Annotated in this window: 51 protein-coding genes and 1 pseudogene (1 of these 52 only partly in view); 21 read left to right on the top strand and 31 right to left on the bottom strand. The window is 59.0% G+C overall.

Going from position 1 to position 57,225, the window contains the following annotated elements:
* Positions 1–94: 94 nt before the first annotated feature.
* The 5 genes from fkpB to murJ all read right to left on the bottom strand — a co-directional run bounded on the left by fkpB (position 95) and on the right by murJ (position 6,495).
* The gene (gene fkpB / locus ACYZT6_RS00735) at positions 95–532 is read right to left on the bottom strand and encodes an FKBP-type peptidyl-prolyl cis-trans isomerase (RefSeq protein ID WP_462029893.1); all 438 of its coding nucleotides are present in this window, start codon (positions 530–532) and stop codon (positions 95–97) included.
* A gap of 7 nt (positions 533–539) precedes the next feature.
* A complete protein-coding gene (lspA, locus tag ACYZT6_RS00730) occupies positions 540–1,052 on the bottom strand; it encodes a signal peptidase II (RefSeq protein ID WP_462025329.1) in 513 nt (170 codons plus the stop codon).
* Positions 1,045–3,876: an isoleucine--tRNA ligase gene (ileS, locus tag ACYZT6_RS00725; RefSeq protein ID WP_462025328.1), complete on the bottom strand. Its 2,832-nt coding sequence runs from the start codon at positions 3,874–3,876 to the stop codon at positions 1,045–1,047. Before ileS ends, lspA begins: the two co-directional genes overlap by 8 nt.
* Positions 3,877–4,827, bottom strand: a complete 951-nt coding sequence (gene ribF, locus ACYZT6_RS00720; protein ID WP_131061737.1) for a bifunctional riboflavin kinase/FAD synthetase — start codon at positions 4,825–4,827, stop codon at positions 3,877–3,879.
* A 129-nt stretch (positions 4,828–4,956) separates the two neighbouring features.
* The gene (gene murJ, locus ACYZT6_RS00715; protein WP_462025327.1) at positions 4,957–6,495 is read right to left on the bottom strand and encodes a murein biosynthesis integral membrane protein MurJ; all 1,539 of its coding nucleotides are present in this window, start codon (positions 6,493–6,495) and stop codon (positions 4,957–4,959) included.
* Between the two features lie 252 nt (positions 6,496–6,747).
* Here murJ and rpsT point away from each other — a divergent pair, with 252 nt between their 5' ends.
* Complete coding sequence (gene rpsT, locus ACYZT6_RS00710) at positions 6,748–7,026, top strand: 30S ribosomal protein S20 (protein ID WP_008154937.1); 279 nt, start codon at positions 6,748–6,750, stop codon at positions 7,024–7,026.
* 184 nt (positions 7,027–7,210) lie between these two features.
* Here rpsT and ACYZT6_RS00705 read toward each other — a convergent pair whose 3' ends face one another.
* The 5 genes from ACYZT6_RS00705 to rplU all read right to left on the bottom strand — a co-directional run bounded on the left by ACYZT6_RS00705 (position 7,211) and on the right by rplU (position 10,985).
* Positions 7,211–7,675, bottom strand: a complete 465-nt coding sequence (locus tag ACYZT6_RS00705) for a CreA family protein (RefSeq protein WP_462025326.1) — start codon at positions 7,673–7,675, stop codon at positions 7,211–7,213.
* Between the two features lie 12 nt (positions 7,676–7,687).
* Positions 7,688–8,806: a glutamate 5-kinase gene (proB, locus tag ACYZT6_RS00700; RefSeq protein WP_462029892.1), complete on the bottom strand. Its 1,119-nt coding sequence runs from the start codon at positions 8,804–8,806 to the stop codon at positions 7,688–7,690.
* Between the two features lie 137 nt (positions 8,807–8,943).
* A complete protein-coding gene (gene cgtA / locus ACYZT6_RS00695; RefSeq protein WP_462025325.1) occupies positions 8,944–10,167 on the bottom strand; it encodes an Obg family GTPase CgtA in 1,224 nt (407 codons plus the stop codon).
* A gap of 193 nt (positions 10,168–10,360) precedes the next feature.
* A complete protein-coding gene (gene rpmA / locus ACYZT6_RS00690; RefSeq protein WP_003215862.1) occupies positions 10,361–10,636 on the bottom strand; it encodes a 50S ribosomal protein L27 in 276 nt (91 codons plus the stop codon).
* Positions 10,637–10,670: 34 nt separating this feature from the next.
* Positions 10,671–10,985, bottom strand: a complete 315-nt coding sequence (rplU, locus tag ACYZT6_RS00685; protein WP_003176051.1) for a 50S ribosomal protein L21 — start codon at positions 10,983–10,985, stop codon at positions 10,671–10,673.
* Between the two features lie 240 nt (positions 10,986–11,225).
* Here rplU and ACYZT6_RS00680 point away from each other — a divergent pair, with 240 nt between their 5' ends.
* The 3 genes from ACYZT6_RS00680 (at position 11,226) to ACYZT6_RS00670 (ending at position 13,180) form a co-directional block, all read left to right on the top strand.
* On the top strand, positions 11,226–12,194 hold the full coding sequence (locus tag ACYZT6_RS00680; RefSeq protein ID WP_462025324.1) for a polyprenyl synthetase family protein: 969 nt from the start codon (positions 11,226–11,228) through the stop codon (positions 12,192–12,194).
* A gap of 180 nt (positions 12,195–12,374) precedes the next feature.
* The gene (locus tag ACYZT6_RS00675; protein WP_462025323.1) at positions 12,375–12,716 is read left to right on the top strand and encodes a zinc ribbon domain-containing protein YjdM; all 342 of its coding nucleotides are present in this window, start codon (positions 12,375–12,377) and stop codon (positions 12,714–12,716) included.
* A gap of 206 nt (positions 12,717–12,922) precedes the next feature.
* Positions 12,923–13,180 carry a PA4570 family protein gene (locus tag ACYZT6_RS00670; RefSeq protein WP_128874481.1) on the top strand — a complete coding sequence of 86 codons (258 nt, stop codon included), beginning with the start codon at positions 12,923–12,925 and terminating at the stop codon, positions 13,178–13,180.
* A 134-nt stretch (positions 13,181–13,314) separates the two neighbouring features.
* Here ACYZT6_RS00670 and ACYZT6_RS00665 read toward each other — a convergent pair whose 3' ends face one another.
* The 3 genes from ACYZT6_RS00665 to ACYZT6_RS00655 form a co-directional block, all read right to left on the bottom strand.
* On the bottom strand, positions 13,315–13,932 hold the full coding sequence (locus ACYZT6_RS00665; protein WP_109634978.1) for an FKBP-type peptidyl-prolyl cis-trans isomerase: 618 nt from the start codon (positions 13,930–13,932) through the stop codon (positions 13,315–13,317).
* Positions 13,933–14,053: 121 nt separating this feature from the next.
* Positions 14,054–14,365, bottom strand: a complete 312-nt coding sequence (locus ACYZT6_RS00660; protein WP_131061732.1) for a DUF6482 family protein — start codon at positions 14,363–14,365, stop codon at positions 14,054–14,056.
* A gap of 245 nt (positions 14,366–14,610) precedes the next feature.
* The gene (locus tag ACYZT6_RS00655; RefSeq protein ID WP_131061871.1) at positions 14,611–15,099 is read right to left on the bottom strand and encodes a TIGR00645 family protein; all 489 of its coding nucleotides are present in this window, start codon (positions 15,097–15,099) and stop codon (positions 14,611–14,613) included.
* Positions 15,100–15,270: 171 nt separating this feature from the next.
* Here ACYZT6_RS00655 and ACYZT6_RS00650 point away from each other — a divergent pair, with 171 nt between their 5' ends.
* Complete coding sequence (locus ACYZT6_RS00650) at positions 15,271–17,100, top strand: hypothetical protein (protein WP_462025322.1); 1,830 nt, start codon at positions 15,271–15,273, stop codon at positions 17,098–17,100.
* Between the two features lie 5 nt (positions 17,101–17,105).
* Here ACYZT6_RS00650 and ACYZT6_RS00645 read toward each other — a convergent pair.
* Positions 17,106–17,445, bottom strand: a pseudogene (locus ACYZT6_RS00645) (PA4575 family protein).
* Positions 17,446–17,765: 320 nt separating this feature from the next.
* Positions 17,766–20,204, bottom strand: a complete 2,439-nt coding sequence (locus tag ACYZT6_RS00640) for a Lon protease family protein (protein WP_462025321.1) — start codon at positions 20,202–20,204, stop codon at positions 17,766–17,768.
* A 276-nt stretch (positions 20,205–20,480) separates the two neighbouring features.
* Here ACYZT6_RS00640 and ACYZT6_RS00635 point away from each other — a divergent pair, with 276 nt between their 5' ends.
* From ACYZT6_RS00635 to ACYZT6_RS00620, 4 genes are all read left to right on the top strand, one after another.
* Positions 20,481–20,969 carry a DUF3015 domain-containing protein gene (locus ACYZT6_RS00635; protein ID WP_461955788.1) on the top strand — a complete coding sequence of 163 codons (489 nt, stop codon included), beginning with the start codon at positions 20,481–20,483 and terminating at the stop codon, positions 20,967–20,969.
* 216 nt (positions 20,970–21,185) lie between these two features.
* A complete protein-coding gene (locus tag ACYZT6_RS00630) occupies positions 21,186–23,039 on the top strand; it encodes an Lnb N-terminal periplasmic domain-containing protein (protein ID WP_462025320.1) in 1,854 nt (617 codons plus the stop codon).
* A gap of 217 nt (positions 23,040–23,256) precedes the next feature.
* Entirely contained in the window at positions 23,257–23,613 is a 357-nt protein-coding gene (locus ACYZT6_RS00625) for a hypothetical protein (protein ID WP_462025319.1), read from the top strand.
* A 70-nt stretch (positions 23,614–23,683) separates the two neighbouring features.
* Entirely contained in the window at positions 23,684–24,178 is a 495-nt protein-coding gene (locus ACYZT6_RS00620) for a GreA/GreB family elongation factor (RefSeq protein WP_462025318.1), read from the top strand.
* 181 nt (positions 24,179–24,359) lie between these two features.
* Here the strand turns inward: ACYZT6_RS00620 and ettA are convergent, their stop codons facing one another.
* Positions 24,360–26,024, bottom strand: coding sequence for an energy-dependent translational throttle protein EttA (gene ettA, locus ACYZT6_RS00615; RefSeq protein WP_462025317.1), 1,665 nt, complete (start codon positions 26,022–26,024; stop codon positions 24,360–24,362).
* Between the two features lie 425 nt (positions 26,025–26,449).
* Here ettA and ACYZT6_RS00610 point away from each other — a divergent pair, with 425 nt between their 5' ends.
* From ACYZT6_RS00610 to ACYZT6_RS00590, 5 genes are all read left to right on the top strand, one after another.
* A complete protein-coding gene (locus tag ACYZT6_RS00610; protein WP_462025316.1) occupies positions 26,450–30,298 on the top strand; it encodes a bifunctional diguanylate cyclase/phosphodiesterase in 3,849 nt (1,282 codons plus the stop codon).
* A 250-nt stretch (positions 30,299–30,548) separates the two neighbouring features.
* Positions 30,549–31,802: a serine hydroxymethyltransferase gene (gene glyA, locus ACYZT6_RS00605; protein ID WP_054051411.1), complete on the top strand. Its 1,254-nt coding sequence runs from the start codon at positions 30,549–30,551 to the stop codon at positions 31,800–31,802.
* 332 nt (positions 31,803–32,134) lie between these two features.
* The gene (locus ACYZT6_RS00600) at positions 32,135–33,448 is read left to right on the top strand and encodes a C4-dicarboxylate transporter DctA (protein WP_462025315.1); all 1,314 of its coding nucleotides are present in this window, start codon (positions 32,135–32,137) and stop codon (positions 33,446–33,448) included.
* Positions 33,449–33,515: 67 nt separating this feature from the next.
* Positions 33,516–34,220, top strand: a complete 705-nt coding sequence (locus ACYZT6_RS00595; RefSeq protein ID WP_462025314.1) for a FadR/GntR family transcriptional regulator — start codon at positions 33,516–33,518, stop codon at positions 34,218–34,220.
* Between the two features lie 25 nt (positions 34,221–34,245).
* Positions 34,246–34,935 (top strand): GntR family transcriptional regulator, encoded by a 690-nt coding sequence (locus ACYZT6_RS00590; protein ID WP_462025313.1) that lies wholly within the window; start codon positions 34,246–34,248, stop codon positions 34,933–34,935.
* A gap of 99 nt (positions 34,936–35,034) precedes the next feature.
* Here the strand turns inward: ACYZT6_RS00590 and yjiA are convergent, their stop codons facing one another.
* The 3 genes from yjiA to ACYZT6_RS00575 form a co-directional block, all read right to left on the bottom strand.
* Positions 35,035–36,003 carry a GTPase gene (yjiA, locus tag ACYZT6_RS00585; protein ID WP_462025312.1) on the bottom strand — a complete coding sequence of 323 codons (969 nt, stop codon included), beginning with the start codon at positions 36,001–36,003 and terminating at the stop codon, positions 35,035–35,037.
* A 163-nt stretch (positions 36,004–36,166) separates the two neighbouring features.
* A complete protein-coding gene (locus ACYZT6_RS00580; protein ID WP_462025311.1) occupies positions 36,167–36,364 on the bottom strand; it encodes a YbdD/YjiX family protein in 198 nt (65 codons plus the stop codon).
* A gap of 14 nt (positions 36,365–36,378) precedes the next feature.
* On the bottom strand, positions 36,379–38,445 hold the full coding sequence (locus tag ACYZT6_RS00575) for a carbon starvation CstA family protein (protein ID WP_462025310.1): 2,067 nt from the start codon (positions 38,443–38,445) through the stop codon (positions 36,379–36,381).
* Positions 38,446–38,604: 159 nt separating this feature from the next.
* Between ACYZT6_RS00575 and ACYZT6_RS00570 the strand changes: the two genes are divergently transcribed.
* Positions 38,605–38,973, top strand: coding sequence for a PilZ domain-containing protein (locus ACYZT6_RS00570; protein ID WP_462025309.1), 369 nt, complete (start codon positions 38,605–38,607; stop codon positions 38,971–38,973).
* A 134-nt stretch (positions 38,974–39,107) separates the two neighbouring features.
* On the opposite strand, the gene radA is transcribed toward ACYZT6_RS00570, so the two are convergent.
* Genes radA through katB form a run of 3 tightly spaced genes read right to left on the bottom strand, consistent with a single transcriptional unit; the run spans position 39,108 to position 42,664 of the window.
* On the bottom strand, positions 39,108–40,475 hold the full coding sequence (radA, locus tag ACYZT6_RS00565) for a DNA repair protein RadA (protein ID WP_109635008.1): 1,368 nt from the start codon (positions 40,473–40,475) through the stop codon (positions 39,108–39,110).
* Positions 40,476–40,520: 45 nt separating this feature from the next.
* A complete protein-coding gene (locus ACYZT6_RS00560; protein ID WP_462025308.1) occupies positions 40,521–41,063 on the bottom strand; it encodes an ankyrin repeat domain-containing protein in 543 nt (180 codons plus the stop codon).
* A gap of 59 nt (positions 41,064–41,122) precedes the next feature.
* Positions 41,123–42,664, bottom strand: coding sequence for a catalase KatB (gene katB, locus ACYZT6_RS00555; protein WP_462029891.1), 1,542 nt, complete (start codon positions 42,662–42,664; stop codon positions 41,123–41,125).
* Between the two features lie 286 nt (positions 42,665–42,950).
* On the opposite strand from katB, the gene mscL reads away from it, so the two are divergent.
* Positions 42,951–43,364, top strand: a complete 414-nt coding sequence (gene mscL / locus ACYZT6_RS00550) for a large-conductance mechanosensitive channel protein MscL (RefSeq protein WP_462025307.1) — start codon at positions 42,951–42,953, stop codon at positions 43,362–43,364.
* Between the two features lie 44 nt (positions 43,365–43,408).
* On the opposite strand, the gene ACYZT6_RS00545 is transcribed toward mscL, so the two are convergent.
* Positions 43,409–44,185, bottom strand: a complete 777-nt coding sequence (locus ACYZT6_RS00545) for a ferredoxin--NADP reductase (protein ID WP_462025306.1) — start codon at positions 44,183–44,185, stop codon at positions 43,409–43,411.
* Between the two features lie 341 nt (positions 44,186–44,526).
* Between ACYZT6_RS00545 and ACYZT6_RS00540 the strand changes: the two genes are divergently transcribed.
* Both ACYZT6_RS00540 and ACYZT6_RS00535 read left to right on the top strand, forming a co-directional pair.
* Complete coding sequence (locus tag ACYZT6_RS00540) at positions 44,527–45,237, top strand: autoinducer binding domain-containing protein (RefSeq protein ID WP_462025305.1); 711 nt, start codon at positions 44,527–44,529, stop codon at positions 45,235–45,237.
* 189 nt (positions 45,238–45,426) lie between these two features.
* Positions 45,427–46,551, top strand: a complete 1,125-nt coding sequence (locus ACYZT6_RS00535) for a methyltransferase (RefSeq protein WP_462025304.1) — start codon at positions 45,427–45,429, stop codon at positions 46,549–46,551.
* 79 nt (positions 46,552–46,630) lie between these two features.
* Here the strand turns inward: ACYZT6_RS00535 and ACYZT6_RS00530 are convergent, their stop codons facing one another.
* Genes ACYZT6_RS00530 through ACYZT6_RS00520 form a run of 3 tightly spaced genes read right to left on the bottom strand, consistent with a single transcriptional unit; the run spans position 46,631 to position 49,306 of the window.
* A complete protein-coding gene (locus ACYZT6_RS00530; RefSeq protein ID WP_462029890.1) occupies positions 46,631–46,798 on the bottom strand; it encodes a DUF2474 domain-containing protein in 168 nt (55 codons plus the stop codon).
* Between the two features lie 57 nt (positions 46,799–46,855).
* Positions 46,856–47,863, bottom strand: coding sequence for a cytochrome d ubiquinol oxidase subunit II (gene cydB / locus ACYZT6_RS00525; protein WP_462025303.1), 1,008 nt, complete (start codon positions 47,861–47,863; stop codon positions 46,856–46,858).
* Between the two features lie 3 nt (positions 47,864–47,866).
* Entirely contained in the window at positions 47,867–49,306 is a 1,440-nt protein-coding gene (locus ACYZT6_RS00520; protein ID WP_462025302.1) for a cytochrome ubiquinol oxidase subunit I, read from the bottom strand.
* A 484-nt stretch (positions 49,307–49,790) separates the two neighbouring features.
* Here ACYZT6_RS00520 and ACYZT6_RS00515 point away from each other — a divergent pair, with 484 nt between their 5' ends.
* The gene (locus ACYZT6_RS00515; RefSeq protein WP_462029889.1) at positions 49,791–51,029 is read left to right on the top strand and encodes an MFS transporter; all 1,239 of its coding nucleotides are present in this window, start codon (positions 49,791–49,793) and stop codon (positions 51,027–51,029) included.
* Here the strand turns inward: ACYZT6_RS00515 and ACYZT6_RS00510 are convergent.
* The 3 genes from ACYZT6_RS00510 to ACYZT6_RS00500 are packed head-to-tail and all read right to left on the bottom strand — an operon-like array spanning position 51,026 to position 54,743.
* Positions 51,026–53,227 (bottom strand): xanthine dehydrogenase family protein molybdopterin-binding subunit, encoded by a 2,202-nt coding sequence (locus tag ACYZT6_RS00510; protein WP_462025301.1) that lies wholly within the window; start codon positions 53,225–53,227, stop codon positions 51,026–51,028. The genes ACYZT6_RS00515 and ACYZT6_RS00510 overlap by 4 nt on opposite strands.
* A complete protein-coding gene (locus ACYZT6_RS00505) occupies positions 53,227–54,213 on the bottom strand; it encodes an FAD binding domain-containing protein (protein ID WP_462025300.1) in 987 nt (328 codons plus the stop codon). Before ACYZT6_RS00505 ends, ACYZT6_RS00510 begins: the two co-directional genes overlap by 1 nt.
* Positions 54,210–54,743, bottom strand: a complete 534-nt coding sequence (locus tag ACYZT6_RS00500; protein ID WP_462025299.1) for a (2Fe-2S)-binding protein — start codon at positions 54,741–54,743, stop codon at positions 54,210–54,212. Before ACYZT6_RS00500 ends, ACYZT6_RS00505 begins: the two co-directional genes overlap by 4 nt.
* Positions 54,744–54,972: 229 nt before the next feature.
* On the opposite strand from ACYZT6_RS00500, the gene ACYZT6_RS00495 reads away from it, so the two are divergent.
* On the top strand, positions 54,973–55,260 hold the full coding sequence (locus ACYZT6_RS00495; RefSeq protein ID WP_462025298.1) for a HigA family addiction module antitoxin: 288 nt from the start codon (positions 54,973–54,975) through the stop codon (positions 55,258–55,260).
* Between the two features lie 6 nt (positions 55,261–55,266).
* Here ACYZT6_RS00495 and ACYZT6_RS00490 read toward each other — a convergent pair whose 3' ends face one another.
* Together ACYZT6_RS00490 and ACYZT6_RS00485 are read right to left on the bottom strand one after the other, a co-directional pair.
* Entirely contained in the window at positions 55,267–55,818 is a 552-nt protein-coding gene (locus ACYZT6_RS00490; RefSeq protein ID WP_462025297.1) for a DJ-1 family glyoxalase III, read from the bottom strand.
* A 67-nt stretch (positions 55,819–55,885) separates the two neighbouring features.
* Positions 55,886–56,341 (bottom strand): DUF4879 domain-containing protein, encoded by a 456-nt coding sequence (locus ACYZT6_RS00485; protein WP_462025296.1) that lies wholly within the window; start codon positions 56,339–56,341, stop codon positions 55,886–55,888.
* Between the two features lie 214 nt (positions 56,342–56,555).
* On the opposite strand from ACYZT6_RS00485, the gene ACYZT6_RS00480 reads away from it, so the two are divergent.
* On the top strand, positions 56,556–57,225 hold the 5' portion of the coding sequence (locus ACYZT6_RS00480) for an NCS2 family permease (protein WP_403102479.1). Its footprint extends 626 nt past the window's final position; the window shows 670 of its 1,296 coding nt (coding positions 1–670); its start codon is at positions 56,556–56,558; its stop codon lies off the right edge, out of view.

The following is a 57,225-nucleotide window of genomic DNA, read 5'->3' as shown; positions in this document are numbered from 1 at the left end:
TGTAGGAGCGAAGCTTGCTCGCGAAGGCGGTATCTCATTCGACATCAACGTTGAATGTGATGACGCCTTCGCGAGCAAGCTTCGCTCCTACAAGTTAAAGACCCACGACGCTGATGATCTCGACGTCAAAGGTCAATGTCTTGCCGGCCAGCGGGTGGTTGAAGTCGATGGTCACTTGCTCGTCATCGAATTCCTTCACAACGCCTGGCAGCTCAGTATTGGCCGCATCGTTGAAGATCACCAGCAATCCCGGCGACAGTTCCATGTCCTTGAACTGCGAGCGCGGAATGATCTGTACGTTCTGCGGGTTCGGCTGGCCGAACGCGTTTTCCGGTTGAATCGTCAGCGTGCGCTTGTCGCCCGCCTTGAAGCCGAACAGCGCCGCTTCGAAACCTGGTAACAGGTTGCCATCGCCAACCTTGAAGGTCGCCGGGGCTTTGTCGAAGGTGCTGTCGACGGTGTCGCCGTTCTCCAGGCGCAATGCAAAGTGCAAGGTGACTTCCGTGTTCTGGCGGATGCGTTGCTCAGCCAATACCTGTTCAGTCATGAACGGCTTCTCCGGTTTTCTTACTTTTGAACATGTCCAGTGCAAGCATCACCGCACCGACAGTAATCGCACTGTCGGCAAAGTTGAACGCCGGGAAGTACCAGCGGTTCTGCCAATGCACCAGGATGAAATCGATCACATGGCCATAGGCAATGCGGTCATACAGATTGCCCAGCGCGCCGCCGAGCACCAGCGCCAAAGCGACGGCCAGCCAGGTTTCATTGCGCCCCAGACGCTTGAGCCACACCACCAGCACCGCACTGACCACCATCGCGATCAGGGCAAACAGCCAGCGCTGCCAGCCGGAGCTGTCGGCCAGGAAACTGAACGCGGCGCCAGTGTTGTAGGCCAATGTCCAGCTGAAGTAATCGGGGATCACCACGATTTGCTGGTACATCTTCAGTGAGCCTTCGAAGTAAAACTTGCTGGCCTGGTCGATGACCAGAACCAGCAAGCTCAACCAGAGCCAGCTCAGCCGTCCGAAACGGCTAATGGCATTAGGCATAGTGACGAACCTCGCCAGTGCCGCTGATGTTATCGACGCAACGACCGCAGATTTCCGGATGCTCCGGGTTCACGCCGACGTCTTCACGGCAGTGCCAGCAACGGGCGCACTTGGCGAAGGCCGACTTGACGATTTTCAGCTTCAGGCCGCTGACTTCGGTCACCACGGCATCGGCTGGCGCCTGCACAAACGGAGCAACGCTGGCGGTCGAAGTGATCAGCACGAAGCGCAGTTCGTTGCTCAGCTTGGCCAGGTCGGCGCTCAGCGCGTCTTCGGCGAACAGCGTCACTTCGGCTTGCAGGTTGCCACCGACGGCCTTGGCCGCGCGCTGGATTTCCATTTCCTTGTTCACAGCGACCTTCACCGCCATGATCCGCTCCCAGTAGGCGCGGCCCAGTTCGACGTTTTCCGGCAGCTCGGTCAGCCCTTCGTACCAGGTGTTGAGCATCACCGATTCGTTACGCTCACCCGGCAGGTATTCCCACAGTTCGTCGGCGGTGAAGGCGAGGATCGGCGCGATCCAGCGCACCAGCGCTTCGGAGATGTGGTACAGCGCGGTTTGCGCCGAACGGCGGGCCTTGCTGTTGGCGCCAGTGGTGTACTGACGGTCCTTGATGATGTCGAGGTAGAAACCGCCCAACTCCTGCACGCAGAAGTTGTGGATCTTGGAGTAGACGTTCCAGAAGCGGTATTCGCCGTAGTGCTCTTGCAACTCGCGTTGCAGCAGCAAGGTGCGGTCCACGGCCCAACGGTCCAGCGCGAGCATTTCTTCAGCCGGCAGGATGTCGGTGGCCGGGTTGAAACCGGTCAGGTTGGAGAGCAGGAAGCGCGCGGTGTTACGGATACGCCGGTAGGCGTCCGCACTGCGTTGCAGGATCTGCTCGGAAACCGCCATTTCACCCGAGTAATCGGTGGAAGCCACCCACAGACGCATGATGTCGGCGCCCAGGGTGTCGTTGACTTTTTGCGGCGCGATCACGTTGCCCAGGGACTTGGACATCTTGCGGCCGGACTCGTCGACGGTGAAGCCGTGAGTCAGCAGCTCGCGGTACGGCGCGTGATTGTCGATGGCGCAACCGGTCAGCAGCGACGAGTGGAACCAGCCACGGTGTTGGTCCGAGCCTTCCAAATACAGGTCGGCGCGTGGACCGCTCTCGTGGCCCATCGGGTGCGAACCGCGCAGGACGTGCCAGTGCGTGGTGCCCGAATCGAACCAGACATCGAGGGTGTCGCTGATCTTGTCGTACAGCGGCGCTTCGTCACCCAGCAGCTCGGCAGCGTCCATCTTGAACCAGGCTTCGATGCCTTCGACTTCGACGCGCTTGGCGACTTCTTCCATCAGCTCGGCGGTACGTGGGTGCAGCTCGCCGCTTTCCTTGTTCAGGAAAAACGGGATCGGCACGCCCCAGTTGCGCTGACGGGAGATGCACCAGTCCGGACGGTTGGCGATCATCGAGTGCAGGCGCGCCTGGCCCCAGGCCGGGACGAACTGAGTCTCTTCGATGGCTTTAAGAGCACGCTTGCGCAGGGTGTCGCCGCTGACAGGCTCCTTGTCCATGCCGATGAACCACTGCGCGGTAGCGCGGTAGATCAGCGGAGTCTTGTGGCGCCAGCAGTGCATGTAGCTGTGTTCGATGATGGTGGTGTGCAGCAGCGCACCGACCTCGGTCAGCTTGTCGACGATGGCCGGGTTGGCCTTCCAGATGAACTGGCCGCCGAAGAACTCCAGCGACGTCGCGTAGACGCCGTTGCTCTGTACCGGGTTGAGAATGTCGTCGTTGACCATGCCGTATTTCTTGCAGGTCACGAAGTCGTCCACGCCGTAGGCCGGAGCGGAGTGAACCACGCCGGTGCCAGCGCCCAGTTCAACGTAATCGGCCAGGTAAACCGGCGACAGGCGATCGTAGAACGGGTGACGGAAGTTGATCAGCTCCAGCTCTTTACCGGTGGTGGTCGCGATGACCGAACCTTCCAGGCTGTAACGGGCCAGGCACGACTCGACCAGCTCTTCAGCCAGCACCAGCAGTTTGTCGCCGACGTCGACCAGGGCATAGTTGAATTCCGGGTGAACGTTCAGCGCCTGGTTGGCCGGGATGGTCCACGGGGTGGTGGTCCAGATCACGATCGAAGCAGGTTTGCCCAGCGACGGCAGACCGAAAGCGGCAGCCAGTTTGGCTTCGTCGGCAATCGGGAAGGCCACGTCGATGGTCGAGGACTTTTTGTTCTCGTACTCGACTTCCGCTTCAGCCAGGGCCGAACCGCAGTCAAAGCACCAGTTCACAGGCTTCAGGCCCTTGAACACGAAACCGCCTTTGACGATTTCGGCCAAAGCGCGGATTTCACCGGCTTCGTTCTTGAAATCCATGGTCTTGTACGGGTTGGCGAAGTCGCCCAACACGCCCAGACGAATGAATTCGGACTTCTGGCCTTCGATCTGCTCGGTGGCGTAGGCACGGCACAGTTCGCGGGTTTTGTCCGCGCCCAGGTTTTTGCCGTGGGTCACTTCGACTTTGTGCTCGATCGGCAGACCGTGGCAGTCCCAGCCCGGAACATAAGGCGCATCGAAACCCGACAGGGTTTTCGAGCGGATGATCATGTCCTTGAGAATCTTGTTCAGCGCATGACCGATGTGAATCGTGCCGTTGGCGTACGGAGGACCGTCGTGAAGTACGAACTTCGGACGATCCTTGCCAATCTCGCGCAACTTACCGTACAGGCCAATGCTGTCCCAGCGCTGCAGAATCTGCGGTTCGCGCTGAGGCAGGCCGGCCTTCATTGGGAAGGCGGTGTCCGGAAGGTTTAGCGTGGCTTTATAGTCGGTCATTTAAGGCTCTTCATTAGCGATTGGCGCTAGGTGCGACAGGGCACGGGCGGAGGCAACATCCGCATTGATCGCCGTCTTAAGCGCCTCCAGAGAGGCGAAACGCTGCTCTTCACGCAGCTTGTGGTGGAAAACCACCGTCAAACGCCGGTCATACAGATCGCCGGCAAAATCTAAAAGGTGTACTTCGAGGTGGGCTTTGCCATCACCTTGTACCGTGGGCCGCACGCCAATGTTGGCGACGCCTGGCCAGGTCTTGCCGTCGATGTCGACGTCAACCAGGTAAACCCCGGTCAGCGGCACGCGGCGACGCTTGAGTTGAATGTTGGCGGTTGGCGTACCCAATTGGCGCGCCAGCTTCTGGCCATGCAGGACCCGTCCGGTGATCTGGAACGGACGACCGAGCAGCCGCTCGGCCAAGGCAAAATCGGCAGCGGCCAAGGCGTTGCGGACCTGGGTGCTGCTGACACGAATGCCGTCCAGCTCAACGGTTTGCGCCGCTTCGACGGTAAAGCCCTGAACGATGCCGGCCTGTTGCAGGAAATCGAAATCCCCTACCCGGTCACAGCCGAACCGGAAGTCGTCACCGACCTCCAGGTGCTGGACGCCGAGGCCGTCGACCAGGATGGTATCGACGAACTCACTGGCGCTGAGCTTGCTCAGACGCTGGTTGAAGGCCAGGCACAGGACCCGGTCGACACCCTCGTCGGCCAGCAGCTGCAGTTTGTCCCGCAGCCGGGCCAGACGGGCCGGGGCCGTGTCCGGGGCGAAGAATTCTCGCGGCTGCGGCTCGAAAATCACCACGCAGCTGGGCACGCCCAACTCGATAGCGCGCTCACGCAGCCTCGCCAGGATAGCCTGGTGGCCACGGTGAACACCGTCAAAGTTGCCAATAGTGGCGACACAGCCCCGATGCTGGGGGCGCAGGTTGTGGAGGCCTCGAACCAGCTGCATAACGCGCTTCTTGCTCATAAAGTGGTCGATTATAACCACACCCGGCGGCCGACGACAGGCAACACCGTATCCCAAAGTAATCGAGCCGACAAAACCGCCGGTTCGCCCATGTTTATCGAGGCCAAAGCCTCAGCTCAACGCCTTGCGATTGAAGTCGCGCAAACGAAAGCCCATCAACAGCAGCATGCCGAAATAACTGACCACGCCGGCACCGACCAACGCGCCCAGACGCAGGAATCGCTCCAGCATATGCCCTTGATCCCAGGCCGGCATGAAGTGCATGCCGACCAGCAGCACAGCAGACATCACCAGCACCGCAATCACAAGCTTCAGGCCGAACTTCGCCCAACCCGGTTGCGGCTGATACATCTGCTGCTTGCGCAGCTGATAGAACAATAGCCCGGCGTTGATGCAGGCACCGACGCTGATGGCCAGGGCCAGACCGGCGTGAGCCAGCGGACCGATCAGCACCAGGTTGAACAACTGGGTAACGATCAGGGTGAAAATCGCGATTTTTACCGGGGTGCGGATGTTTTGTTGCGCATAAAAGCCCGGCGCCAGCACTTTGATCACGATAATCCCGAGCAACCCGACCGAATAGGCGATCAATGCCCGCTGGGTCATGGAGGCATCAAATGCGCTGAATTGGCCGTACTGGAACAGCGAAACCGTCAGCGGCTCGGCCAGGATCCCCAGCGCCAGCGAACACGGCAACACCAGCACGAAGCACAGGCGCAGCCCCCAATCGAGGATGCGTGAGTACTCCTGGCGATCCTTGCTGGCGTAGGTCTTGGCCAGCGTCGGCAGCAGAATTGTGCCCAACGCCACGCCCAGCACCCCGGATGGCAACTCCATCAAACGGTCGGCGTAATACATCCACGACACGGAGCCGGCGACCAGGAACGAGGCGAAAATGGTGTTGATGATCAGGGAAATCTGGCTCACGGAAACGCCGAGAATCGCTGGCAACATCTGCTTCAGGACCCGCCAGACGCCGCTGTCACGCAGATTCAGGCGTGGCAGCACCAGCATGCCGATCTTTTTCAGGTGCGGTAGCTGATAGAGCAACTGCGCCAGGCCACCCACCAGCACCGCCCAGCCCAAGGCCATGACGGGAGGATCGAAGTACGGCGTCAGGAACACCGAAAAGACGATCATGCTGACGTTGAGCAAGGTCGGCACGAAGGCCGGCACCGAGAAACGGTTATACGTATTGAGGATCGCACCGGCCAATGAAGACAGGGAGATCAGCAATATATAAGGAAAAGTCACCCGCAACAGATTGGAGGTCAGCTCGAACTTTTCCGGGGTATCGGTGAATCCCGGCGCTGTCGCCCAGATGACCCACGGCGCGGCGAGCATGCCCAGCGCGGTGACCAAGGCTAGCACCAGCGTCAGCAGGCTGGAAACGTAAGCAATGAAGGTTCGCGTCGCCTCATCGCCCTTCTGGCTTTTATATTCGGCAAGAATCGGCACGAATGCCTGGGAAAAAGCCCCTTCGGCGAAGATGCGTCGCAACAGATTGGGCAGTTTGAAGGCGATGAAGAAGGCATCCGTCGCCATCCCGGCGCCAAATGTGCGCGCGATGAGGGTGTCACGGACGAACCCCAGAATCCGGGAAAGCATCGTGATAGAGCTGACGGCGGCCAACGATTTGAGCAGATTCATTGAAAGAGTTTGTGCCTGTCGATAAACAGCAGGCGAACAAAGCGCCTACTTATGCGATACTCCGCGCCGCAGCAGCACAGAGCCAAAGCTCGCGAGTTTACAGGTCAAGCGCCGGAAATAAATATCCCGCCTCTTTATACCTACCACTTAGCGGAACGTCTCAACCGCCCTTGACAAGACATCAACTCATCGGCATGATTCGCGGCCTATTTTGTTTGCTATTTCCTAAAAAGTCTTTCGAGGAGCTCGACGGTGGCCAACACACCTTCCGCCAAAAAACGTGCAAAACAGGCTGAGAAGCGTCGCAGCCACAACGCCAGCCTGCGTTCCATGGTTCGTACCTACATCAAGAATGTAGTTAAGGCCATCGACGCAAAAGACGCTGAAAAAGCTCAAGCAGCTTACGTTCTGGCTGTGCCAGTTATCGACCGTATGGCCGATAAAGGCATCATCCACAAGAACAAGGCAGCTCGTCATAAGAGCCGCCTGAACGGTCACGTCAAGGCTCTGAACCTTGCTGTTGCCGCATAAGCGATAAGCTTGTTAAAAAACCGACCCTAGGGTCGGTTTTTTATTGCCTGCGATTTAGCAGACACACACAAAAAAATGTGGGAGTGAGCCTGCTCGCGATAGCTGTTTAACATTCAACACTAATGTCGACTGTTATACCGCTATCGCGAGCAGGCTCACTCCCACAGTTTTGATCTTTGTGAACTTATTGAGCGCGTGCCCACGGCAAAATCGGAATTGCCGTCACCGCATTCTGCGGACTACCTTCGATCACTCGATCACTGTAGACCAGGTACACCAGCGTATTGCGCTTCTTATCGAGGAAGCGCACCACTTGCATGGTCTTGAACACCAGCGACGTGCGCTCCTTGAACACCTCGTCGCCATCCTTCAACTCACCCTTGAAGCTGATCGGACCGACCTGACGGCACGCGATAGACGCTTCAGCGCGATCTTCAGCCAAGCCCAAGCCACCCTTCACGCCGCCAGTCTTGGCTCGTGACAGGTAGCAAGTCACGCCCTCGACCTTCGGATCATCAAACGCTTCTACGACGATACGGTCGTTCGGCCCGACGAATTTGAACACCGTCGACACCTGACCGATCTCCTCAGCCGAGGCCAGCAGCGGCATTGCCAACAGCAGACCCAACAATCCTTTTGCCACACGCATTCAAATATTCCTTCAGACCAGAATCAGGTTATCGCGGTGAACCAGTTCCGGTTCCGCCATGTAACCCAACAGACCGACAATCGCCTCAGACGACTGACCGATGATTTTTTGTGCTTCCAGCGCACTGTAGTTGGCCAGGCCACGGGCTATTTCACGACCGTCCGGCGCCACGCACACCACCATTTCGCCGCGACGGAAACTGCCCTGGACCAGCTTGACGCCGACCGGCAACAAACTTTTGTTGCCTTGGGACAGCGCCGTCACTGCACCCGCGTCCAGCACCAGCGTGCCACGGGTTTGCAGGTGACCGGCCAGCCATTGCTTACGCGCCGCCAGCATGCCGCGCTCAGGCGACAACAGGGTGCCGATGCGCTCGCCCGCCTTCAGACGATCCAGCACGCGCTCAATGCGCCCGCCAACAATGATGGTGTGCGCACCGGAGCGCGCCGCCAGGCGTGCAGCACGCAATTTGGTCTGCATACCGCCACGACCCAATGCGCCACCGGTACCGCCAGCCACCGCGTCCAGCGCCGGATCATCGGCGCGCGCTTCGTAAATCAGCTGTGCGTCGGGGTTGTTGCGCGGATCGGCATCGAACATGCCGTCGCGATCGGTGAGGATCACCAGCAAATCCGCCTCGACCAGGTTGGCCACCAGCGCCGCCAGGGTGTCGTTGTCGCCGAAACGGATCTCGTCAGTGACCACGGTGTCGTTTTCGTTGATCACCGGGATCACTTTCAGTTCGACCAGCGCACGCAAGGTGCTGCGGGCGTTCAGGTAGCGCTTGCGGTCGGACAAGTCGTCGTGAGTCAGCAGAATCTGGGCAGTATGCCGGCCATGCTCGGCAAAGCTCGATTCCCAGGCCTGCACCAGGCCCATTTGACCAATGGCGGCAGCGGCCTGCAGCTCGTGCATCGCACTGGGTCGTACGCTCCAGCCCAAGCGGCTCATCCCCGCCGCTACCGCCCCGGAGGACACCAGCACCAGTTCGACGCCAGCTTCATGCAAAGCCACCATCTGCTCGACCCAGACACCCATTGCCGCGCGATCCAGGCCCTTGCCGTCCGCCGTCAGCAAAGCGCTGCCGATCTTCACGACCCAACGCTGCGCACCTGTCACCTTGCTCCGCATCATCTTCAACCTTAGCTTGAGGACAGCGCGACCTGGCACTGCCCGTGACGTTAATCGTGGCTATTACTGACCAACGATCGATTTCCAGATACTAAAACGCCGCTCGATTGAGCGGCGCTTAAGTTTACTGCAACGAATCAGTCACGCACGTAAATGATTTCCGGACCGTCTTCGTCATCCACATCTTCTTCGTCCCAATCATCGTCGCCGATGTCATGGACCGACTTCACGCCGCTGCGACGCAGGGCACGCTGATCATCCAGCGCTTGCAGCTGAGCACGGGCTTCGTCTTCGATGCGCTGATCGAGCTCGGTCAATTCTTCTTTGTAGACCGGGTCGTTCGCCAAGCGGTCAGCACGATCTTCCATGTAACGCATGATGTCGTGGCACAGACGCTCGGTCCCGAGCTTGGAAATGGCGGAGATCACGTAGACCGGACCGGTCCATTCCAGGCGATCAACGATTTCCTTGACGCGCTCGTCGTGCTCTTCCTCAAGGATCTGGTCGCACTTGTTCAGCACCAACCAACGATCACGCTCAGCCAGGGACGGGCTGAACTTGGTCAGTTCGCTGACGATGACTTCAGCAGCATCCGGGGCGCTGGCGTCATCCAGCGGCGCCATGTCGACGAGGTGCAGCAGCAAACGGGTACGCGACAAGTGCTTGAGGAAGCGAATCCCCAGGCCCGCGCCATCGGAAGCGCCTTCGATCAGGCCCGGAATGTCCGCGACCACGAAGCTTTTCCAGCGATCGACGCTGACCACACCCAGGTTCGGCACCAGCGTGGTGAACGGGTAGTCGGCAACTTTCGGCTTGGCGGCCGATACCGAGCGAATGAAGGTACTTTTACCTGCGTTCGGCAAACCCAGCAGGCCGACATCAGCCAACACCTTCATTTCCAGCTTGAGATCACGCGCCTCACCCGGTTTACCCGGTGTGGTCTGGCGCGGAGCACGGTTGGTACTGGATTTGAAACGGGTGTTACCCAGACCGTGCCAGCCGCCATGAGCCACCAGCAGCTTCTGGCCAGCCTTGGTCAGGTCGCCGATTACTTCCTGAGTCGCGGAATCGATGACGGTGGTGCCGACCGGAACACGCAGCACCAGCTCTTCACCTTTTTTACCGGTGCAGTCGGTGCTGCCGCCGTTGGAACCGCGCTCGGCATCGAAGTGCCGGGTGTAACGGTAGTCCACCAGGGTGTTGAGGTTTTCGTCGGCGATCATATAGACCGAGCCGCCATCACCACCGTCGCCGCCGTTCGGGCCGCCGTTTTCAATGAATTTTTCGCGACGGAAGCTCATGCAACCGTTGCCGCCGTCACCGGCCTTTACTCGAATCGATACTTCATCAACAAACTTCATAACAAAACGCCTCTCGTCATACGGACGAGCCGAAAAAATCCAGACATAAGACTCTTGCAAAAATGAGCGCAGCGACCTCAATCAACGACCGAAAATCCAGCGCTGGAGCCCATCACAAACAGCTTTGCAAGAGACTCACCCCACAAACGAAAAAGCCCCGTCGCGAGACAGGGCTTTTCCAGCAACTACGTAATTATGCCGCGACGACTTCAGTCTTCGGGACAATGCTCACGTAACGGCGGTTGAAAGCGCCTTTTACTTCGAACTTGATCACGCCGTCGATTTTAGCGAACAGAGTGTGATCTTTACCCATGCCAACACCGTAACCGGCGTGGAATTGGGTGCCGCGCTGACGCACGATGATGTTGCCCGGAATGATAACCTGGCCGCCATACATCTTCACGCCAAGGCGTTTGGCTTCTGAGTCGCGACCGTTACGGGTACTACCACCAGCTTTTTTGTGTGCCATGAGTCAATTCTCCTAGTGAGGAATTAGGCTGAAATTAAGCCTGAATACCGGTGATTTTGATCTCGGTGTACCACTGGCGGTGGCCCATACGCTTCATGTGGTGCTTACGACGACGGAACTTGATGATGCGGACTTTATCGTGACGACCTTGGGAGATCACTTCAGCCACAACGGTAGCGCCGGCAACAACTGGAGCGCCGATGTTCACGTCATCGCCATTGGCGACCAACAGAACGCGATCAAAAGTAACGGATTCGCCGGTAGCGATTTCCAGTTTTTCGATCTTCAGGTATTCACCTGGGGCGACCTTGTATTGCTTGCCACCAGTAACAATTACTGCGTACGACATGGTATTTCTCCGATAATCCTGCTCACCCAGCTCTTTATAAGAAGAGGTATTGGCTGGCATGGCTGCATAAGGCTGGAAGGCCTGTTTGCAATTGCGTAAGGCAGGTGCTGCCCAGGAAGTTCAGGGTGCGCGATTGTACGCAAGCTGCCGGGGCGATGCAAGAGGCCGTCCATCGTGCCTTGACACCCGCCGACGTGGGTCCTAGCATGCCGCGCAACCCTTCTGGAGCAACTGTCGCTGATGCAACCCCAAGCTTTCTACCGCGCGGTGGCGGACGATTTTAGCGCCGTCGACGGCATCATCAAGAAGCAGCTGACTTCCCGAGTGCCGCTGGTATCGAAAATCGGCGATTACATTACCTCGGCTGGCGGTAAACGCCTGCGTCCTCTATTAGTGTTGCTGTGTGGCAAGGCCCTGGGTCGCGAAGGCGATGACCTGCGCCTGCTGGCCGCGACCATTGAGTTCCTGCACACCGCCACCCTGCTGCACGACGACGTGGTCGACATGTCCGGCATGCGCCGTGGCCGCTCGACCGCCAACGCCATGTGGGGCAATGCTCCGAGCGTGCTGGTCGGCGACTTCCTGTACTCGCGCTCCTTCGAAATGATGGTCGAACTGGGCTCCATGCCGGTGATGAAAATCCTTTCGCAAGCCACGCGCATCATCGCCGAAGGCGAAGTGTTGCAGCTGTCCAAGGTTCGTGACGCCAGCACCACCGAAGAAACCTACATGGAAGTCATCCGCGGTAAAACCGCGATGCTCTTCGAAGCCTCGACCCACAGCGCGGCAGCCCTGGCCGGTGCCACACCGGAACAGAGCGAAGCGCTGCGTACCTTCGGTGATCACCTGGGCGTGGCGTTCCAACTGGTCGACGACCTGCTGGACTACCGTGGCGATGCGGAAACCCTGGGCAAGAACGTCGGTGACGATCTGGCCGAAGGCAAGCCGACCCTGCCGCTGATCTACACCATGCGCGAAGGCACTCCGGAGCAGGCCGCACTGGTTCGCAAGGCGATCCAGAAAGGCGGCATCGAAGACCTGGAAAGCATTCGCGAAGCCGTGGAAGCGTCCGGTTCGCTGGATTACACCGCAAAACTGGCCCGCGACTACGTGGCCCGTGCGATCAAATGCCTCGATGCGCTGCCAGCCAGCGAATACCGCGATGCATTGGTTGAGTTGAGTGAGTTCGCGGTCGCCCGCACGCATTAACCCGCGGCCCTGTAGGAGCGAAGCTTGCTCGCGAAAGCGGCGTGTCAGGCGATATCGATGTGGACTGACACACCGCATTCGCGGGCAAGCCTCGCTCCTACAAAATCATGTGCCGCCCCTGCCCCGTATAAACCCTATACAATGTGCGACTTTTAGCGATCCTCAAACCAAGGAGCTTTAGTGAGCACGTTGCCACCCTGCCCAAAATGCAATTCCGAATACACCTATGAAGACGGCGCGCAGTTGATCTGCCCTGAGTGCGCCCACGAGTGGTCCGCCAGTGGCGAAGCCGAAACAGCTTCCGATGACACCGCTAAAAAGGATTCGGTCGGCAACGTCCTGCAGGACGGCGACACCATCACCGTGATCAAGGACCTGAAGGTCAAAGGCACGTCGCTGGTGGTCAAGGTCGGCACCAAGGTCAAGAACATCCGCCTGTGCGATGGCGATCACGACATCGACTGCAAGATCGACGGCATCGGCCCGATGAAGCTCAAATCCGAGTTCGTCAGAAAAGTCTGAATCCGCTGTCTTCCATCCCGCGCCCCGCGTGGGATGGTGCTTCACCCTCCCCCGCTTCGCCCAACCATCCCTCGCAGTAGCCAAACGCCAGCCGTTTTGACCTTACGCAATCTTTACCCGGAAAAAATCACTAACTGCCAATAGGTCCTTGCTATTTGATGAATAAGAATTATTCTCATTGAAAACCATCAATGGAGATGAGACCCATGACTTATTTGATCGATGCCTGGCTGGACCGCCCACACCCGTACCTCAGGATCCTGCATCGGGAAACCGGGGAAGTCTGTGCAGTGCTAGAAGAAGAAGCCTTGAACGAGCTGCAGGATCAGGGTGATCTGGACGTCAACGGCTTGAGTTCCAGCGAGCCGGTGGTGCTCAAGGAACTGGTGCGTAATCTGTTTCTGTTCTGCTATGCCCGGGCGTTGCGCCCGACGAGCGATCTGAATCATAAGATCGAGATATGAAGATGGCGCAAAACCCTGTAGGAGCGAGGCTTGCCCGCGAAGAGGCCAAAACATTCAACATCATCGTTGACTGACACACCGCCTTCGCGAGCAAGTCGGATCGCCGCACCGTTCGCTCCTACAAGATCAAGGTGTTACAGAACGTCGAGCAGCTCGACGTCGAACACCAGAACGCTGTGCGGCGGAATGCTGCCAACGCCTTGAGCGCCGTAAGCCAGTTCGCTCGGCACGTACAGACGCCATTTGCTACCGGCATTCATCAGTTGCAGGGCTTCGGTCCAGCCAGCGATCACGCCGCCGACCGGGAATTCTGCAGGCTGACCACGATCGTAGGAGCTGTCGAACACAGTGCCGTCGATCAGAGTGCCGTGGTAGTGAGTGCGCACTTGATCTTCACGGGTTGGCTTGGCGCCTTCGCCTTGAGTCAGCACTTCGAATTGCAGGCCCGAAGCCAGGGTGGTGATGCCGTCACGCTTGGCGTTTTCAGCCAGGAAAGCCAGGCCTTCGCCAGCGGCCGCTTCAGCTTTTGCAGCTGCTTCGGCTTGCATGATTTCGCGGATCACCTTGAAGCTTGCGGACATTTCTTCCTGACCCACACGGCTAGGCTTACCGGCGAACGCGTCGGTCAGGCCAGCCAGGATCGCGTCCAGGCTAACGCCCGGTGGCGGGTTGTCGCGCAGTTGGTCGCCCAACTGACGGCCAATACCGTAGCTGACGCGGGTTTCGTCGGTGGACAGATTTACTTCGGACATGACACTGCTCCGCTGTGCGGACGGCCCTGGAACTTGCCGTGCGTGCACAGCGCGTCCCGGAGCGCCCGGAACCAAAAGGGCCAGCAGACTAGCACAGATGTCGTTGCGCTGATGAGAGGTGTCAGTGGTGCCAGGCAGAACGGAAGGCAATCGGCACCTTCAGGCTTTCTTCTACACCGGAAACCAGACCGCACATCTCATCATGAACAGAAGTGTGTACAAGATTGAAAGACAAGGAGGGGAAATCGTGAAGCACTTCACGCGCATGCTCGACCGAGCGTAGGTGAAACATTTCCCCGCGGGCATCACTCAACGGATACGCCGCACCATGCATGCGCGCCTCCAGCAGGTAGATCCCGCCTTCCATGGAGATCAGGTTCAGCTCATCGATTTTCCCGGCGATGGCATAAGCACGCAACTCAACGAAGTTCATGAAAGGCACCTCATACGGTGTCGAGCCAAGATACTTACAGGCATATGCCTTGATGCATCAAAGCACAAGCCACAAGCAACACCGCCTGTCTGGTTTGACGAAGAACCTGTGGCGAGCGAGCTTGCTCGCGCTCGGCTGCGCAGCAGTCGTCAATGCTGCGAGGGAAACGACTGAAGATAAAGCGGGGCCGCTTCGCCGCCCAACGGGAGCAAGCTCCCTCGCCACAGGGAGCGTTCCTGGCGGGATCAGTGCTTGGTGAGTTTGTCCAGGTAGCCCATGGCAAACGCCGACACCACAAAGGTCATGTGAATAATCACGTACCACTTCAAATGCTCGGGATCGACGTTCTTGGCGTCCATGAAAACCCGCAACAGGTGGATGGACGAAATCGCCACGATGGAGGCCGCCACTTTCATCTTCAGCGAAGACGAATCCATAGTGCCCAGCCAGTTGAGCTTTTCCTTGCCGTCGTCGATGTCCAGTTGGGAAACGAAGTTCTCGTAACCGGAAATCATCACCATCACCAGCAAACCACCCACCAGCGCCATGTCGATCAGCGACAACAGCACCAGGATCAGGTCCGACTCGGCCATCGAGAACACGTTAGGGATGACGTGGAAAACTTCCTGGAAGAATTTCAGCGCCAGCGCCAATAGCCCGAGGGACAGACCGAAGTAGATCGGCGCCAGCAGCCAGCGGGAGGCGTACATCGCATTTTCGATAAAGCGTTCCATTGAATCTCACACGTGGGATTGAAAATGGCCGCGAGTATACCAGTCACCTGTCTAAACCCAGAAGCAGGCAGAAACCGTTGGGAAATCCGCCACCTGCGCGTGTGTCACAAAGTTTTTCTGCTAGTGTCCAGACTATTGACCGCTCAGCGACATCGGACAGGAAGACTGGAAATGGATGTGCGATTGCCATTAACGAGTGCCGGCATTTGCCTGGCTCTGCTGCTGAGCGGCTGCTCACCCAGCGATGAGAAGCGCCAGACCAGCCTCGAAGAAAAGACCGCGCAGTTCGAGAAGTCTCTGGATGCGATTCAAGACCCGAAACTCAAGGATGCCGTAGCCGAACTCGGCGGTTCGCTGTTGTTGCTCGAGCGTGCGCAACTCAAGCTCGACAGTAAACCCGTGGAAACCGAATACGGTGAAGACGTTCTCGCCGTACTCAAGCACTACCCCACGCCACAGGCCCTGGTCGATACCTATATCAACGGTTTGTTCGTGCTGCACAAAGACTCCAGCTCCGACTACCTGACGGATCTGCAACCGGTATTCCCCTTCAACTTCAACATTCCGGCCGCGTTTCTCTTTCCCCATGGCCTGGAATGGCAATCGGTGACCCTGAGCAACAAGCGCGTCATCACGTTCCAGCCGGAATGGTCGGAAACCGATCCCGGCATTCAACTGAGCCCCTCAAGTTCCAACCTGACCAACCCGGATGATCTGACGGTGACCTATCCGTTCATCGACGGCCTGGACGTGGACAACAAGAGCCAGCCACAACCGGTAAGCCTGCAAGGCAAGGTCGAGGTCATTGCCCCGCGCAAGCTCTACACCTTCGACCTGACGAAAAAAGACGTTGGCCAGACCCGCACCAACGACAACCTCAGCGTCACCCTGCTGAAGCTGGGCAACAACTACGCCGAAATCGAATTCAACAACAGCGCGCCGCTGGCCCCGGAAGTCAGCGAAACACCGTTGAATCCACTGATCGTCCAGGCCAGGGATAACACAGGGCAATTTCTCTCGCGCTCGGGTTCGATCAATGAAACCGCCGCGCAAATTGCCTTTTATCAAAAACAACTGGCGAAAATTCAGCAGCAGAAGGCCTGGAGTGAGACGTTCGGAAAACAGATCGATGAAGAACAGCGCACCTTCGAGGCGCAACAGAAAAATCAGTACAGCAAAGTGTATTTCAACGGACCGATCGAAACCGTTGAGGTCAGCGTGCTGGACTTCTCGGCCGCCACGGTAACCCGCAAGGACCTGAACCTGCCGGTGCACCGCTTCGACTCGCACACCACGGAAAAAACCATCCAGCCACTGAGCTTGCCGGTGGTGGTGTATGACGACCAGGCCCCGATCTGGCTCAAGGGCGCGACATTGAGTGAGGAACAGCTGAAGAAGGGCATTCTCGTCAGTCAGTCGGTGGATGACCCCAGCGCCGCGCGCATTGAGTTTGATCACCCCAAAAGCTTCAATGATGAGCTGCTCGGTACATCGTTCAACCCGGGCAATAGCCCGGTCACGTTCTTTACAGAGGATGGCAGCGGCAAACGCGATGAGCCGATCGAACTGCCACCAGAGGCTTATGAGGTCGACCCGCTGCGTGGCGCCATCACCTATGACTTGAACCTGTTTCCGGAAACGCCGGCCTACGCAGTGGGCTCCATGCCGCTGTTCCTGGCGACGATCGCCAAACAATCGCTCGACGCCCATGCGCTGCCCAAGGGCCTGGAACTCAAAGGCAATGTGTTGGTGGTTGATTTGAAGCTGTTTCCTGCCCAGGACTGGCGATTTTTCGCCAAGGACGACTCCGGAAACTATCTGAAAGAAATTCTTTCGGTCAGTCACGACGCGAGCGCAGAAGGCCCGGCGTTATTTGCCGTGCATTACTTCTATGGCCAGCCCACACGTCTGGAAAGTTATCAGCGAACCGACCTCACCACGGTCCAGTATGGTTTCGAGGTCAAACTGGCCAAGGCTGATCTGTCCCACCTTGAGCAATAGCCGGTTCAGTGCTCGGATCGAAACTCAGCCACCGAGGTTGCGGCCACGGCCGCCGTTGATTTCCCGCAGTTGGGCTTGCAAGTGCAGGCACCAGATTTGCGGGTCATCGGCCAGCTCGTAGCCATGCAGGGTCAGGCTTTCAACTATCGTGTCGAGGATTGATTCCGCCACGAAAGGACCATGAAACGGGCCTTGCGCCTTGATGGCGGAAGGTTGTTCGCCAGCCATTCCGGCGGCAAAGAGCAAGGTCCACATGCCCGTATCCCCCGCCAACGGGCGGATGGCACACTCGATACGGGTCACAAGGCCCAGGCATTGACGGGTGAGGCAGAGGTTGCGCGACATGGCGGCGACCCTCGGTAGATCCGGTATTCAGCCCCCACGGGAAGGCTGTCTCGATCCAGTGATTACTGTCGATATCCTTGAGCTGAGAATAGAAGAAAAGTCTGACTAGCACGTCAAGTGAGACCAGAAGGCGCCGAATGGTCATTGTGCGAACATTGACGCCAGACTGATGACACTAATGGCGGCTGGATGTCGGTTTCGACAACACCCCAAAAACTGTAGGAGCGAAGCTTGCTCGCGAAGGCGGCGTGTCAGGCGATGATAACGTCGACTGACTCTACGTCTTCGCGGGCAAGCCTTGCTCCTACAGGGGTTCTATGTCAGGCCGGTTTGGCTTCGACCAGTGCTTCGAGCGCCGCTTCTTTCTCGGCTTCCTTGAGGTCTTCCTCGCTGATCATTTCCGCGATCACCCGCAAGCGCTCCACCACCCGCGCGTTGACGCTGCCTTCAGGGAACTGGCCATCGGCATCCGGCGCACCGGCCGGCTCACCGACCAACAGGCTCAGCGCCTCGTCAGCCTGGCGAACGGCATAAACATGGAACTGCCCCGCTCGCACCGCCGACAACACCTTCTCATCGAGCATCAGCGTGGCCACGTTGGCCTGCGGAATGATCGCCCCCTGCTCACCGGTCAGCCCGCGGGCCTCGCAGAGCCGGAAGAAGCCTTCGATCTTCTCGTTGACTCCGCCCACTGCCTGCACTTCACCGAACTGGTTGATCGAGCCGGTGATCGCAAAGCACTGCTTGAGCGGCGTTTTCGACAGCGCCGAGATCAGCGTACACGCCTCGCCCAGCGACGCACTGTCACCATCGACGTAACCGTAGGATTGCTCCAGGGCGATACTCGCGGAAATCGCCAGCGGGAATTCCTGGGCGTAACGGCTGCCCAGATACCCGGTGAGAATCATCACGCCCTTGGAGTGAATCGGCTGGCCGAGGTTGACCTCACGCTCGATGTCGACGATGCCACTGCCACCCGGGTAGACCGTGGCGGAAATCCGCGCCGGCACACCGAATGCCGAGTCGCCGACTTCCAGCACGGTCAGCCCGTTGCACTTGCCGACGGCGGCGCCGTCCGTGTCGATCAGGATGATCCCGGCCAGCATGTCATCGAGAATCCGCGCCGAGACGCGTCCGGTACGTGTGGCCTTGGCCTTGAGCGCACGTTCGATATGCCCGGCATCGGTCATCTCGTCGCCCGCCAGGTGACGGATGAAGTCCGCCTCGCTGACCAGCTGGAACAGATCACCGATGCGTGCCGACAAACGCCCCTGGTGTTCGGCCAGGCGCGCGCTGTAAGTCGCCAGGCGCGCCACGGCATCGGCCGTCAGCGGCGCCATGCCTTCTTCCGAGGTGCGGGTTTTGAGCAACTGGGCGAACTGCTCCAGGCTCTCGTCGACCATCGGGATGTCTTCGTCGAAGTCCACCAGGACGCGGAACATCTCCTGGAAGTCCGGATCGAGGTCTTGCAGCGTGTAATACAGCTGCCGCGCACCGATGATGACGACCTTGACCTGCAACGGAATGTGTTGCGGCGTCAGGGTTACCGTGGCCAGACGACCCAGCTCACCCAGCGGCGACTCCATTTTCAGTTTGCGCGATTGCAGGGCGCGCTTGAGCGCATCCCACACGAACGGCTCGCTGAGCATTTTTTCTGCTTCAAGGATCAGGAATCCGCCGTTGGCGCGGTGCAAGGCACCGGGACGCAGCTGCCGATACGTGGTGTAGAGAGCGCCCTGGTCGGTGCTGTATTCAATGCGGCCGAACAGGTTTTCGTAAGTCGGGTGCGGCTCGAAGACCACCGGCGCACCGCCGCTGGACGAATGCCCCACCACCAGACTCGGTGCGTATTGTTCTTCCAGTAGCTTGCGGGCGATGGCGTCGGTCTTGCTGTCGTCCACCAGTTGCTCGACCACGGTCTTGAGCAGGTAGACCTGCATGGCTTGCAGGTAACCGCACACGGCCGCGTTTTCTGCGTATTTCTCCGACAACGGCGACAGCAACGGCTGCAAGGCCAGGGTGATGGTTTCTTCGTTGAGCTGGCGCAGTTGATTGCTCGACTCGCGCTTCCATTGCGGCAGGCTGGCGAGCTCCTCGTTCAGGCGCTCCTCAAGACCGGAAATATCGTCGTGGAAACGTTCACGATCGGCTTCCGGCAGCTGGGCGAATTCCGCTTCGTCCAGAGCCTTGCCTTCACTCATCGGCGTGAACGCGATGTTGCTGGCGTCGCGATACAGTGCGACTTCCTTCTCCAGTGCCAGGCGCTCGATCACGTCCAGCGCCTTGTCGTAGCGCTGGTTGAAGGCGCGGTCGATGGCGCTTTTCTTCTGTTGGTAGGACGGGTGTTCGAACACCGCCGGAAAAGTCGCCAACAGGTTGTCGATCAAACCGTTGATGTCAGCGATGAAGGCGCCGGCCGTGCCCGATGGCAACTCCAGTGCGCGAGGCTCGCGAGGCTCATCGTAATTATTGACGTAGACCCAGTCCGCCGGGGTTTGCAGGCGTTTGCCTTCGGCCTTCAGGTAGCGTTTGACGAACGAAAACCGGCCGGTACCGGGCTCACCCATGACAAATACGTTGTAACCGGGGCGCGGCATGGCCACGCCGAACTGCAATGCTTCGACCGCGCGTTCCTGGCCAAGCACACCGCGGAAGGGCTCCAGATCATTGGTGGTAGAGAAGCTGAACTGTTCAGCGGAAAACGGACGGGTCAGCGCTTCAGGCGCTAGACGCAAGCTGGCAGCAACAGGATCAGGCATCGGGCTTCCTTACATCAGGCGGGGCAGATAGCGGCATTCTGGCGCTGCCCATACCTCACTTGCAAGGCGCGCCTCCAGCCAAAGCATAGACAAACCGTCATCGCCAGGCAGGCCGGGGGCAAATCAATGATTTCAACGAATGTTTTGCAAAAAATCACGGAACCACGGGAACGTGCCTAAACTCCAAACTGCGCGGCTGGATTAATAACTGGCCCACTGGCGCCGGATTGGGCCAGACCCCTTGTCCATTGGTATGCACATAAAGAGAACATAGCTATGAAACGGATTCTTCTCGGTACTCTCTTCACCGCTGTATCCATCAACGCCATGGCGCAAGCGCCAGGCGGCCCGGATTGCGGTTGGGGCAACATGCTGTTCGAAGGTCAGCGTGGCACCCCGGCTCACTTCCTGGCATCCACCACCAACGGCACTTCCGGCAACGCAACGTTCGGTATGACCTCAGGTACCAACGGTTGCTCGACTAATGCGTCGCTGACCTACGGCGGCAAATCCTGGATTGCCATGAATGGCATGATGAACGAGCTGTCCGAAGACATGGCCAAAGGTAACGGCGAAGCGCTGACGACCTACGCTGTGGTACTGGGCGTGGCGCCGGAAGACCGTGCGCACTTCGCTGCCGTGACTCACGAGCACTTCCAGCAGATCTTCAGCAAGGCTGACGTGACCGCTGACGACGTGCATACCAACACCCTGGCCGTTCTGAAGAGCGATCCGCGTCTGGCCAAGTACGCTACTCAAGCTTAAGCTCGACCCGCCCGCTCCTTCGGGGGAGCGGGTTTTGTTTTTTGGACCTGCCCCTCTTTCGGCCATACCGTCCAATTGTAGGAGCCGGCTTGCTGGCGATGGCATCACCGCGGTGATTCAGAAACACCGTGTCGATGCCATCGCCAGCAAGCCGGCTCCTACAAGGGCGGGTCTTCCGTAGCGGGTCTTTATTTATTTCGACTTAAGTTGCCCACTATGCTCAAACGCCTTGCCTGGCTGGCGCTCTGTGTCTGCGCCCCGCTGTCCGCCGCGCCACATGTCGACAATCAACGTTTGCAGCAACTGGCCAACGACCCCTTCTGGATTTCCCTGGGCCATTACGAAACCGCCAAGCTGGGCGGCTGGCGCAGCTATGTCAGCGACAGAAAGTTCTTTCTCGCCCCCGACGGCAACGAACACCCCGACCGCGAACTGGCGGCGACCGTGCAGGCGCTGTACGCCCCGGCCAGTGCCGGCGAAAAGCATGCGCAATGCGTCTATCCGGCCCGTACCCGCTGGCTGAAAGCGCAGCTCAACCTGACTGATTTGCCGACGCTCGATTGCACGGAGTTCAAGCAATGGTTCAAGGATGTCTCGCCCCATAGCGCGGTGATGATTTTCCCGGCGGCTTATCTGAACAGTCCGTCATCGATGTTCGGCCATACATTGCTGCGCATCGACCAGGCCAATGTGCAGAGCGATCAAACCGCCCTGCTTAGCTACGCGATCAACTTCGGCGCGTACATCGAAGGCTCGGACAACAGCATCCTCTACGCCTGGAAAGGCTTGATGGGTGGCTATCCGGGTCTGTTTGCGCTGGTACCGTATCAGGAAAAACTCTCTGAATACCGCAGCCTCGAGAACCGGGACCTGTGGGAGTACCGGCTGAACCTGACGCAAGCAGAAACCGAGCGCATGGTCGAACACGTCTGGGAGTTGAAGCAGATCCAGTTCGACTATTTCTTTTTCGACGAAAACTGCTCCTATCGCCTGCTTGAGCTGCTGCAAGTGGCGCGGCCTGGCCTGCGCCTGACCGAACAGTTCCCGCTGACCGCGATTCCCACCGACACCGTCAAAGCGGTGAAAGAAGCCGGGCTGGTGGAATCCATTCAGTATCGCCCGTCCCGTGAACGTGAACTGCTGAGCCGCGCCGAGCCGTTGACCCGCGACGAGCAGGACTGGGTGCTGAAAGTCAGCGCCGACCAGAAGCAATTGCAAACGCCTGCGTTCAAGGCCCAGCCCCGCGAGCGTCAGGCGCTGATCATCGATGCGGCCTATCGACTGGAGCGTTACCGGGCCAATGGCCAGGAACGCGATCCGGAGCAGGCGCAACGCAGTTTCGAACTGCTGCGCGCGATCAACCAGAACCCCCCGCCTGAGCTGGACATTGCGCGACCCGGCTTACCCGAGGACGGACACGAATCCCGCACCTGGCAGGCCGGTATCGGCACCCGCGGCGACAAGGCGTTCGGCGAATATGGCCTGCGCATGGCTTATCACGATCTCAACGATAACGCCGAGAGCTTCCCGCTCGGCGCGCAGATCGAAATCCTGCAGATGAAACTGCGTCAGTACGAAGGCAATCACTGGCAGTTCCAGCAACTGGACCTGGCGACTATCCGCTCCCTGACGCCGCGCAATGAGCTGTTGCAGCCGCTTTCGTGGCAAGTCACCGGCGGTCTGGAGCGCGTGCCGGGCAAGCATGACGACGAAACGTTGGTCAGCCATGTCAACGGTGGTGGCGGCGGCACCTGGCAACTGGGCGAAGACATGCTCGGCTTTGCCTTGGGCACGGTTCGCGTCGAGCACAACAACGACTTCGCGGGCTTTATCGCACCGGCGGCAGGTTTCAACAGTGGCCTGCTGTGGAAAAACCCGCTGGGCAACTTCAGCCTGGAAACCAAGGGTGATTTCTTCACCAATGGCGAAGTGCGCCGCAGTGTGAGCCTGAACCAGCAGTGGGAAGTATCGCGCAACCTGGGTCTGCGCCTGAGCGCCCAGCGCGAATTCAGCCACCTTGCCTCGCCCGAGAACGAAGTGATGCTTGAGGTGAAGTGGTATCACTACTGATCCGAATCCACCGCAAAACCAATGTGGGAGCGAGCCTGCTCGCGATGGCGGTGTGTCAGTCGACATCATTACTGACTGACACACCGCCATCGCGAGCAGGCTCGCTCCCACAGGGGATTTGTGGTGGCCAACAGATTGATCACACGCCTTTCACGATCGCCTGACAATTTCACTCGTAGACTTCACCTGTAGGCCGTCCAACGGCCGGGAGTCCAAGATGTGGCGTAACGCAGGTGTGCTGGGGTTGTTGATGTTGATCGCGGGTTGCCAGTCGACCCACGAAGATTTGATCGCCAAAGGTTATCCACCGGCGTTCGCCGATGGTTTCGATGACGGTTGCAGCAGTGGCCGGCAAGCCGCGGGGGCAATTACCGGGGAGTTTCGCAAGAACGTCCCGCGTTATCTCAAGGACAAACAGTACGCCGAAGGCTGGAGCGATGGTTTTCGCCAGTGCCAGGCCATGCGCGAAAATGAAGATCGCGAATACTATCGCAGCCACCACTGGGACGACCGGGACAAAGCCTGGCAGCAACAGAAGGACCAGGACACCGCCCGTGCCTATCGCTCGCAATGAGTCGCTGACAGACATCCCTCGAAACTAAAAGCCTGCAACCATGGCCCAAACCCTATAACGGGAGAAAACCATGAGTCGCGCTTTCGTCAATGAAGATAACGCCGCCGCGCAAGCCGATCAGCCCGTCGAACGGCAGGTCAGCGCGCAGCCCAATTACGTCACGCCCGCCGGGTTTGCGCAGCTTCAGGCGAAAGTCGCCGAGGTGCAAAACCTGATCAACGAACAGAATGCACAGGGTGAACTGGCGGACAAACAGCGCCAGGCTGACCTTGAGCGTGACTGGCGATATTTCAATCAACGCCTGCAAAGCGCTCAACCGGTAGTACCGGCCTCGTCGACCGACAAAGTGCAGATCGGCGCATGGGTGACCTTTGCCGATGAACAAGGCAACGAACAACGCGTGCAGTTGGTGGGCGAGGATCAGGCGGAGGCTGCGAGCGGGCTGATCAACTGGGGCTCGCCGCTGGGGCGGGCGTTGCTGGGCGCGCAGGTCGGGGATGAAGTGGTGTGGAAGCGGCCGGTGGGGGATTTGGTGATTGAGGTTCTGGGCATAGATATAGAGTGATCTTCAGGCCGCCATCGCGGGCAAGCCCGCTCCCACAGTGTTGGTGGATGCCGTAGATCTCCAGTAAACGAAAATCCCTGTGGGAGCTGGCTTGCCTGCGATGAATGCACCTCGGCGAGCCTGAAAAACGCAAAAAAAAACGGAGCTCGAAGGCTCCGTTTTTCATGCAACCAACCTGATATCAGGCCAGTTTCTTGTGCCGTACACGATGCGGCTGGGTAGCCGCTTCGCCGAGACGCTTGCGGCGATCGGCTTCGTACTCGGTGTAGTTACCTTCGAAGAACACCGCTTGCGAGTCGTCTTCGTACGCCAGGATGTGCGTCGCGACGCGGTCAAGGAACCACCGATCGTGAGAGATCACAATGGCGGCGCCCGGGAAGTCCAGCAGGGCTTCTTCCAGGGAACGCAGGGTTTCAACGTCGAGGTCGTTGGACGGTTCGTCGAGCAGCAATACGTTGCCGCCCTCTTTCAGGGTCAGGGCCAGGTGCAAGCGACCGCGCTCACCACCGGACAGGTCCTTGACGAACTTTTGTTGATCGCCACCCTTGAAGTTGAAGCGACCGACGTAGGTACGCGACGGAATCTCGTAGTTGCCGATGCGGATCTGATCGGAACCGTCGGAGATTTGCTGGAACACAGTCTTGCTGCCATCCAGGTCTTCGCGGCTCTGATCGACGCACGCCAGTTGCACGGTTTCGCCGACTTCGATGCTGCCCGAATCCGGTGTTTCCTTGCCCATCAGCATGCGGAACAGGGTCGATTTACCGGCACCGTTACCGCCGATCACGCCAACAATGGCGCCTTTAGGCATGGAGAACGACAGGTTGTCGATCAACACGCGATCGCCATAGCCCTTGGAGACGTTCTTGAACTCGATGACCTTGTCGCCCAGGCGCGGACCGGCCGGGATGTAGATCTCGTTGGTTTCGCTGCGCTTCTGGAATTCCTGCGATTGCATTTCTTCGAAGCGTTGCAGACGAGCCTTGGATTTGGACTGGCGGGCCTTGGCGCCTTTGCGCACCCACTCCAGTTCTTCCTTCATGGCTTTTTCGTGAGCCGACTGCGACTTGGATTCAGCCGCCAGACGATCGGACTTGGCTTCAAGCCAACCCGAATAGTTGCCCTCGTACGGGATACCGGCGCCGCGGTCGAGCTCGAGGATCCAGCCGGCAACGTTGTCCAGGAAGTACCGGTCGTGCGTGATCGCTACCACGGTGCCCGGAAAATCGTGCAGGAAGTGCTCCAGCCAGGCGACGGAATCGGCGTCCAGGTGGTTGGTCGGTTCGTCGAGCAGCAGCATGTCGGGGGCAGACAGCAGCAGGCGGCACAGGGCCACACGACGTTTTTCACCGCCGGAGAGGAATTCGACCTTGGCATCCCAGGCCGGCAGACGCAGCGCATCGGCGGCGACTTCCAGTTGGCGATCCAGGTTGTGACCATCACTGGCTTGCAAGATAGCTTCGAGTTTGGCCTGTTCGGCGGCCAGTTTGTCGAAGTCGGCGTCTTCATCAGCGTAAGCCGCGTAGACCTCGTCCAGGCGCGCCTGGGCGTTCTTGATCACGCTGACCGCTTCCTCGACCACTTCACGTACGGTCTTGGTCGGGTCCAGGATCGGCTCTTGCGGCAGGTAGCCGATGTTCAACTCCGGCATCGGACGGGCTTCGCCCTCGAACTCGGTGTCGACGCCCGCCATGATTTTCAGCAGCGTGGACTTACCCGAACCGTTGAGGCCGAGTACGCCGATCTTGGCGCCGGGGAAGAACGACAGAGAAATGTTTTTCAGGATTTCCCGCTTCGGCGGAACAACTTTGCCCAGCCGATGCATGGTGAATACGTATTGAGCCATGGAGAACCTTGGGTCAGTGACAGATGAATGATTGGAGCGCAGGCGAAGCCCGGCCAGACTGTGCGCGTCGTCCGATTGATGGTTATCAATACGTGCGCGCTGAAAAAGTCTGATTCTAGGAGCTGGACCAGGCGCTGTTAAAACGTAACGAGCGAAGGAAAGACAAGGCGGAAACAGGCGAGGACGCGGAGTTTACGGGCTGTAAATGAGCAGTCCGAGCCTGTTTTCAACGCAGTATTTCCGAGCGCAGTAGTTTTAACAGTGTCTGGGCTCCCGCGTAACCGGCAAAGCTACCTTAATGACAGATGGCAGTCCAGCCGTGAGGGGCTGGCACTTCGCCACAACTCAAGGCATGCTAGCCGCCCTTCGGGCGTCCGGCTTATAGTGCACGTCGCGCCAGTCCAGCCAAACCGCAGGATTACAGTTTGTCTAATGTCTCTCCGCCATCGTCCGTGAGCGCAGCCAGTCCTGCGACCGGCTCGCCCCTGCGCGGATCCTTGAAGGGTGCGTTGGCAACACTCGTGCTGTTGCTGCTCGCGCTGCTGTTCTGGCAGCTGCTGGATCAGCTTCGCGAAACACAGAAACACCAGCGCCAATACACCATCGACTACACCGCCGACCTGGCCGCGCAAGTCAGCCTGAACATGGCGCTCAACGCCCAGATTGCCCTCAACCTGCTACCAATCGTCGAACAACCGCAAACTGCCGACGAACAGCAGGCGTTGCTGCGCAAGTTGCAACAGTCGCTGCCGGAACTGCGCAGCCTGGCGTTGCTCAGTCCTTCCGGCAAAGTCCTCAGCGACAGCGCCGCCGACAGCCAGGACGCCGATTACCTCAGCGATCTGGTCCGGCGCAGCCGCGCCCAGGCCCACTATTTCAGCAACGCCGACGACGGCTCAGTGGTGCACCTGCTGCTGCATCAGGCCAGCGGCAGCAGCCGCGGTTATTGGGCCCTGCGCCTGACGCCGACCTTTTTCTCGTCACTGACCAAACAAATCGAAACCGGCATCCGTCCGCTGTGGCTGGTGGAAAACCGGGTCAATCACCAGATCATCAGCCGCGATGAAGCGTCGCCTTCGGTCAAACCGAGCGCGTTATCCCCGGACGATCTGGCCAACAGCGTGCTGACGGTCCCCCTGAGCAGCAGCGATTGGCAGCTGCGCGGGCTGTTCGATCGCCAGCAAGTGCTCGAACAACAGTTGCCGGCGTTCATCGGCAAATGCCTGTTGGGCCTGGCCTTCTCCCTGCTGCCGTTCATCGCGCTGCTGAACATTCGCCGCCGTCAACGCCAACTGCATGAGGGCCGCCGACGCTATCACGATATTTTCGAAGGCACTGGCGTAGCCCTTTGCGTCCTTGACGTCTCGGGGCTCAAGACCTTCTTCGACAAGGCCCACCTGCACAACAGCGAGCAACTCAAGGCCTGGCTCGAAGTAACGGAGCAACGCCGCCAGCTGCTTTCGGAACTGCGCATCACCGAGGTCAACCAGGTCGCCCTTCAACTGCTTAACGTCAACTCCTGCGATCAGGCCTGGAAACTGTTGATTGATGGCTCGCCGCTGGACGGCACTGCCATCGGTCATCAAGTGCTCGAAACGGTGCTCAACCGGCAGAAACAGCTTGAGCTGGAAATCCAGCTTAAAGATGCCCATGGCCGCGACCAGCACCTGTGGCTGGTGCTACGCCTGCCGGAAGACCAGGACGACTACAAAGCGGTGATCCTGAGCATCACCGACATCACCAGCCGCAAACTCATCGAACTGTCGCTGCTCGAACGTGAAAGCTTCTGGTCCGATGTGGTGCGCACGGTGCCGGATCACCTGTACGTGCAGGACGTGATCAGCCAGCGGATGATCTTCAGCAACCATCACCTGGGCCAGACCCTCGGTTACAACCGCACCGAGCTGCACCAGATGGGCGAGTACTTCTGGGAGATCCTCCTGCACCCCGAAGATGCCGACTACTACCACCGCTCGCGCCAGACCCAGCGCCACGCCGGTTACACCCAATTGCTGCAATGCCAGCTGCGATTCCGTCATCGCGACGGCAAGTGGCGGCGCTTCGAGATTCGCGAACAGGCTTTGGCGCGGGACAAACACGATCAAGTCACGCGGATCATCGGCGTGGCCAAGGACATCACTGATCAGATCGAAGCCAGTGAATCCCTGCGTGACAGCGAGCAGCGCTACCGGATGCTCGCCGAAAGCATCAGCGACGTGATTTTCTCCACCGACAGCAAGATGTCGCTCAATTACGTCAGCCCGTCGGTGCATGCCGTGCTGGGCTACGATGCCGAGTGGATCTTCCAGAACGGCTGGCAATCGACCATTGCCAACCCGCAGCAACTGACCGGCATTTACAGCCTGATGGACCGGGTCAGCAAAGCGCTGGATAAACCCGAGCAACTGGCGTTGTTGCGCAGTCAGGTGCAGACCCAACTGTTCCTGTTCGATTGCCTGCGGGCCGACGGGCGCAAGATCCCGATCGAGTTGCGACTGGTGCTGGTCTGGGACGAACACGGTGCATTCGAAGGTGTGCTGGGCGTCGGTCGCGACATCAGCCAGCAGCGCCGGGCCGAGAAAGACCTGCGCATGGCGGCCACGGTATTCGAACACTCCACGTCGGCGATCCTGATCACCGACCCGGCCGGCTACATCGTCCAGGCCAACGAAGCGTTCAGTCGCGTCAGCGGTTACGCCGTGGAGCAGGTGCTGGACCAGCTGCCGAACATGCTGACCGTCGACGAGCAGCAGGAAGCCCACCTGCGTTATGTGCTCAAGCAACTGCATCAGAACAGCACCTGGGAAGGCGAAGTCTGGCTCAAGCGGCGCAACGGCGAGCACTACCCGGCCTGGGTCGGAATCACGGCGGTGCTCGACGATGAAGGTGATCTGGCCAGTTACGTGTGCTTCTTCAGCGACATCAGCGAGCGCAAGGCCAGCGAGCAGCGGATTCACCGCCTCGCCTACTACGACGCCCTGACCCACCTGCCCAACCGCACGCTGTTCCAGGACCGTCTGCACACCGCGCTGCAATCGGCCGAGCGGCAGAAGTCCTGGGTGGTGCTGATGTTCCTCGACCTCGACCGTTTCAAGCCGATCAACGACTCCCTCGGCCACGCCGCCGGCGACCGCATGCTCAAGGAAATGGCCACGCGCCTGCTCGGCTGCGTCGACGATGACGACACCGTGGCGCGCATGGGCGGCGATGAATTCACCTTGCTGCTGCAACCGCGGGTCAACCGTGAAGTGGCCTTGAACCGGGCGATTCATGTGGCCGAGCAGATCCTCGCCAGCCTGGTGAAACCGTTCGTGCTGGAGGGCCGCGAATTCTTCGTCACCGCCAGTATCGGTATTGCCCTGAGCCCGCAGGATGGCAACGAGCTCAGCCAGCTGATGAAGAACGCCGACACCGCGATGTACCACGCCAAGGAGCGCGGCAAGAACAACTTCCAGTTCTATCAGGCGGACATGAACGCCAGCGCCCTGGAGCGCCTGGAACTGGAAAGCGATTTGCGGCATGCCCTGGAACAAGACGAATTCGTTCTCTACTACCAGCCGCAGTTCAGCGGCGACGGCAAACGCCTGACCGGTGCCGAAGCGTTGCTGCGCTGGCGTCATCCACGTCGCGGCCTGGTGCCGCCGGGGGATTTCATTCCGGTGCTTGAAGAGCTCGGGCTGGTGGTGGATGTTGGCGACTGGGTGATCAGCGAAGCCTGCCGTCAGCTCAAGACCTGGCATCAGGCCAAGGTGCGGGTGCCGAAGGTATCGGTAAACATCTCCGCCCGGCAGTTCTCCGACGGCCAGCTCGGCACGCGGATCGCCACCATTCTCAAGGAAACCGGCCTTCCACCGGCGTGCCTGGAGCTGGAACTGACCGAAAGTATCCTGATGCGCGAAGTCAGCGAAGCGATGCAGATCCTCGCCGGGTTGAAAAACCTCGGCCTGAGCATTGCGGTCGATGATTTCGGCACCGGTTACTCATCGCTCAACTACCTCAAGCAATTCCCCATCGACGTGCTGAAAATCGACCGTACCTTCGTTGATGGCCTGCCGTCGGGTGAACAGGATGCGCAGATTGCCCGGGCGATCATCGCCATGGCCCACAGCCTGAACCTGGCGGTCATCGCCGAGGGCGTGGAAACCCACGAGCAGCTCGACTTCCTGCGTGAGCATGGGTGCGATGAGGTTCAGGGGTATCTGTTCGGCCGGCCGATGCCGGCGAGCCGGTTCGAGGCGCAGTTCAGTAATGATGCGCTGTTCATGTTCGACTGAGATTGTGTGGCGCCTGTCCTGACGCCTTCGCGGGCAAGCCTCGCTCCTACGGGATTTTCAGGTGCACGCCAAAATTGTGAACGCTGGAGATCCTGTAGGAGCGAGGCTTGCCCGCGAAGGGGCCCGCACAATCACCGCTGATCCCGACATGAAGCCCACTTGTCTGCGACATGATGTCCTTTCATATGCCATCTAAAACCCATTGGGTTAGAATGCCCCCCTTTTCTGCCCCCGATCCTTGAGGACCGCCATGTTCAGCCGTGATTTGACTATTGCCAAGTACGACGCCGATCTTTTTGCCGCCATGGAGCAAGAAGCTCAGCGCCAGGAAGAACACATCGAGCTGATCGCTTCGGAAAACTACACCAGCCCAGCGGTGATGGAAGCTCAAGGCTCGGTACTGACCAACAAGTATGCCGAAGGCTATCCGGGCAAGCGCTACTACGGTGGTTGCGAGTTCGTCGACGTGGTTGAGCAGCTGGCCATCGACCGCGCCAAAGAACTGTTCGGCGCCGATTACGCCAACGTTCAACCGCACGCCGGTTCCCAAGCCAACAGCGCCGTTTACCTGGCTCTGCTGCAAGCGGGCGACACCATCCTGGGCATGAGCCTGGCCCACGGTGGTCACCTGACCCACGGTGCCAGTGTTTCCTCCTCCGGCAAGCTGTACAACGCCGTTCAGTACGGCATCGACGCCAATGGCCTGATCGACTACGACGAAGTCGAGCGCCTGGCCGTTGAGCACAAGCCGAAAATGATCGTGGCTGGTTTTTCTGCCTACTCGCAGATCCTTGACTTCCCGCGTTTCCGCGAAATCGCTGACAAAGTTGGCGCCTACCTGTTCGTCGACATGGCGCACGTGGCCGGTCTGGTCGCCGCTGGCGTCTACCCGAACCCGGTTCCATTCGCTGACGTCGTGACCACCACCACGCACAAGACCCTGCGCGGTCCACGTGGCGGCCTGATCCTGGCTCGCGCCAACGCCGACATCGAGAAGAAGCTCAACTCCGCCGTATTCCCGGGCGCCCAGGGTGGCCCGCTGGAGCACGTGATCGCCGCCAAAGCGATCTGCTTCAAGGAAGCGCTGCAGCCTGAGTTCAAGACTTACCAGCAACAAGTGGTGAAAAACGCCAAGGCCATGGCCGGCGTCTTCATCGAGCGCGGTTTCGATGTGGTTTCCGGCGGTACTGAAAACCACCTGTTCCTGCTGTCGCTGATCAAGCAGGAAATCTCCGGTAAAGACGCCGACGCCGCTCTGGGCAAAGCGTTCATCACCGTGAACAAGAACTCCGTGCCAAACGATCCACGCTCCCCGTTCGTCACCTCCGGCCTGCGCTTCGGCACTCCGGCTGTGACCACTCGCGGCTTCAAGGAAGCAGAGTGCAAAGAGCTGGCCGGCTGGATCTGCGACATCCTGGCGGACCTGAACAACGAAGCGGTTATCGACGCCGTTCGTGAGAAGGTCAAGGCCATCTGCAAGAAGCTGCCGGTGTACGGCGCTTAATTGCACCGCTAAACCGCAGCACTGAAAAACCGGCCACGTGATGGCCGGTTTTTTTTCGTCCTGGATTTGTAGGAGCCGGCTTGCTGGCGATACGTCCTAGAGCCTTGCAATGATCTTTCGGCCGCCATCGCCAGCAAGCCGGCTCCTACAGGACCAGCACCACTGGTCAGACCGGTCATGCCAATTTCACAAATTCCGCTTGCGATCACCCAAAAACAGCGCCTAGACTGCGCCTGCACTGGACATACCGGTAAGACCACAATAATTAAGTCCTGAATCTGATGCGCCCACTCAAGCGCACGGCAGCCAGGACACCGACCAGGATTCCTCCCATGCTCAGATGGTGCTCGCGTTCAATCTTCCTCCAAGTGGTTCTCGGACTGGTGCTCGGCATCGTCTGCGGGCTGACCCTTCCTGAATACTCTGCCCAGCTCAAACCGCTCGGCGACGGCTTCATCAAACTGATCAAGATGCTCATTGGCCTGATTGTGTTCTGCGTGGTGGTCAGCGGCATCAGCGGTGCCGGCGATCTGAAAAAAGTCGGCCGCATCGGCCTGAAATCGGTGATTTACTTCGAGATCCTGACCACCATCGCCCTGGTCATTGGTCTGGTGTTCGCTTTCACCACCGGCATCGGCAGCGGCGCGAACATTCACCTGGATCAGCTCTCTACCGCCGACATCGGCGACATCGCCCAACGCGGCCAGCACATGCACAGCACCACGCAGTTCCTGATGGACCTGATCCCGACCTCGGTAATCGGCGCCTTCGCGGAGAACAACATTCTGCAAGTGCTGCTGTTTTCGGTGCTGTTCGGCAGCGCGCTGAACCTGGTGGGCGAGGCGGCTTCCGGGATCTCGCGGCTGATCAATGAACTGAGCCACGTGATCTTCCGCATCATGGGCATGATCGTGCGCCTGGCGCCGATCGGCGTGTTCGGCGCCATCGCCTTCACCACCAGCAAATATGGCCTGGATTCGCTGCAGCACCTGGGCAGCCTTGTCGGCCTGTTTTACCTGACCTGTGTGGCGTTTGTAACATTGATTCTCGGCCTGGTGATGCGCCTTTCGGGCCTGAAGATGTGGCCGCTGCTCAAGTACCTGCGCGAAGAACTGTTGATCGTCATGGGCACCGCTTCCTCCGACGCCGTGCTGCCACAAATCATGCGCAAGCTTGAGCATCTGGGCATCGGCAGTTCGACAGTCGGGTTGGTGATTCCTACGGGTTACTCGTTCAACCTCGACGGTTTCTCGATCTACCTGACCCTCGCCATCGTCTTCATCGCCAATGCCACCGGCACGCCGCTGGCGATGACCGATCTGCTGACGATTCTGTTGGTCTCGCTGATCACCTCCAAAGGTGCCCACGGGATTCCCGGTTCCGCGCTGGTGATTCTGGCGGCGACACTCACGGCGATCCCGGCGATTCCGGTGGTCGGCCTGGTATTGGTGCTGGCGGTGGATTGGTTCATGGGCATCGGCCGGGCGCTGACCAACCTGATCGGCAACTGCGTGGCTACCGTGGCCATCGCCCGCTGGGAGAAGGACATCGATATTCAACGGGCGAACAAAGTGCTTTCCGGCCAGGTGGGTTATACCTTCCAGCCAAGAAAACCTGTCGCCCCGGCGCATCAGCAGGAATTTTGAATAATCGCCGTGCCTGCCTGCGGGCAGGCATGGCCATCAATCGTTTTGGATGCTCATGGAGCGAACAGTGATTACCTCGTCGACCGTTGTGAACTCAGTCGTAGAAAAACTCCGGGCCGCTTTGGCCCGTGGTCAGTGGCGCTCGGGCGAAATGCTGCCGGGGCAACGTGAACTGGCCGAACAACTGGGCATCAGCCGCCCGAGCCTGCGTGAAGCGGTGATCGTGCTGGAAACCCTTGGCCTGGTGCGCTCGATGCCCGGCAAAGGCGTGGTGGTGCTGGACGCAAATCTCAGCGACAGCCAAAGCCACGACAGCGCGGTGGCCGGCGCCAGCCTGGAAGACGTGCTGCAACTGCGCTACACCCTCGAGCCGTTCATCGTCGGCCTGGTCGCGCAATCGATCAGCAGCAAGGAAGTCGGGCAACTGCGTCTGACCCTGATGGACATGCGCGAAGCGCTGGAGGCCAACGACAGCGAGGCCGGGGTCAACGCCTACATCGCCTTCCACGAAGAGCTGTTCACGCTGACCTCGAACCCGATCTTCCAGAGTGTGGTGCAGCAGACCAGCAATGCCCTCAAGCAAAGCGCCGAAGTGCTGCGCAATTCGCCAGAGCATCTGGCCGAACGCCTTGAGGAGAACGAAGCCGTGGTGCGGGCGATTCGCAGCAAAAACAGCGCCCAGGCCAGCGCCGAGATGCGTCGGCACATCCTTCGGGAAGGCCAGCGCATGGGCATTGAGTTGAATATCCCGGACGACAACCTCGGCAGTTAAAATTGCATCGAACTGGAGACAGGCCATGAACAGCTTCGCTTCACCGCAGACACTCACTGCCCTGCCCTTTCCACCGCGGGCGGATGATCTCTATTCGCGGATCTTCGACGCCATTCTCGAACAGCGCCTCACTGCGTCCAGCCGTTTTACCGAAGAAAGCCTGGCGCAGTCGTTCAGTGTTCGACGCAGTGACGTTCGAGGCGTACTGACGCGACTGTCCCATCAGCAGATCATCGTCCTTCGCCCGAACCACCGGCCCCGCGTTGCCGCGCTCGATGCCGAGCAGACCCGGCAAACGTTGCATGCCCGACGGCTGACCGAGATCACGTTGGTGCGACTGGCCTGCCGGCAACCTCGTGCGCAAGACTTGAATCGCCTGCATGCCCTGATTGATCGCGAGCGCAGCTGTACCGCGCGTGGCCCGGGGATTCGGTTGTCTGGGGAGTTTCATTTGCAGTTGGCTGAAATGGCGGGGAATGCACCGTTGGCGCATTTTCTCGGTAGCCTGGTGCCGCTTACTTCGCTGGCGATTGCGCAGTTTGATACGCAGTTGGATGGGAATTGCGGGTGGCAGGTGCATGCAGGGATTCTGGATGCGATTGAGCGTGGGGATGCCGAAATGGCAGTGGCTTCGCTGAATCGGCATCTTGATCATCTGGAAGAGACATTGCTGAACGCTGGATCGAGATCCAGTCAAGATCGTGCTGCCGGTTAAATCGCCTTCGCGGGCAAGCCTCGCTCCTACAGGTAATTCATAGCCCTTGTAGGAGCGAGGCTTGCCCGCGAAGGCGTCATCACTGACGGACAAAATGGTTCAATCCGCAGCCACCCGCGCAAACCCCTCACGTATCTTCTCTTCCGGCAAATCATCGGCAATAAACACGATCACGCTTTCCCGCACCTCGTCCTCCGCCCACTCCGTGTCCCAGTCGAACCCGTAAAGCTTCAGCACCCCCTGAAACACCATCCGCCGCGGCTCACCCTGGATGCTCAACACACCCTTGTACCGCAGCAACTGCTTGCCATGGTCTTCGAGCAGCTCGTTCATGAATTCGCTGAGCTTGTCGATATCCAGCGGCTTGTCGGTGCGCAGCACCAGGCTGGAAATCCGGTCGATGGAGGGCGCCTTGCCTACCGGGCGCAGGCTGACGCCGCCGAGGTCGGCATTCAGGTTGAAACCGCGAACGTCGAGCAGTTCGGCCAGGTCGATTTTGCCGTGTTCGACCACGCGAATCGGCGCGCGACGGTTGATGCGGGTCAGGCGCTCGCTCAACGCGGTAAACGTCGATTCGTCCACCAGATCCCGTTTGCTCACCAGCAAGCGGTCGGCAAAACCGATTTGCGCCTGGGCGATGGTCTGGGTCAGGTGAGTGTCGGCGTGCGCCGCGTCTACCAGGGTGATGATGCCGTCGAGAATGTAACGCTCGCGCAGCTCTTCATCGATGAAAAAGGTTTGTGCCACTGGCGCCGGGTCAGCGAGGCCGGTGCATTCGATCACCAGACGGTCAAAGGCGATTTCGCCGCTGTCCAGGCGTTCGAGCAGCAGGTACAAGGCCTTGGTCAGGTCGGTGTGGATGGTGCAGCAGACGCAGCCGTTGGACAGCGTCATCACTTGCACGGGTTCGTCGCCCAACAGCTGGGTGTCGATACCGGCGTCACTGAATTCGTTCTCGATCACCGCGATTTTCAGGCCGTGCTCGGCTTTGAGCAGGTGACGCAGCAGCGTGGTCTTGCCGGCGCCGAGAAAGCCGCTGAGGATCGTGACTGGGATGGGAGAGGACAACTGGTATCTCCTGTTTCACAAAATGAGAATTCAACACAAAAACAAATGTGGGAGCTAGCCTGCTAGCGATGGCGGACTGTCAATCAACAGTGATGTTGAATGTTCAGCCGTCATCGCCAGCAGGCTAGCTCCCACAGGAATTGCTGTTAACCCGACAACCGGGTCAACAGCACTTCGGCCCACCCTTGCCACCGTAACGAGCTTCCTGGCGTTCCCGGAAGAACATCCCGTAGCTCATCACCGGTTTGTCCGGGTGTTTGGTTTGCATATGCTCGACGTAGGTGTCGTAGTCGGGCATGCCGACCATCAGGCGCGCGGCCTGACCGAGGTATTTACCGAGGCGACTCAGGTCATTGAACATCGTGCATTCCTCGATTACGCATCCGGCACCACCTGGAACGGTGCTTCTTTATCCGTACGCTCTTTGCTGCCCCAAGCGGAAATACCGACCTTGAGCGCATAGAACAGGATACTGAAGACCACGAACAGGAACAGCGCCGTCAGCGTTGCGTTGGTGTAAGCGTTGAAGATCACGTGCTGCATCTGAGTGATGTCCTTGGCCGGGGCGAGGATCTGACCGTTGGCCAGCGCATCGCTATATTTCTTCGCCAGCGACAGGAAACCGATCGCCGGGTTGGCGTCAAACAGCTTGATGAAGCCTGCGGTGGTGGTGCAGATCAGCAGCCACACTGCTGGCAGCATGGTCACCCAAACGTAGCGCTGGCGTTTCATTTTGATCAGCACAACGGTGCCGAGCATCAGCGCGATACCCGCCAGCATCTGGTTGGAGATACCGAACAACGGCCACAAGGTGTTGATGCCGCCCAGCGGATCGATCACGCCCTGGTACAGCAACCAACCCCACATTGCCACGCAACCGGCGGTTGCGATCAGGTTGGCGGTCCAGGACTCGGTGCGTTTCAGCGCCGGCACGAAGGAACCGAGCAAATCCTGGAGCATGAATCGGCCGGCACGAGTACCGGCGTCGACCGCAGTCAGGATGAACAGCGCTTCGAACAGGATCGCGAAGTGGTACCAGAACGCCATGGTGTTTTCACCCGGCAGGACACTGTGCAGGATCTGCGCGATACCGACCGCCAGGGTCGGCGCACCGCCGGCACGTGCCAGGATGGTGGTTTCACCGATGTCCTTGGCCACCGCTTGCAGCGCTTCCGGGGTAATTGCAAAACCCCAGCTGCTGACGGTTTGTGCGACAGTCACCACGTCACCGCCGACGACTGCCGCCGGGCTGTTCATGGCGAAGTACACGCCTGGCTCGATCACCGAAGCGGCCACCATCGCCATGATGGCGACGAAGGATTCCATCAGCATGCCGCCGTAACCGATGTAACGGGCGTTTACTTCGTTATCCAGCAGCTTCGGCGTGGTGCCGGAGGAGATCAGTGCGTGAAAACCGGAGACCGCGCCACAGGCGATGGTGATAAACAGGAACGGGAACAAACCGCCCTTCCACACCGGCCCGGTGCCGTCGATAAACTGGGTGAGTGCCGGCATTTTCAGCTCGGGCATGGTGATCAGGATGCCGATCGCCAGGGCCACGATGGTGCCGATCTTCAGGAACGTGGAGAGGTAATCGCGCGGTGCCAGAATCAGCCAGACCGGTAACGAAGCGGCCACGAAACCGTAACCGACCAGCATCCACGTAATCTGCACGCCAGTGAAGGTGAACGCCTTGGCCCAGACCGGATCGGCGGCAATCTGCCCGCCCAGCCAGATCGAACCCAGCAACAGCAACACGCCGACCACGGAGATTTCACCGATCCGGCCCGGGCGGATGTAGCGCATGTAGATGCCCATGAACATCGCAATCGGGATGGTCGCCATCACCGTGAAAATCCCCCACGGGCTCTCGGCCAGGGCTTTCACCACGATCAGCGCCAGCACCGCGAGGATGATGATCATGATCAGGAAGCAGCCAAACAGCGCGATGGTCCCGGGAATGCGGCCCATTTCTTCACGGACCATGTCGCCCAGCGAGCGACCGTTGCGGCGGGTGGACATGAACAGGACCATGAAGTCCTGAACCGCACCGGCCAGCACCACGCCGGCAATCAGCCACAGTGTGCCGGGCAGATAGCCCATCTGTGCCGCCAGTACCGGACCGACCAGCGGCCCCGCGCCAGCGATGGCCGCGAAGTGGTGACCGAAGAGGATGTGTTTGTTGGTCGGGACGTAGTCGAGACCGTCATTGTTGATCACGGCGGGGGTGGCCCGTCGCGGGTCGAGTTGCATCACATTATTAGCGATGAACAGACTGTAATAGCGGTAGGCAACCAGATAAATGGCCACGGCAGCGACCACAATCCACAAGGCGTTGATCGCCTCACCTCGGCGCAATGCCACGACACCAAGGGCGCACGCTCCCACGATTGCCAGCAGCAGCCAGGGTAGATGGCGTAGCAGGCTATTATTATTTTTCATTTTATGATTCCAGCCAGGGTGGACAAGAAAGACAGCCACCCCGAGTTTAGCTCGCCTGACGACAAAGGCCATACCCCGACATTGGTCTAGAAGACTGCCCTGAGTGGCAGGCTCTGACAATGCGGGTCTATAGTCAGCGAACAACTAGAGGATTGCGCCATGAGCGAGCACCCTGCCGAACGCCGCCGCTTCAAACGTATTGCGTTCGATGCCCGAACCGAGCTGAGCCAGGGGGAATTCATCTGGCCGGTGAAGCTGATCGATCTGTCACTCAAGGGCCTGCTGATCGAGAAACCCGAGCCGTGGCTGGGTAATCCAGAGTGGCATTTCCTGGTCGATATTCATCTCAACGAAGACGTCGGGATCAAGATGGATGTGATGTTGACCCACGATGATCATGGCCAGCTCGGGTTTGTCTGCAAACACATCAGCCTGGAGTCCATCGAACGCCTGCGGCGGTTGATCGAATTCAACCTGGGTGATCCCGAGGAACTGGAGCGCGAATTGGGCGCCCTGATCGAAATCTGACTGTTCGACGCAAACCCTGTGGGAGCCGGGCTTGCCCGCGATGACGTCTTCAGCTCTGACACAAATGTCGACTGACAAACCGCTATCGCGGGCAAGCCCGGCTCCCACAGGATTGTTTACTTTGCTACCTGCAGCTATTCGAACAATGCGTCGAGGGCCTGTTCCAGACGGGTTACGGCAATAATCTGCAACCCCGGCGGCGCTTCCTTGGGCGCATTGCCCTTGGGCACGATGGCGCGTTTGAAGCCGTGCTTGGCAGCTTCCTTCAAACGTTCCTGGCCACTCGGCACCGGGCGCACTTCGCCCGACAGCCCGACTTCACCGAACACCAGCAAATCATGCGGCAGTGGCCGGTTGCGCAAACTGGACATGACCGCGGCCATCAGCGCCAGGTCGGAGGCCGTTTCCAGCACCTTCACCCCACCAACCACGTTGAGAAATACGTCCTGATCGTGAGTCGGAATCCCGCCGTGACGATGCAGCACCGCCAGCAACATCGCCAGGCGATTCTGATCCAGACCCAGCGTGACCCGCCGCGGATTCGCCAAGTGGCTGTCATCCACCAGCGCCTGGACTTCCACCAGCATCGGCCGCGTCCCTTCCCACGTCGCCATGACCACACTGCCTGGCACTTCTTCCTGCGCACGGGTCAGAAAAATCGCCGACGGGTTGGAGACTTCTTTCAGGCCCTTGTCGGTCATGCCGAAAACGCCCAATTCGTTGACGGCACCAAAACGGTTTTTCACCGCACGCAACAGGCGCAGGCGCCCATCGGATTCGCCTTCGAAATACAGCACCGTATCGACCATGTGCTCCAGCACGCGCGGCCCGGCCAATGCGCCTTCTTTCGTCACGTGGCCGACGAGGAAAATCGCGGTGCCACTTTGCTTGGCATAACGCACCAGCAACGCCGCACTTTCCCGAACCTGCGACACGCCACCCGGTGCCGATTGCAGTTGTTCGGTGAAGATCGTCTGAATGGAGTCGATCACCATGACCTTGGGCTTTTCAACCCGGGCGGTAGCAATAATGGTTTCGATGCAGGTTTCGGTCATCACCCGCAGCTGATCCTGAGGCAAGCCGAGACGACGGGCGCGCATGGCCACTTGCTGCTGGGATTCTTCGCCAGTGACGTACAGCGCCGGCATGACTTTGGCGAGGTTGCACAAGGTTTGCAGGAGAATGGTCGACTTGCCGATGCCCGGGTCACCGCCGATCAGCACCACCGAACCATCCACCAGGCCGCCACCCAACACCCGATCGAGCTCGCTGGACGCGGTGGAGAAGCGCGGGATCTCTTCGACGCTGACTTCGGCCAGGGTCTTGATCTGTGCCTGTTGGCCGGTCCAACCAGTGCGACCGCTGGGGGGTGCGGCACCGCCGCTCTCGACCATGGTTTCGGTCAGCGTGTTCCAGGCCCCGCACTCGCCGCACTGGCCGGCCCACTTGGGGAAGGTTGAGCCACACTCGGTGCAGCCGTACATGCGCTTGGCTTTGGCCATCTGAACTCCCGGCAAAAACCGCGATGATAGCTCAGCTGAAGCGGATCAGCGCGGCGCTGCTGTGCGGATTTCACCCTGGGCCAGACGCGCGGCGCTGTTGCCCAACGGATCTTCGGCATTCAGGTCGGCGCCCTTGGCCTTGAGCTCATCCAGCAATTCGACCCGTTTGAACAATCCGGCATACATCGCGGCAGTCTGGCCGGCGCCGTTACGTTGGTCGGGGCTGCAATGAGCGGCCAACAGGGTTTTGGCGATCTGGATTTCACCCTTGAAAATGGCGCCCATCAGGGCGGTGTTGCCGCGTTGATCCTGCGCGCAGGCGTCGGCCCCGGCCGCGAGCAAACGGTCCACGGCGGCTGCCTGGCCGTGATAGGCGCCAAGTATCAGCGCGGTGTAACCCTTGCCGTCGCGGGTATCGAGGGAGTAACCGGCCTCGATAAAGGTATCGAGCATCGGCACATCGCCACGGCGGGCAGCGTCGAAGTAGTAATCCTGCAGTTGAACCTTCAGCGCTGCGGGATCTTCGGCCGGCCCGCCGAAGACGCTGAACGAAACGCACGCCAGTAACAGCGATAGACAAAAACGCATGGCAAGCTCCTTGGTCTGATGGGACCTCGTCAGAGGCCCCGCTTTTCAGGCAAACGCGATCAATCAGCCAGCTTGGACGCCAGCGCCTTGACCCGGCTCAGATCCCCCTTGGCCACTTTGGTCACGCCGCTCCCGTATTCCGGGTCGGCCTTATAAAGGAAGGACAGGATGATGTGTTTGCTCTCGTCATCGGTGGTGGCCAGTGAACCGCCGAAGCTCTCGATCAAGTCCTTGCGCTCTTTCTTGCTGAAGGAGCGATACAAATCGCCGGCCTGCTTGAAATTCTGCTCACGCCTGATCTTCGCCTGCTGCGTGCTGCCCGACAGGGCCGACTGGCTATACCGCGCGGCTTGCGGCTCGTCACGCGGCAGCAAACGGCTCGGCTGATAATTAACACCGCTGCTGCTGTGGCCGATGTTCATCGCGCCATCCTGATTGCCATTGTTCACGGCGACCTTGGGTGCATTGATCGGCAATTGCAGTGCATTGGCGCCCAGGCGATACAGTTGAGTATCGGCATAAGAGAATACGCGGCCCTGTAACAACCGATCTTCTGAAGGCTCGATACCGGGAACAAGATTGGCCGGTGCCATGGCAACTTGTTCCGTTTCCTGGAAGACATTTGCCGGATTACGGTTCAACACCATTTGTCCAACTTTTCGTTCAGGAACTCCGGGCCAGATTTTGGTTGCATCCAATGGATCAAAATCAAACTTGTACAAGTCTTGAGGATTTAACACCTGGACGTACAAGTCCCATTTCGGAAAGTTACCCTTGTTAATATGACTCACCAAGTCATTGGTCATATGACTGTAGTCTTGACCTTGAACTTTGGTGACTGCTTTTGGATCGAGATTATTAATCCCCTGCAGACTTTTCCAGTGGAACTTCACATAGTGCACTTCACCCTTGGCATTAACCAACTTGTAAGCATGAACACCATTACCGTCCATTTCTCGATAACTGGCCGGTGTACCGGACTTGGAATACAACTCCGTCAGGGTGCGAGTGGCCTCTGGCACATGAGAGAAGAAATCAAAGCGGCGGGCATCATCGTCCAGGTTGGTACGCGGGTCCGGCTTGAAGGCGTGGACCATGTCCGGGAATTTGATGGCATCACGAATGAAGAAGGTCGGGAAATTGTTGCCGACCAAGTCCCAGTTGCCGTCCGCCGTGTAGAACTTGGTAGCAAAGCCCCGGGGATCACGCAGGGTTTCTGGCGAATGGTTGCCGTGGACCACCGCCGAGAAACGCACAAATACCGGCGTGCTCTGTCCACCAGCGAATACCTTGGCCTTGGTCAGGTCACTCAGGTCCTCCGTCACGGTGAAGGTGCCGTGAGCACCGGTACCGCGGGCATGCACGACGCGCTCGGGAATTCGTTCACGGTCAAAGCGTTGGAGCTTCTGGATCAGTTGCACGTCCTGTAGCAACACCGGGCCGTTGGCGCCGGCGGTCTGCGAGTTCTGATTGTCGCCGACGGCAGCACCGTTATCGCGGGTCAGTGTCGCAGCATGGACGGAGAAGGACAGCAGGCTGGCGGTTAACACGCCAAGGGTACGCCGATGGGGAAAAGCCCCGAGGCCAATGGTTGAAGTCATATCAGGTTCCTCTGTTTTCAAGGCGCACTCCAAGTGCGCTGCCCAGAGGCTAGAGGCCCGGACCGCAGAACATAAATAGAAAGAACGTAATGTGATGATTCAGAAAATTATGTGGCTAATCAGCTTGTTAGCGCGTAATTCGCGCGCGATTGGTGTCACTTTGAAAGCTAAATGCCTGCAAATGTGTCGATAAACACGGGCATTGTAAGACGGTGTTTCGAGCAAGAGCCGTCCTGCTGAATTACACTGCGACCCACCAACCTCATCTGTAACAAGGAAATAACCTATGGGCGTGATAACTGAGTTCAAGGCCTTCGCGGTCAAAGGTAATGTGGTCGACATGGCCGTCGGTATCATCATCGGCGCCGCGTTCGGCAAGATCGTTTCATCGTTTGTCGGCGACGTGGTGATGCCGCCAATCGGCCTGCTGATCGGTGGGGTGGACTTCAGTGACCTAGCCGTTACGCTCAAGGCAGCCAACGGGGAGGTCCCGGCGGTGATGCTGGCCTACGGTAAGTTCATCCAGAGCCTGATCGACTTCATCATCGTTGCGTTCGCGATCTTCATGGGCGTCAAAGCCATCAACCGTCTGAAACGCGAAGAGGCCGTTGCGCCAACCCTGCCGCCGGTTCCCACCAAGGAAGAAGAGCTGTTGAGCGAGATCCGTGATCTGCTCAAAGCCCAGAACAATCAGCCCTGAAGGCTGGTTGCACGCAGAAACGGCGCCTTCGGGGCGCCGTTTTTTTACCAGAAATTTTCCACCGCTACCTGGCCGGGTCGTCGGCTGAGGCTCAAGTGCATGTCGCGTTGCTTGAGCAACTTGCGCGTGTCATCGATCATCTGTGGGTTGCCGCAGAGCATGACTCGCGAGTGCTCGGCCGTCAGCGCCACCCCTGCCACCCGCTCCAGTTCACCGTTTTCAATCAGCGTAGTGATTCGCCCGTTCAGGGCGCCGGGGTGCTGCTCGCGCGTAACAGTGGCGATGAACTGCAACTTGTGCGCGTACTCGGCCAGATAGTCGCGCTGTGCCAACCCCGCGATCAGCTCCTGATAAGCCAGCTCGCGAGACTCGCGTACGCTGTAGACGAGGATGATCCGCTCAAACTTCTCCCACACCTCGAAGTCCTGAAGGATCGACAGAAACGGTGCCACGCCCGTGCCTGTGGATAATAACCAAAGATCACGGCCATCGACGAAACGATCCAGCGTCAGATAACCAAAGGCCTGACGGTCGACCAGCAGCGTATCGCCGACCTCCAGCCGACTCAGTTCACTGGTGAACTCCCCGCCAGGGACGACGATGGAAAAGAACTCGAGAAATTCGTCATGGGGCGAGGAGACCATTGAATAGGCCCGCCACACCGTGCTGCCGTCGGACCGGGTCACGCCAAGCCGGGCAAATTGCCCCGCGCGAAACCGAAAGCCGGGGTCTCTGGTGGCCCGCAACGTGAACAGGTTGGGGGTCAACGGCTGAACGTCGGTCAGGGTCTGGCGAGTGAATTTTTCGGCACTTGCAGTCATGGGCTGCTCCATTCAACAGATACCCCCAGTGTCCCGCAAAGTGGGGAATGTAAACACCGATGATTTGTAGTGGCTTTACGCAGCGCGCCTTTTTACGGTCATTACGGCGTTTGAAATTGGGCGTCGCTAAACATTAACCAGAAGGTACAAAACAAGTTTAAATAATTGAATGGTGTACCTCATGCAACTTGCCCCTTCGGGCTAAGAACCAGTTATTTATTTTTCAGTCCTTTCAAGAGCGAAAAAATTGCAACGAATGCGTAGGAATACTCCTACACTCGTGGCGTGCTGGATTTCGGATCCAATCCGCACCCCCAAGATACCCGCATGGAGTTACATCGATGAAAATGTGGATGGAATCACAATTAGGGCAGATATCCAAGGCGAGGGATGTTGAGTCTGCATACCGGATGTCACTTGATCTCGTACAAGACCTTGGCTTTAGATTCTGTGCTTTTTCAATAACTTCACACGCACGAGGCCCGCACTTCGAAAGAGTGAATCTCAATAATTACCCAAGCGACTGGAACTTGAAATATGAAAAGAACCACTACGACGACGTAGATCCGATACTGGCTCATTGCAATCACTCGACACTCCCCATTCTTTGGGGAGAGGAAGCCTACTCAAAGACACCAACACTGTGGCAAGAACAAAAGCAACTCGGTTTGAAGTATGGCTGGTCGCAATCGCTTCATGGCGACAGCGGGCTCTGCAGCATGTTCAGTCTGGCCAGAAGCAACGACCCCATCACCCCCTACGAATTGTATGAAAAGCTGGGTTACACGATCTTCATCTGCCACCAACTGCATGGGCTTGTCGCAAAAAAGCTGCCTTCACGCGTGAGTGATCCCTACAAACCCCATTTATCGACACGCGAAATCGAGATACTGAAACTGTCGGCCGATGGCAAAACTGCATGTGAAATAGGCATGATCCTCAAAATTGCTGAACGCACCGTAAATTTTCATATCAGCAGCGCCATCAAAAAACTGGGTGTCAACAACAAGATCGCCGCCGTCATCAAAGCGGCAAGGGCCTGCATGATCTGAGCATTGCGCCCAAATACCCGGGGACGAAAAACCCGCGAGTATTCCAAAAGAAAAAAACGTACCATTTGCGGTTCCTCCAGAGTGATGACGAGTGAAACATCACGTCGCAGTCCACTCGGACGGCCCCGCCCGCTACAACGCCTCAGGCAGCGGGACACCACACCCGTTGACTACCCAGAGCCCCGCCTCATGCCCTTGCTCGAAACACCCTTCGCCCAACTCGATCTGATCCGTCAGCCAGAACAGCAGAACGAACCGCTGCAGGCTTTCGATGCCGCAGACGAATATCTGCTCAATCATCTGGCCGAGCAGCAACTGGACGCGGACACCCGAGTACTGGTGCTCAACGATAGCTTCGGCGCATTGGCAGCGAGCCTGGCGGGAAAAGTCCTGGTGACCAGCAGCGGCGACTCGTTCCTGGCCTTCCAGGGTCTGGAAAAGAATCTGATCCGCAACGGCCAGGCATTTGATGCGGTGCCGTTTGTTCCGGCGAACGAAGCGTTCACCGGCCCGTTTGACCGCGTGTTGATCCGGGTGCCGAAAACCCTGGCCTTGCTGGAAGAGCAACTGATTCGTCTGCAAAACCAACTGGCTCCGGGCGCTCAGGTGATTGCGGCAGCGATGGTCAAGCATCTGCCGCGCGCCGCGGGTGATCTGCTGGAACGTTACATCGGCCCGGTGCAAGCCTCGTTGGCGGTCAAAAAAGCCCGGCTGCTGATCGCAACGCCTGAAGCCAAAACCCCAGCCGTGTCCCCCTACCCTTCACGCTATCAACTCGACACACCGGCAATCGAACTGCTGAACCACGCCAATGTGTTCTGCCGCGAAGGGCTGGACATCGGCACACGAGCCTTTCTCCCACATTTGCCACAGAACCTCGGTACAGCGCGAGTCGCCGACCTCGGTTGCGGTAACGGCGTATTGGCAATCGCCAGCGCTCTGCAAAACCCTGATGCCCATTACACGCTGGTGGACGAGTCATTCATGGCAGTGCAATCAGCGGCTGAAAACTGGCGCGCTGCGCTCGGTGATCGTGACGTGATCGTACGCGCCGGCGATGGCCTGGCCGGGCAAGAACCGCAATCGCTGGACGTGGTGCTGTGCAATCCACCGTTTCACCAGCAACAAATCGTCGGCGACTTTCTCGCCTGGCGGATGTTCCAGCAGGCGCGTGAAGCCTTGGTGACAGGCGGTGCGCTGTACATCGTCGGCAACCGTCACCTGGGTTACCACAGCAAGCTCGCGCGACTGTTCCGTGGCGTTGAGCAAGTGGCGGCCACGCCGAAATTCGTCATTCTCAAAGCCCGCAAATAATCGCAGGTAAAAAAAACCCTCCGTGACAGGAGGGTTTGAATCCGTGCCGCAGGGCAACGGGATGGGAATGTCGTGTGTTTCAGGGCGTGGACAGACCCGCGGCGTTCATGAACATGCGCATCAGGCTCGCCACGATAAACAGGGCGCCCACGCTACCGACCCAGATCAAGGCCAACCAACCGAGCCGCTGCAAAAGCGGTTTCTTCTCTGCTGCCTTGATTTCCTCCAGGGAATGTTTGCCAGCCATCATCGTGACCTCCTTTGAAACGGCACAGGAATAAGCCCTGCGCCATTGTCGTGTGCGCTAGTGATAACCATCTTCATGGGTCACCTTGCCGCGGAACACGTAGTAGCTCCAGAAGGTGTAACCCAGAATGAACGGGATGATGAACAGTGTGCCGACCAGCATGAAGCCCTGGCTTTGCGGCGGTGCGGCGGCGTCCCAGATCGAAATCGAAGGCGGCACGATGTTGGGCCACAGGCTGATGCCCAGACCGCTGTAACCCAGAAAGATCAGCACCAGTGTCAGCAGGAATGGCGTGTAGTTCGCATTGCGAGCCACGGCGCGGATCAGACCGTACATAGTCACCAGCACTAGGATTGGCACCGGCAGGAACCAGAACAGATTCGGCAGCGTGAACCAGCGCGCCGCGATCTCGGCATGGGCCAGCGGGGTCCAGATACTGACGATGCCGATCACCGCCAACAATACAAACGCCAACGGCCGCGCCAGATCATGCATCTGTTCCTGCAATTTGCCTTCGGTCTTCATGATCAGCCAGGTGCAGCCCAGCAGCGCATAGGCCACCACCAGCGCCGCACCGCAGAACATTGTGAACGGCGTCAGCCAGTCCAGCGAACCACCGGCGAACTGGCGGTTGACCACCGGCAATCCATCGATGAATGCACCCAGCGCCACCCCCTGGAAGAAGGTGGCGGCAATCGAACCGCCGATGAATGCCTTGTCCCACAAATGGCGCTTGTCGTCCTTGGCCTTGAAGCGGAACTCGAACGCCACGCCACGGAAAATCAGCCCGATCAGCATGAAAATCAGCGGCAGGTACAGTGCCGAGAGCACCACCGAATAGGCCAGCGGGAACGCGCCGAACAACGCCGCGCCGCCCAGTACCAGCCAGGTTTCGTTGCCGTCCCAGACCGGGGCGACGGTGTTCATCATCACGTCACGGTCGGTCTTGCCGGGGATGAACGGGAAGAGAATCCCGATCCCAAGGTCGAAGCCATCCATGACCACGTACATCATGATGCCGAAGATGATGATCACGGCCCAGATCAGCGGAAGATCAATACCCATGACTCAAATCTCCTTGGTCAGGCTGGGATCGTGGTCGTCGTCGGCGGAATCGTCGGCGGCGGACAGCGGACGGGCCGGCGTGCGTTTCTTGCCTGGACCACCTTCGGGCGTTTCCTTGCCTTCGTCGATCTTTGGCCCTTTGCGCACCAGGCGCATCATGTAACCCAGACCGGCACCGAACAGCGCGAAATACACCACCACGAACAGGATCAGCGTGATGCTCATCTGCATGAAGCTGTGATTGGAGGACGCGTCCGCTGTGCGCATCAGGCCGTAGACCACCCACGGCTGACGGCCGATTTCAGTGGTGAACCAACCGGCGAGGATCGCGATCAGGCCGGACGGGCCCATCCACAACGCCAGGTAGAGGAACGGTCGCGAGGTGTACAGCTTGTCGCTCTTGCGCAGCCACAAGCTCCACAGACCGGTGAAGATCATCAGCATGCCCAGGCCCACCATGATCCGGAACGACCAGAAAACGATGGTCGAATTCGGCCGGTCTTCAGGCGGGAAATCCTTGAGCGCCGGCACCTGTTTGTCCAGGGAATGCGTCAGGATCAAGCTGCCCAGGTACGGAATTTCTACCGCGAACTTAGTCCGTTCTTCTTTCATGTCCGGCCAGCCGAACAGGATCAGCGGGGTCGGCTCATCGCCGTGATTTTCCCAGTGACCTTCTATCGCGGCGATTTTCGCCGGCTGATGCTTAAGCGTGTTGAGACCGTGAAAGTCACCGATGACGGCCTGAATCGGCGCCACGATCAAGGCCATCCACATGGCCATCGAAAGCATGGTGCGAATCGCCGGGTTGTCCTTGCCGCGCAGCAAGTGCCAGGCCGCTGAAGAACCGACGAAGAAGGCGGTCGCGACGAACGCGGCCGTTGCCATGTGCATCAGGCGGTAGGGGAATGACGGGTTGAAAATCACTGCAAACCAGTCGGTTGGAATGACTTGGCCGTTGATGATTTCGAACCCCTGCGGGGTTTGCATCCAGCTGTTGGAGGCGAGAATCCAGAAGGTCGAGATCAGCGTGCCGATGGCGACCATGACCGTGGCGAAGAAGTGCAGGTTGCGCCCGACCTTGTTCCAGCCGAACAGCATGACACCGAGGAAACCGGCCTCAAGGAAGAACGCTGTCAGGACTTCGTACGTCAGCAATGGCCCGGTCACGGAACCGGCGAAGTCCGAGAAGCGGCTCCAGTTGGTGCCGAACTGATAGGCCATGACCAACCCGGAAACCACGCCCATGCCGAAGTTGACGGCAAAGATCTTCGACCAGAAATGGTACAGATCGCGGTAAGTGTCGTTGTTCGTCTTCAGCCACAGGCCTTCGAGTACCGCCAGGTAACTCGCCAGGCCAATGGTGATGGCCGGGAACAGGATGTGAAATGAGATGGTGAACGCGAACTGAATTCGGGCGAGATCAAGCGCCTCCAAACCGAACATAAGTCTTCCTCTGTCAGTAATATCGGCTGAAGGCTTGCGGCCTGCACCCACTGCCCCCACGGATATGGAGTGTGGCGAATTTGAATTCGTTCTTTTTTTACAAACATCACAACGTAGGGAGTCTGGCCATCTGGCCGCCGGATCATTCCCACAAGGGTCTTGATCTGGATCAAGCAATGGTTAAAAGAGTAGTCCCATTTTTGACGATGGACGGTGTGGTCTTTTGACGCGTGACAGGTTGCCTCATAGCTGTGCTCATGACCTGAAACACATTACCTGTGGGAGCGAGCCTGCTCGCGAAGCGGGGTGTCAGGCGGCAGAAGTATCGACTGATACGCCGTCATCGCGAGCAGGCTCGCTCCCACAGGTGTTTTCTGCGTTTTTTGGAGATCGGTGTCTAGCTAACTAAATTTCCAAGCCTGCAACTTCTGGTTACAGGTTAGTGATAATGTCGACCCTCTCCTCGCTCAAGACCTGCCCTCAGATGCCCAGCCAAGCGCCCCTGCTGTTACGTCATCACCGTCCTTTTATTGCGTTCTGGTTGGCTCGGGTGTTTACCGCCAGCGGTTTTCAGATGCTCACCGTGGCCATCGGCTGGAATCTGTATCAACTGACTGGCAATGTGCTCGACCTGGGTTTAGTGGGGCTGGTGGAGTTTGCCCCGCGGGTGCTGTTCATGCTGCACACCGGGCATGTCGCGGACCGCTATGACCGGCGCAAGGTCGCGGCGATCTGTCAGTTCCTGCAAGCGTTGATCGCCCTGTCCCTGGCCATCGGTAGCGCGACCGATCATGTCACCCGGGAGATGATCTTCATCCTCGCGTTCCTGCTCGGCGCCGCGCGCTCCTTCGAGATGCCGACCACCCAGGCCTTGCTGCCGAGCATCGTGCCCAGCGCGCTGTTCCCCCGCGCCGTCGCCGCCGCGCAGTCGGCGCAACAATCAGCCACCATCGTCGCCCCGGCCCTTGGCGGTTTGCTCTATGCCTTCGGCAGTGTCTGGGTATATGGCCCGACGGTGATCCTCTACATCATTGCCTGCCTGTTGATGCTCAACCTGCCCGCCCGGCAGACACCACTGAACAAGGGCAAGGCGACCCTGGACTCGTTGCTGGCGGGTATCCGCTTCATTCGCAGTCGCCCGGACATTCTCGGGGCGATTTCCCTGGATCTGTTTGCGGTATTGCTCGGTGGTGCGACGGCGCTGCTGCCGGTGTTCGCCAAGGACATCCTGTTGACCGGCCCATGGGGCCTGGGCCTGTTGCGTTCAGCCCCGGCAGTCGGTGCTTTGCTGATGTCGCTGTACCTCGCGCGTTTTGCCGTTGAGCGCAAGGTCGGGCGGGTGATGTTCACGGCCGTCGGTGTGTTCGGCGTCGCGACCATCGCATTCGGCCTCTCGACCTCGTTCTGGCTTTCCCTGGCCGTGCTGGTGGTGTTGGGCGCGGCGGACATGATCAGCATGGTGATCCGCGCCTCCTTCGTGCAACTGGAAACCCCGGACGAAATGCGCGGCCGAGTCAGCGCCGTGAACGGTTTGTTCATCGGTGCTTCGAACCAGCTGGGCGAATTCGAATCCGGCGTCACCGCCCATTGGTTCGGCACCGTACCAGCGGTGGTGATGGGTGGGATTGGCACGCTGGTGGTGACTGGGGCGTGGATCAAACTGTTCCCGACCCTGGCCAACCGCGACCGCATGCATGTGTCGGTGGAGGAGGCCAGGGTCTAAAGCAGTTTGTCGAGGGTGATGGGGAAGTCCCGCACCCGCTTCCCGGTGGCGTGATAGATCGCATTGGCTACCGCCGCCGCGACCCCGACGATCCCTATTTCGCCGACGCCCTTGGAGCCGAGAGCGTTGACGATCTCGTCATGTTCTTCGACGAACAGCACATCAATGTCGCCGATATCTGCGTTTACCGGGATGTGGTACTCGGCCAGGCTGTGATTCATGTGACGACCCAATGCATGGTCGGTTTGCGTCTCCTCGTGCAATGCCATCCCGATGCCCCACACCACACCACCGAGAATCTGGCTGCGGGCCATTTTCGGGTTGACCACTCGACCTGCAGCAATTGCACTGACCACTCGGTTGACCCTCACCGTGCCCAAGTCCTCATCGACCAACACTTCGACGAACACCGCCGAATGGGTCGCGGTGGCATAGGCATCGCGCTTCTTGTCCGGCTCGGCGTCGACCTGCACGTCGAGGGTGTCTTCGCCACTGTCCCGCGCCAGATCGGCCAAACTCACATGTGCCTCACCGAAGGACAATTGCCCTTCTTCGAAAACCGCTTGCTCCATGGTCACACCACTGAACGCCGGATGTGTCTGTCGCGCCACCGCGAGCAGTTTGTCCTTTAACGCCTCGCAGGCCTGCTGAACGGCGGTACCTACCGACGACACAGTGAACGATCCGCCCTGCAACGGTGCGGTCGGTAATGAGGAGTCGCCGAGGACAAAGGTGACATCCTTCACGGAAACGCCTGACGCCTGAGCAGCGATTTGCGTCATCACCGTGTAAGTGCCGGTGCCGATATCCGTGGTCGCACTGCTGACCGTCAGTTTGCCGCGGTGATCAAGTGATGCCTTGGCGCTGGCCTTTTGTTGCATCGCTTCCCAGACACCGCCAGCCATGCCCCAACCCACCAGTTGCCGGCCCCGGCGCATGCTGCGTGGTTCGGCATTGCGTTTGTCCCAGCCGAAACGTTTCGCACCTTGGGCATAGCACTCACGCAGCTCTTTACTTGAATACGGTTTGTCTTCGTTCTGATTGCGCTCGGCGTAGTTGATCAGGCGCAACTGCACCGGATCGATTGCCAACGCACAGGCCAGTTCGTCCATCGCACATTCGAGGCCAATCAAACCTAGCGCGGCGCCTGGAGCACGCATGTCCAGCGGCGTGAACACGTCCAGCGGCACCAGTTTGTAGGTCAGTTGCACGTTGTCGCAGTGATAGAGCATGCCGCTCCACTCCACCACGTGCTCGGTGAAGTCCTCGAAACGCGAGGTCTGGCCGATGGCGCAGTGCGCCACCGCGAGCAAGCGACCGTTGGCTGCCGACCCCAATTGCAAACGCTGCAAGGTGCGTGGCCGATAGCCGAAGGTGAACATCTGCTGACGCGTCAACGTAACGCGCACCGAACGCTTGAGATGCAGCGCCGCCATGACCGCCAGCGGCAGCTGATATTGCGGACGCAGGCCGGAACCGAACGCCCCGCCGACATAAGCGGCGAAAATCCTGACCTGCTCTTTCTCCAGCCCGAATACCTTTTGCACATACGACTGACAGTTCTGTGGTCCTTGGGTCTTGTCGTGGATGTGCAGACTGCCATCGGCCTGATACAGCACCGTGCTGGCATGGGGTTCCATCGGGTTGTGGTGTTCGATCGGCGTGCTGTAGTTCAGGTCCAGGCTGATGGCCGCGCTGGCAAACCCGGCCTGAAAATTCCCACGAGGCTTGGGCAGTTCGGCGGGCGCAGGTTTGGCTTCGCCTTGCAGGATTAGCAGATCGGTCTGATGGGGCTCTGTTCCGTATTCGATTTTTACCAACGAACCGGCATGGCGCGCCAGCTCAAGGTTATCCGCGACAATCAATGCCAGCGGCTGACCGCTGTACAGGATCCGGTCGTTGTACAACGGACGAAACGGCGAACCCTCAGCCGAGTCGGCGTCTTCATAAGACTTGTCGTAGCTGGCGATTTCCGGGCGATGGAGGTGATCGATCACTGCGACGACACCGGGCAACGCCAGTGCCTCGGACGCATCGATGCTGAGCACCCGTCCGCAAGCGATAGTGGCGCAAACGACGCTGCCGTGAAGCAAGCCGTCCTCAGAAAACTCTCCGGCGTAGCGGGCCTGACCGGTGACTTTGAGATGACCGTCGACCCGGTCCAGTGGCTGGCCCATGGGCAAAGTGAAGGTGTTCATCAGGCTTGTCCTCCCCGTGCGGCATCGCTCAGGGCGCGGACGATTGCCCGGCGTGCGAGTTTGACTTTGAAAGCGTTGTGTTCGAGCGGTTCGGCGTTTTGCAGCAGCCTGTCCGCCGCTTCGGTGAAGGACTCAGGGTTGGCGGTTTTGCCTGCCAGAAAATGTTCGACGGCAGTGTCACGCCAGGGTTTATGCGCTACACCACCGAGCACCAGTCGCGCCTCGCGGATGATCGACCCTTTTAGGTCCAGCGCTGCAGCCACCGAAACAAGGGCAAAGGCATAGGACGCACGATCACGAATTTTCAGGTAATGGCTGTACTCGGCAAAACCGGTGGCCGGTAATTCGATTGCAGTAATGAGTTCGTCGTCGGCCAGTTGGTTATCGCGCTCCGGCGTATCGCCCGGCAACCGGTGGAAATCGGCGAACGCGAGGGTTCTCATGCCGTTGCGACCTTGTACGTGGACCACAGCTTCCAGCGCAGCCAACGCCACACACATGTCGGAAGGATGGGTCGCAACGCACTGCGCGCTGGCGCCCAGGATTGCGTGAATGCGATTGAGGCCGTCCCGCGCCGGGCAGCCGCTACCGGGCTCACGTTTGTTGCACGGCACGCTGGCGTCGTAGAAGTAATAGCAGCGAGTGCGTTGCAGAAGATTGCCGCCGGTGCTGGCCATATTGCGCAACTGCGGCGATGCACCTGCCAGGATCGCTTGCGACAATAAAGGGTAACGCTGTTCAATCAGCGGGTGCCAGGCAAGGTCCGCATTGCTGACCAGGGCACCAATCATCACACCACCGCTGGCAGTTTCCCTCACGTCGCGTAAAGGCAACCCGGTGATATCGATCAAATGTTCGGGGCGAGTGAGGTTCTCTTTCATCAAATCCAGCAGATTCGTACCGCCGGCAATGAAGCGCGATGCCGGACCGGCGAGATGCACGGCGTCTTCCACTGAACCCGGTTTGCTGTAATGGAAAGGGTTCATTGGCCATCTCCCTGTGCGGTCCGCTGACGGCACGCGGGCAATGCCTCTGCGATGGCATCGCGGATGTTGCTGTAGGCGCCGCAACGGCAGAGGTTGCCGCTCATCAACTCCTGAATCTGTTCAGTGGTCTGCGCCCGTCCTTCATTAACCAGCCCCACCGCCGAGCAGATCTGCCCCGGTGTGCAATAGCCGCATTGAAAAGCATCGTGTTTGATGAAGGACTGCTGCATCGGGTGCAATTCGTCGCCGTTCGCCAACCCCTCAACCGTCGTCAATTCGGCGCCGTTACACATCACCGCGAGTGTCAGGCAGGCATTCACCCGTTTGCCATTGAGCAATACCGTGCAAGCACCGCATTGGCCGTGGTCGCAGCCTTTTTTAGTGCCGATCAGGTCCAGTTGCTCACGCAAAAGATCCAGCAGCGTGGTCCACGGCAGGACCTCAAGCTGCCGCTCCTGACCATTGAGGGTCAGGTGGAGCGGATGAATGGCATAGGAAGGCTGCGCAGCGTCGGGAGTGGTCACGCTCATAAACACCTCACGGTAGGTCGTACATTCGCGGCGTTTTGGTCAACCACCGTCATAAGGGGTACGACTTCACCTTGGGGTGAGCGTTCAAGGGAATTGATGGGCGTGGCATTTGTGTAGGGATCTGCCGAAACCACGGTAAGAAACTGCCTTTAATGGGTGCAATCGTCCATAACTGTAACTGGCCCCTAAGGCTGCGCATTACACTCCATAGAACACATACGCAGAGACCATGCCCATGCACAACCCGCCGCACCCTGGCGAAACGCTTTTGACGGAAGTATTGCCCGAGCTAGGCATCAGCGTCACAGAACTTACCCGTCACTTGGGGTTCGCTCGTCCGCATCTTTCGCGCGTACTGCATGGACACGCGCCGATTAGTCCGGATCTGGCGGTGCGTCTCGAACGAGCCGGAATTGGCAAGGCGCGGATGTGGTTAGGGGTTCAGGCCGACTACGACCTCTGGCAAGCGGAGCATCGTGAGCAACCGTTTATCGAACCTATTGCCATTCACGCCTGAGGTTTTTCAAACCACCAATTCCCCCGCCACTGCAGTGCGCGTGGCTTTACCGCAGAGTTGCTCCACCAGCGACAGGGCAAACTGCAGTGCCGCCCCAGATCCCTGCGCGGTGATGCAGTTGCCATCCACCACCACAGGCTGGTCAACAAAAGTGCAGCCCGACAGTTGATGGCTGGCCAATGGCAGGCAGGTCATCCGCCGTTGACGTAATACGCCAAAGGCTTGCAATGCCAGCGCCGGGGATTCACCGATGCCGGCGAACAGACGCCCGGCGGAGGCCTGGTCCTTGATCAACTGTTGCAGGGGTTGATGCGCGGCGAGGTGTTGTGAGCCGACCTCACCGCCGGGCAGCGCGATCAGGTCGAACGGCTGGGCCAGCAAATCCACCAGCATTGCGTCGGCGGTCAAGCGGGAGCCACGGACGCAGGTGATCATGCGTCGGCCCTCGATGCTCGCCGCTACTACTTCAACCTTGGCGCGGCGCAGCACATCGATCAGGGTGACGGTTTGCAGGTCATCGATGCCCTCGGCGAGGGTAATCAAAGCTCTAAAGGTCATGGGCACGGTCCACAGAATGATCTTTAAAGCGTAGTCAGCTTTCCTGACCCTTGTTCGAGCGCAGGCGTTACTTGATGTAAAGCTGGGTCGACATCGTGTTGCCCGGCGCGTTGATTGAGGTATTGCTGAAAGTGAAGATGCCGTTCTGCTTGCCCGCAAGATTGAAGATATACAGATAGCCGACGGTTTTTTCCCCTGGCGTGCAGTCCTTCAAGTTGCCGGTTTGAAAGGCGCACACCGGCGTCCGGGTGCCGTCCACTTCAAAACCATCCAGCGCGACATGCGGGGCGCGACCATAGCCAATCTCCAGAACGTAGACCCTGATGCTCGGACCACTGTGGTCACAGCTCGTCTGCTCTTGATTCTCGACAATGTTTTCATAACCACAGCCCGGCGATTCGACCTTGACCACTTTCACCTGGCTCAACGGCGGTGCCATCGCCGCCGAGGCAGTTTGCGCCCCCAGCAACAATGCCATCGCGACGCCAATCACCGCTGCCCCACACTTTTTAATGCAATCCATAACGCCCCCCAAAACCAGCGCGCAGTATGGCTCAGTTCGCTTTACGGCAAAACATCGACGACGATCGCAGCCATAAGCAGCCACAGCCCCACGCTGCTGGTATGATGCGCGGCTTTTTCCGACCTGCAGAAAATTACCAGGCGCCTTCAACGGCCTGTGCTTTGCTGTTGAGGTCGATACATTCACGGCGCCGGGCGCGCCACGGGGAGCAGACATGCTGGAAAGGCTGTTTCAACTCAAGGCACACAACACCAACGTGCGTACCGAGATTCTGGCGGGCGTCACGACCTTCTTGGCCATGGCCTACATTCTGTTCGTCAACCCGAGCATTCTCGGCGAGACCGGCATGGACAAGGGCGCGGTGTTTGTCGCGACCTGTCTGGCAGCGGCCATCGGCTCCACGGTAATGGGCCTGATCGCCAACTACCCGATCGCGCTCGCACCGGGCATGGGCCTGAACGCCTTCTTCACCTACACCGTGGTCCTGCACATGGGCCACACCTGGCAAGTGGCGCTGGGTGCGGTGTTTATCTCGGCGGTGCTGTTCTTCCTGCTGTCGATCTTCCGCATCCGCGAATGGATCATCAACAGCATCCCGCTGCCGCTGCGCTCGGCCATTGCCGCCGGTATCGGCCTGTTCCTGGCACTGATTGCCCTGCATAACGCCGGCATCGTGGTCAGCAACCCGGCGACCATGGTCGGCCTCGGTGACCTGAAACAACCAGCGCCAATCCTCGCGACCCTTGGCTTCGCCCTGATCGTCGCCCTCGAAGCGCTCGCCATACGTGGCGCGGTGCTGATCGGCATTCTGGTCGTGACCATCGCGTCCATCGCATTGGGCTTCACTCCGTTCGGCGGCGTGATGTCGATGCCGCCGTCCCTGG

It is taken from the genome of Pseudomonas sp. RT6P73 (assembly GCF_054897715.1).
Note: the sequence above shows the minus strand (reverse complement) of the source record. Positions and strands in the feature narration are given on the sequence as shown.

Excerpts from the sequence above, each read along its gene's own strand:
- radA (WP_109635008.1), bottom strand. The coding sequence starts at position 40,475 with ATGGCCAAAGCCAAGCGCATGTACGGCTGCACCGAGTGTGGCTCAACC.
- cydB (WP_462025303.1), bottom strand. The coding sequence starts at position 47,863 with ATGGGTATTGATCTTCCGCTGATCTGGGCCGTGATCATCATCTTCGGC.
- mscL (WP_462025307.1), top strand. The coding sequence starts at position 42,951 with ATGGGCGTGATAACTGAGTTCAAGGCCTTCGCGGTCAAAGGTAATGTG.
- ACYZT6_RS00500 (WP_462025299.1), bottom strand. The coding sequence starts at position 54,743 with ATGAGCGTGACCACTCCCGACGCTGCGCAGCCTTCCTATGCCATTCAT.
- ACYZT6_RS00640 (WP_462025321.1), bottom strand. The coding sequence starts at position 20,204 with ATGCCTGATCCTGTTGCTGCCAGCTTGCGTCTAGCGCCTGAAGCGCTG.
- ACYZT6_RS00560 (WP_462025308.1), bottom strand. The coding sequence starts at position 41,063 with ATGCGTTTTTGTCTATCGCTGTTACTGGCGTGCGTTTCGTTCAGCGTC.
- ACYZT6_RS00660 (WP_131061732.1), bottom strand. The coding sequence starts at position 14,365 with ATGAACTTCGTTGAGTTGCGTGCTTATGCCATCGCCGGGAAAATCGAT.
- ACYZT6_RS00520 (WP_462025302.1), bottom strand. The coding sequence starts at position 49,306 with ATGTTCGGTTTGGAGGCGCTTGATCTCGCCCGAATTCAGTTCGCGTTC.
- ileS (WP_462025328.1), bottom strand. The coding sequence starts at position 3,876 with ATGACCGACTATAAAGCCACGCTAAACCTTCCGGACACCGCCTTCCCA.
- ACYZT6_RS00705 (WP_462025326.1), bottom strand. The coding sequence starts at position 7,675 with ATGCGTGTGGCAAAAGGATTGTTGGGTCTGCTGTTGGCAATGCCGCTG.
- cgtA (WP_462025325.1), bottom strand. The coding sequence starts at position 10,167 with ATGAAGTTTGTTGATGAAGTATCGATTCGAGTAAAGGCCGGTGACGGC.
- ACYZT6_RS00620 (WP_462025318.1), top strand. The coding sequence starts at position 23,684 with ATGAGTCGCGCTTTCGTCAATGAAGATAACGCCGCCGCGCAAGCCGAT.
- ACYZT6_RS00570 (WP_462025309.1), top strand. The coding sequence starts at position 38,605 with ATGAGCGAGCACCCTGCCGAACGCCGCCGCTTCAAACGTATTGCGTTC.
- rpmA (WP_003215862.1), bottom strand. The coding sequence starts at position 10,636 with ATGGCACACAAAAAAGCTGGTGGTAGTACCCGTAACGGTCGCGACTCA.
- ACYZT6_RS00635 (WP_461955788.1), top strand. The coding sequence starts at position 20,481 with ATGAAACGGATTCTTCTCGGTACTCTCTTCACCGCTGTATCCATCAAC.
- ACYZT6_RS00655 (WP_131061871.1), bottom strand. The coding sequence starts at position 15,099 with ATGGAACGCTTTATCGAAAATGCGATGTACGCCTCCCGCTGGCTGCTG.
- ACYZT6_RS00575 (WP_462025310.1), bottom strand. The coding sequence starts at position 38,445 with ATGAAAAATAATAATAGCCTGCTACGCCATCTACCCTGGCTGCTGCTG.
- ACYZT6_RS00505 (WP_462025300.1), bottom strand. The coding sequence starts at position 54,213 with ATGAACCCTTTCCATTACAGCAAACCGGGTTCAGTGGAAGACGCCGTG.
- ACYZT6_RS00495 (WP_462025298.1), top strand. The coding sequence starts at position 54,973 with ATGCCCATGCACAACCCGCCGCACCCTGGCGAAACGCTTTTGACGGAA.
- ACYZT6_RS00580 (WP_462025311.1), bottom strand. The coding sequence starts at position 36,364 with ATGTTCAATGACCTGAGTCGCCTCGGTAAATACCTCGGTCAGGCCGCG.
- ACYZT6_RS00625 (WP_462025319.1), top strand. The coding sequence starts at position 23,257 with ATGTGGCGTAACGCAGGTGTGCTGGGGTTGTTGATGTTGATCGCGGGT.
- ACYZT6_RS00510 (WP_462025301.1), bottom strand. The coding sequence starts at position 53,227 with ATGAACACCTTCACTTTGCCCATGGGCCAGCCACTGGACCGGGTCGAC.
- ettA (WP_462025317.1), bottom strand. The coding sequence starts at position 26,024 with ATGGCTCAATACGTATTCACCATGCATCGGCTGGGCAAAGTTGTTCCG.
- katB (WP_462029891.1), bottom strand. The coding sequence starts at position 42,664 with ATGACTTCAACCATTGGCCTCGGGGCTTTTCCCCATCGGCGTACCCTT.
- ACYZT6_RS00670 (WP_128874481.1), top strand. The coding sequence starts at position 12,923 with ATGACTTATTTGATCGATGCCTGGCTGGACCGCCCACACCCGTACCTC.
- murJ (WP_462025327.1), bottom strand. The coding sequence starts at position 6,495 with ATGAATCTGCTCAAATCGTTGGCCGCCGTCAGCTCTATCACGATGCTT.
- ACYZT6_RS00665 (WP_109634978.1), bottom strand. The coding sequence starts at position 13,932 with ATGTCCGAAGTAAATCTGTCCACCGACGAAACCCGCGTCAGCTACGGT.
- ACYZT6_RS00540 (WP_462025305.1), top strand. The coding sequence starts at position 44,527 with ATGAAAATGTGGATGGAATCACAATTAGGGCAGATATCCAAGGCGAGG.
- ACYZT6_RS00630 (WP_462025320.1), top strand. The coding sequence starts at position 21,186 with ATGCTCAAACGCCTTGCCTGGCTGGCGCTCTGTGTCTGCGCCCCGCTG.
- ACYZT6_RS00485 (WP_462025296.1), bottom strand. The coding sequence starts at position 56,341 with ATGGATTGCATTAAAAAGTGTGGGGCAGCGGTGATTGGCGTCGCGATG.
- ACYZT6_RS00590 (WP_462025313.1), top strand. The coding sequence starts at position 34,246 with ATGAACAGCTTCGCTTCACCGCAGACACTCACTGCCCTGCCCTTTCCA.
- ACYZT6_RS00515 (WP_462029889.1), top strand. The coding sequence starts at position 49,791 with ATGCCCAGCCAAGCGCCCCTGCTGTTACGTCATCACCGTCCTTTTATT.
- glyA (WP_054051411.1), top strand. The coding sequence starts at position 30,549 with ATGTTCAGCCGTGATTTGACTATTGCCAAGTACGACGCCGATCTTTTT.
- ACYZT6_RS00535 (WP_462025304.1), top strand. The coding sequence starts at position 45,427 with ATGCCCTTGCTCGAAACACCCTTCGCCCAACTCGATCTGATCCGTCAG.
- ACYZT6_RS00650 (WP_462025322.1), top strand. The coding sequence starts at position 15,271 with ATGGATGTGCGATTGCCATTAACGAGTGCCGGCATTTGCCTGGCTCTG.
- ACYZT6_RS00490 (WP_462025297.1), bottom strand. The coding sequence starts at position 55,818 with ATGACCTTTAGAGCTTTGATTACCCTCGCCGAGGGCATCGATGACCTG.
- ACYZT6_RS00680 (WP_462025324.1), top strand. The coding sequence starts at position 11,226 with ATGCAACCCCAAGCTTTCTACCGCGCGGTGGCGGACGATTTTAGCGCC.
- ribF (WP_131061737.1), bottom strand. The coding sequence starts at position 4,827 with ATGCAGCTGGTTCGAGGCCTCCACAACCTGCGCCCCCAGCATCGGGGC.
- ACYZT6_RS00600 (WP_462025315.1), top strand. The coding sequence starts at position 32,135 with ATGCTCAGATGGTGCTCGCGTTCAATCTTCCTCCAAGTGGTTCTCGGA.
- ACYZT6_RS00545 (WP_462025306.1), bottom strand. The coding sequence starts at position 44,185 with ATGACTGCAAGTGCCGAAAAATTCACTCGCCAGACCCTGACCGACGTT.
- proB (WP_462029892.1), bottom strand. The coding sequence starts at position 8,806 with ATGCGGAGCAAGGTGACAGGTGCGCAGCGTTGGGTCGTGAAGATCGGC.
- lspA (WP_462025329.1), bottom strand. The coding sequence starts at position 1,052 with ATGCCTAATGCCATTAGCCGTTTCGGACGGCTGAGCTGGCTCTGGTTG.
- rplU (WP_003176051.1), bottom strand. The coding sequence starts at position 10,985 with ATGTCGTACGCAGTAATTGTTACTGGTGGCAAGCAATACAAGGTCGCC.
- ACYZT6_RS00530 (WP_462029890.1), bottom strand. The coding sequence starts at position 46,798 with ATGGCTGGCAAACATTCCCTGGAGGAAATCAAGGCAGCAGAGAAGAAA.